The organism is Vibrio gallicus (assembly GCF_024346875.1).
GTDB lineage: Bacteria > Pseudomonadota > Gammaproteobacteria > Enterobacterales > Vibrionaceae > Vibrio > Vibrio gallicus.
In genome coordinates this window covers 807,402-865,072 of record NZ_AP024871.1, presented here as the reverse complement: position 1 = coordinate 865,072, position 57,671 = coordinate 807,402, and the positions used below count along the sequence as shown (strand labels likewise).

General features: G+C 44.1%; 56 protein-coding genes, 2 tRNA genes, 1 other RNA gene and 1 pseudogene (2 of these 60 cut by a window edge). 29 read left to right on the top strand and 31 right to left on the bottom strand.

Features of this window, described 5'->3' with window-relative positions:
- A protein-coding gene (gene pflB, locus OCU28_RS04085) for a formate C-acetyltransferase (protein ID WP_261817065.1) crosses the window boundary here: on the top strand, positions 1 to 1,969 show its 3' portion. The gene continues 329 nt to the left of window position 1, outside the view; the window shows 1,969 of its 2,298 coding nt (coding positions 330-2,298); the start codon falls outside the window, past its left edge; its stop codon occupies positions 1,967 to 1,969.
- Positions 1,970 to 2,048: 79 nt separating this feature from the next.
- Here pflB and OCU28_RS04080 read toward each other — a convergent pair whose 3' ends face one another.
- Positions 2,049 to 2,555: a DUF3087 domain-containing protein gene (locus tag OCU28_RS04080; protein WP_261817064.1), complete on the bottom strand. Its 507-nt coding sequence runs from the start codon at positions 2,553 to 2,555 to the stop codon at positions 2,049 to 2,051.
- 265 nt (positions 2,556 to 2,820) lie between these two features.
- Between OCU28_RS04080 and OCU28_RS04075 the strand changes: the two genes are divergently transcribed.
- The 4 genes from OCU28_RS04075 (at position 2,821) to catB (ending at position 6,004) form a co-directional block, all read left to right on the top strand.
- The gene (locus OCU28_RS04075) at positions 2,821 to 3,834 is read left to right on the top strand and encodes a manganese-dependent inorganic pyrophosphatase (RefSeq protein ID WP_261817063.1); all 1,014 of its coding nucleotides are present in this window, start codon (positions 2,821 to 2,823) and stop codon (positions 3,832 to 3,834) included.
- Positions 3,835 to 4,272: 438 nt separating this feature from the next.
- The gene (locus OCU28_RS04070; RefSeq protein ID WP_261817062.1) at positions 4,273 to 4,743 is read left to right on the top strand and encodes a type II secretion system protein; all 471 of its coding nucleotides are present in this window, start codon (positions 4,273 to 4,275) and stop codon (positions 4,741 to 4,743) included.
- 74 nt (positions 4,744 to 4,817) lie between these two features.
- The gene (locus OCU28_RS04065; RefSeq protein ID WP_261817061.1) at positions 4,818 to 5,288 is read left to right on the top strand and encodes a type II secretion system protein; all 471 of its coding nucleotides are present in this window, start codon (positions 4,818 to 4,820) and stop codon (positions 5,286 to 5,288) included.
- A 92-nt stretch (positions 5,289 to 5,380) separates the two neighbouring features.
- A complete protein-coding gene (catB, locus tag OCU28_RS04060) occupies positions 5,381 to 6,004 on the top strand; it encodes a type B chloramphenicol O-acetyltransferase (protein WP_261817060.1) in 624 nt (207 codons plus the stop codon).
- 617 nt (positions 6,005 to 6,621) lie between these two features.
- Here catB and OCU28_RS04055 read toward each other — a convergent pair.
- The 4 genes from OCU28_RS04055 to OCU28_RS04040 form a co-directional block, all read right to left on the bottom strand.
- Positions 6,622 to 7,914, bottom strand: coding sequence for a DEAD/DEAH box helicase (locus OCU28_RS04055; protein WP_261817059.1), 1,293 nt, complete (start codon positions 7,912 to 7,914; stop codon positions 6,622 to 6,624).
- 389 nt (positions 7,915 to 8,303) lie between these two features.
- Positions 8,304 to 9,302, bottom strand: a complete 999-nt coding sequence (locus OCU28_RS04050) for a transposase (protein ID WP_261817058.1) — start codon at positions 9,300 to 9,302, stop codon at positions 8,304 to 8,306.
- Positions 9,303 to 9,398: 96 nt separating this feature from the next.
- Complete coding sequence (locus OCU28_RS04045; RefSeq protein ID WP_261817057.1) at positions 9,399 to 9,659, bottom strand: DNA polymerase III subunit epsilon; 261 nt, start codon at positions 9,657 to 9,659, stop codon at positions 9,399 to 9,401.
- A 156-nt stretch (positions 9,660 to 9,815) separates the two neighbouring features.
- A complete protein-coding gene (locus OCU28_RS04040) occupies positions 9,816 to 10,622 on the bottom strand; it encodes a fumarylacetoacetate hydrolase family protein (RefSeq protein ID WP_261817056.1) in 807 nt (268 codons plus the stop codon).
- Positions 10,623 to 11,065: 443 nt separating this feature from the next.
- Here OCU28_RS04040 and OCU28_RS04035 point away from each other — a divergent pair, with 443 nt between their 5' ends.
- The 5 genes from OCU28_RS04035 to OCU28_RS04015 all read left to right on the top strand — a co-directional run bounded on the left by OCU28_RS04035 (position 11,066) and on the right by OCU28_RS04015 (position 16,749).
- Entirely contained in the window at positions 11,066 to 12,076 is a 1,011-nt protein-coding gene (locus OCU28_RS04035; protein WP_261817055.1) for a helix-turn-helix domain-containing protein, read from the top strand.
- 213 nt (positions 12,077 to 12,289) lie between these two features.
- Positions 12,290 to 13,663 (top strand): metal-dependent hydrolase family protein, encoded by a 1,374-nt coding sequence (locus OCU28_RS04030; protein WP_261817054.1) that lies wholly within the window; start codon positions 12,290 to 12,292, stop codon positions 13,661 to 13,663.
- Between the two features lie 74 nt (positions 13,664 to 13,737).
- Positions 13,738 to 14,406 (top strand): DUF3299 domain-containing protein, encoded by a 669-nt coding sequence (locus OCU28_RS04025; RefSeq protein WP_261817053.1) that lies wholly within the window; start codon positions 13,738 to 13,740, stop codon positions 14,404 to 14,406.
- A 132-nt stretch (positions 14,407 to 14,538) separates the two neighbouring features.
- Positions 14,539 to 15,777 carry a carbohydrate porin gene (locus OCU28_RS04020; RefSeq protein ID WP_261817052.1) on the top strand — a complete coding sequence of 413 codons (1,239 nt, stop codon included), beginning with the start codon at positions 14,539 to 14,541 and terminating at the stop codon, positions 15,775 to 15,777.
- A gap of 150 nt (positions 15,778 to 15,927) precedes the next feature.
- Positions 15,928 to 16,749, top strand: coding sequence for a hypothetical protein (locus OCU28_RS04015; RefSeq protein WP_261817051.1), 822 nt, complete (start codon positions 15,928 to 15,930; stop codon positions 16,747 to 16,749).
- Positions 16,750 to 16,784: 35 nt separating this feature from the next.
- Here OCU28_RS04015 and OCU28_RS04010 read toward each other — a convergent pair whose 3' ends face one another.
- Positions 16,785 to 17,369: a TetR/AcrR family transcriptional regulator gene (locus tag OCU28_RS04010; RefSeq protein WP_261817050.1), complete on the bottom strand. Its 585-nt coding sequence runs from the start codon at positions 17,367 to 17,369 to the stop codon at positions 16,785 to 16,787.
- Positions 17,370 to 17,474: 105 nt separating this feature from the next.
- Here OCU28_RS04010 and OCU28_RS04005 point away from each other — a divergent pair, with 105 nt between their 5' ends.
- From OCU28_RS04005 to OCU28_RS03975, 7 genes are all read left to right on the top strand, one after another.
- Positions 17,475 to 18,362 carry a DMT family transporter gene (locus tag OCU28_RS04005; protein WP_261817049.1) on the top strand — a complete coding sequence of 296 codons (888 nt, stop codon included), beginning with the start codon at positions 17,475 to 17,477 and terminating at the stop codon, positions 18,360 to 18,362.
- A gap of 13 nt (positions 18,363 to 18,375) precedes the next feature.
- Positions 18,376 to 18,774, top strand: coding sequence for a tRNA (N6-threonylcarbamoyladenosine(37)-N6)-methyltransferase TrmO (tsaA, locus tag OCU28_RS04000; protein WP_261817048.1), 399 nt, complete (start codon positions 18,376 to 18,378; stop codon positions 18,772 to 18,774).
- 176 nt (positions 18,775 to 18,950) lie between these two features.
- The gene (locus tag OCU28_RS03995; RefSeq protein ID WP_261817047.1) at positions 18,951 to 19,883 is read left to right on the top strand and encodes a LysR family transcriptional regulator; all 933 of its coding nucleotides are present in this window, start codon (positions 18,951 to 18,953) and stop codon (positions 19,881 to 19,883) included.
- A gap of 172 nt (positions 19,884 to 20,055) precedes the next feature.
- Positions 20,056 to 20,571 carry a hypothetical protein gene (locus tag OCU28_RS03990; protein ID WP_261817046.1) on the top strand — a complete coding sequence of 172 codons (516 nt, stop codon included), beginning with the start codon at positions 20,056 to 20,058 and terminating at the stop codon, positions 20,569 to 20,571.
- Positions 20,572 to 20,652: 81 nt separating this feature from the next.
- Positions 20,653 to 21,177, top strand: a complete 525-nt coding sequence (locus OCU28_RS03985; protein WP_261817045.1) for a hypothetical protein — start codon at positions 20,653 to 20,655, stop codon at positions 21,175 to 21,177.
- Between the two features lie 74 nt (positions 21,178 to 21,251).
- Positions 21,252 to 21,512, top strand: coding sequence for a hypothetical protein (locus tag OCU28_RS03980; protein WP_261817044.1), 261 nt, complete (start codon positions 21,252 to 21,254; stop codon positions 21,510 to 21,512).
- Between the two features lie 747 nt (positions 21,513 to 22,259).
- Positions 22,260 to 22,937, top strand: coding sequence for a haloacid dehalogenase type II (locus tag OCU28_RS03975; RefSeq protein ID WP_261817043.1), 678 nt, complete (start codon positions 22,260 to 22,262; stop codon positions 22,935 to 22,937).
- A gap of 18 nt (positions 22,938 to 22,955) precedes the next feature.
- Here OCU28_RS03975 and OCU28_RS03970 read toward each other — a convergent pair whose 3' ends face one another.
- Entirely contained in the window at positions 22,956 to 24,197 is a 1,242-nt protein-coding gene (locus tag OCU28_RS03970; RefSeq protein WP_261817042.1) for a cytochrome-c peroxidase, read from the bottom strand.
- A gap of 424 nt (positions 24,198 to 24,621) precedes the next feature.
- Between OCU28_RS03970 and OCU28_RS03965 the strand changes: the two genes are divergently transcribed.
- Positions 24,622 to 26,079 (top strand): FAD-dependent oxidoreductase, encoded by a 1,458-nt coding sequence (locus OCU28_RS03965; protein WP_261817041.1) that lies wholly within the window; start codon positions 24,622 to 24,624, stop codon positions 26,077 to 26,079.
- Positions 26,080 to 26,205: 126 nt separating this feature from the next.
- Here OCU28_RS03965 and OCU28_RS03960 read toward each other — a convergent pair whose 3' ends face one another.
- The 6 genes from OCU28_RS03960 to OCU28_RS03935 all read right to left on the bottom strand — a co-directional run bounded on the left by OCU28_RS03960 (position 26,206) and on the right by OCU28_RS03935 (position 31,698).
- Positions 26,206 to 27,138 carry an SDR family NAD(P)-dependent oxidoreductase gene (locus tag OCU28_RS03960; RefSeq protein ID WP_261817040.1) on the bottom strand — a complete coding sequence of 311 codons (933 nt, stop codon included), beginning with the start codon at positions 27,136 to 27,138 and terminating at the stop codon, positions 26,206 to 26,208.
- A 107-nt stretch (positions 27,139 to 27,245) separates the two neighbouring features.
- Positions 27,246 to 27,920: a fibrobacter succinogenes major paralogous domain-containing protein gene (locus tag OCU28_RS03955; protein WP_261817039.1), complete on the bottom strand. Its 675-nt coding sequence runs from the start codon at positions 27,918 to 27,920 to the stop codon at positions 27,246 to 27,248.
- 170 nt (positions 27,921 to 28,090) lie between these two features.
- Positions 28,091 to 28,981, bottom strand: a complete 891-nt coding sequence (locus OCU28_RS03950) for an AraC family transcriptional regulator (RefSeq protein WP_261817038.1) — start codon at positions 28,979 to 28,981, stop codon at positions 28,091 to 28,093.
- Positions 28,982 to 29,438: 457 nt separating this feature from the next.
- Positions 29,439 to 30,719 carry a hypothetical protein gene (locus tag OCU28_RS03945; RefSeq protein WP_261817037.1) on the bottom strand — a complete coding sequence of 427 codons (1,281 nt, stop codon included), beginning with the start codon at positions 30,717 to 30,719 and terminating at the stop codon, positions 29,439 to 29,441.
- A 278-nt stretch (positions 30,720 to 30,997) separates the two neighbouring features.
- A complete protein-coding gene (locus OCU28_RS03940) occupies positions 30,998 to 31,408 on the bottom strand; it encodes a type II toxin-antitoxin system YafO family toxin (protein ID WP_261817036.1) in 411 nt (136 codons plus the stop codon).
- Complete coding sequence (locus OCU28_RS03935; protein WP_261817035.1) at positions 31,405 to 31,698, bottom strand: type II toxin-antitoxin system Phd/YefM family antitoxin; 294 nt, start codon at positions 31,696 to 31,698, stop codon at positions 31,405 to 31,407. Before OCU28_RS03935 ends, OCU28_RS03940 begins: the two co-directional genes overlap by 4 nt.
- 407 nt (positions 31,699 to 32,105) lie before the next feature.
- On the opposite strand from OCU28_RS03935, the gene OCU28_RS03930 reads away from it, so the two are divergent.
- Entirely contained in the window at positions 32,106 to 32,444 is a 339-nt protein-coding gene (locus OCU28_RS03930) for a cytosolic protein (protein ID WP_261817034.1), read from the top strand.
- A gap of 171 nt (positions 32,445 to 32,615) precedes the next feature.
- Here OCU28_RS03930 and OCU28_RS03925 read toward each other — a convergent pair.
- Positions 32,616 to 33,152 (bottom strand): annotated as a pseudogene (locus OCU28_RS03925) (DUF1214 domain-containing protein); the annotation flags it as partial.
- Between OCU28_RS03925 and OCU28_RS03920 the strand changes: the two are divergent.
- Entirely contained in the window at positions 33,043 to 34,140 is a 1,098-nt protein-coding gene (locus OCU28_RS03920) for an RNA-guided endonuclease InsQ/TnpB family protein (RefSeq protein WP_261817033.1), read from the top strand. The pseudogene OCU28_RS03925 and the gene OCU28_RS03920 overlap by 110 nt on opposite strands.
- A gap of 218 nt (positions 34,141 to 34,358) precedes the next feature.
- Here the strand turns inward: OCU28_RS03920 and ffs are convergent.
- Both ffs and OCU28_RS03910 read right to left on the bottom strand, forming a co-directional pair.
- An RNA gene (gene ffs, locus OCU28_RS03915) (signal recognition particle sRNA small type) lies at positions 34,359 to 34,455 on the bottom strand.
- Between the two features lie 111 nt (positions 34,456 to 34,566).
- The gene (locus tag OCU28_RS03910; protein ID WP_261817032.1) at positions 34,567 to 35,301 is read right to left on the bottom strand and encodes a VP0952 family biofilm-associated protein; all 735 of its coding nucleotides are present in this window, start codon (positions 35,299 to 35,301) and stop codon (positions 34,567 to 34,569) included.
- A gap of 59 nt (positions 35,302 to 35,360) precedes the next feature.
- On the opposite strand from OCU28_RS03910, the gene OCU28_RS03905 reads away from it, so the two are divergent.
- On the top strand, positions 35,361 to 35,663 hold the full coding sequence (locus OCU28_RS03905) for an MGMT family protein (RefSeq protein ID WP_261817031.1): 303 nt from the start codon (positions 35,361 to 35,363) through the stop codon (positions 35,661 to 35,663).
- A gap of 74 nt (positions 35,664 to 35,737) precedes the next feature.
- On the opposite strand, the gene OCU28_RS03900 is transcribed toward OCU28_RS03905, so the two are convergent.
- Complete coding sequence (locus tag OCU28_RS03900; protein WP_390623794.1) at positions 35,738 to 36,235, bottom strand: YbaY family lipoprotein; 498 nt, start codon at positions 36,233 to 36,235, stop codon at positions 35,738 to 35,740.
- Positions 36,236 to 36,396: 161 nt separating this feature from the next.
- On the opposite strand from OCU28_RS03900, the gene tesB reads away from it, so the two are divergent.
- Both tesB and putP read left to right on the top strand, forming a co-directional pair.
- Positions 36,397 to 37,254 (top strand): acyl-CoA thioesterase II, encoded by an 858-nt coding sequence (gene tesB / locus OCU28_RS03895; RefSeq protein ID WP_261817029.1) that lies wholly within the window; start codon positions 36,397 to 36,399, stop codon positions 37,252 to 37,254.
- 213 nt (positions 37,255 to 37,467) lie between these two features.
- Positions 37,468 to 38,901, top strand: a complete 1,434-nt coding sequence (putP, locus tag OCU28_RS03890) for a sodium/proline symporter PutP (RefSeq protein ID WP_261817028.1) — start codon at positions 37,468 to 37,470, stop codon at positions 38,899 to 38,901.
- A 49-nt stretch (positions 38,902 to 38,950) separates the two neighbouring features.
- Here the strand turns inward: putP and OCU28_RS03885 are convergent, their stop codons facing one another.
- Positions 38,951 to 39,424 carry an Lrp/AsnC family transcriptional regulator gene (locus OCU28_RS03885; protein WP_390623793.1) on the bottom strand — a complete coding sequence of 158 codons (474 nt, stop codon included), beginning with the start codon at positions 39,422 to 39,424 and terminating at the stop codon, positions 38,951 to 38,953.
- A gap of 116 nt (positions 39,425 to 39,540) precedes the next feature.
- Between OCU28_RS03885 and OCU28_RS03880 the strand changes: the two genes are divergently transcribed.
- Positions 39,541 to 40,605: a PLP-dependent cysteine synthase family protein gene (locus OCU28_RS03880; protein WP_261817027.1), complete on the top strand. Its 1,065-nt coding sequence runs from the start codon at positions 39,541 to 39,543 to the stop codon at positions 40,603 to 40,605.
- Between the two features lie 56 nt (positions 40,606 to 40,661).
- Here the strand turns inward: OCU28_RS03880 and OCU28_RS03875 are convergent, their stop codons facing one another.
- Positions 40,662 to 40,976, bottom strand: coding sequence for a DUF1244 domain-containing protein (locus OCU28_RS03875; protein ID WP_261817026.1), 315 nt, complete (start codon positions 40,974 to 40,976; stop codon positions 40,662 to 40,664).
- A 146-nt stretch (positions 40,977 to 41,122) separates the two neighbouring features.
- Between OCU28_RS03875 and OCU28_RS03870 the strand changes: the two genes are divergently transcribed.
- The 3 genes from OCU28_RS03870 to OCU28_RS03860 are packed head-to-tail and all read left to right on the top strand — an operon-like array spanning position 41,123 to position 42,949.
- A complete protein-coding gene (locus OCU28_RS03870; RefSeq protein ID WP_261817025.1) occupies positions 41,123 to 41,680 on the top strand; it encodes a porin family protein in 558 nt (185 codons plus the stop codon).
- A 2-nt stretch (positions 41,681 to 41,682) separates the two neighbouring features.
- Positions 41,683 to 42,465 carry a DNA-3-methyladenine glycosylase 2 gene (locus OCU28_RS03865; protein ID WP_261817024.1) on the top strand — a complete coding sequence of 261 codons (783 nt, stop codon included), beginning with the start codon at positions 41,683 to 41,685 and terminating at the stop codon, positions 42,463 to 42,465.
- A 1-nt stretch (position 42,466) separates the two neighbouring features.
- Positions 42,467 to 42,949 carry a methylated-DNA--[protein]-cysteine S-methyltransferase gene (locus OCU28_RS03860; RefSeq protein WP_261817023.1) on the top strand — a complete coding sequence of 161 codons (483 nt, stop codon included), beginning with the start codon at positions 42,467 to 42,469 and terminating at the stop codon, positions 42,947 to 42,949.
- A gap of 31 nt (positions 42,950 to 42,980) precedes the next feature.
- Here OCU28_RS03860 and OCU28_RS03855 read toward each other — a convergent pair whose 3' ends face one another.
- Both OCU28_RS03855 and OCU28_RS03850 read right to left on the bottom strand, forming a co-directional pair.
- Positions 42,981 to 46,094 (bottom strand): multidrug efflux RND transporter permease subunit, encoded by a 3,114-nt coding sequence (locus OCU28_RS03855; RefSeq protein WP_261817022.1) that lies wholly within the window; start codon positions 46,092 to 46,094, stop codon positions 42,981 to 42,983.
- Positions 46,094 to 47,128: an efflux RND transporter periplasmic adaptor subunit gene (locus OCU28_RS03850; RefSeq protein ID WP_261817425.1), complete on the bottom strand. Its 1,035-nt coding sequence runs from the start codon at positions 47,126 to 47,128 to the stop codon at positions 46,094 to 46,096. Before OCU28_RS03850 ends, OCU28_RS03855 begins: the two co-directional genes overlap by 1 nt.
- Before the next feature lie 550 nt (positions 47,129 to 47,678).
- Here OCU28_RS03850 and OCU28_RS03845 point away from each other — a divergent pair.
- Both OCU28_RS03845 and OCU28_RS03840 read left to right on the top strand, forming a co-directional pair.
- Positions 47,679 to 47,763 (top strand) — tRNA-Tyr (locus tag OCU28_RS03845).
- Positions 47,764 to 47,818: 55 nt separating this feature from the next.
- Positions 47,819 to 47,903: transfer RNA gene (locus OCU28_RS03840), tRNA-Tyr, on the top strand.
- A 1,047-nt stretch (positions 47,904 to 48,950) separates the two neighbouring features.
- Here OCU28_RS03840 and oppF read toward each other — a convergent pair.
- From oppF to moaA, 10 genes are all read right to left on the bottom strand, one after another.
- Positions 48,951 to 49,952: a murein tripeptide/oligopeptide ABC transporter ATP binding protein OppF gene (gene oppF, locus OCU28_RS03835; RefSeq protein ID WP_261817021.1), complete on the bottom strand. Its 1,002-nt coding sequence runs from the start codon at positions 49,950 to 49,952 to the stop codon at positions 48,951 to 48,953.
- A 1-nt stretch (position 49,953) separates the two neighbouring features.
- The gene (gene oppD / locus OCU28_RS03830; protein ID WP_261817020.1) at positions 49,954 to 50,922 is read right to left on the bottom strand and encodes an ABC transporter ATP-binding protein; all 969 of its coding nucleotides are present in this window, start codon (positions 50,920 to 50,922) and stop codon (positions 49,954 to 49,956) included.
- 20 nt (positions 50,923 to 50,942) lie between these two features.
- Complete coding sequence (oppC, locus tag OCU28_RS03825; RefSeq protein WP_261817019.1) at positions 50,943 to 51,845, bottom strand: oligopeptide ABC transporter permease OppC; 903 nt, start codon at positions 51,843 to 51,845, stop codon at positions 50,943 to 50,945.
- A gap of 15 nt (positions 51,846 to 51,860) precedes the next feature.
- On the bottom strand, positions 51,861 to 52,781 hold the full coding sequence (gene oppB / locus OCU28_RS03820; RefSeq protein WP_261817018.1) for an oligopeptide ABC transporter permease OppB: 921 nt from the start codon (positions 52,779 to 52,781) through the stop codon (positions 51,861 to 51,863).
- Between the two features lie 123 nt (positions 52,782 to 52,904).
- Positions 52,905 to 54,536: an ABC transporter substrate-binding protein gene (locus OCU28_RS03815; protein ID WP_261817017.1), complete on the bottom strand. Its 1,632-nt coding sequence runs from the start codon at positions 54,534 to 54,536 to the stop codon at positions 52,905 to 52,907.
- A 512-nt stretch (positions 54,537 to 55,048) separates the two neighbouring features.
- Positions 55,049 to 55,501, bottom strand: a complete 453-nt coding sequence (gene moaE, locus OCU28_RS03810) for a molybdopterin synthase catalytic subunit MoaE (RefSeq protein ID WP_261817016.1) — start codon at positions 55,499 to 55,501, stop codon at positions 55,049 to 55,051.
- Between the two features lie 2 nt (positions 55,502 to 55,503).
- Entirely contained in the window at positions 55,504 to 55,749 is a 246-nt protein-coding gene (gene moaD, locus OCU28_RS03805; protein ID WP_261817015.1) for a molybdopterin synthase sulfur carrier subunit, read from the bottom strand.
- A complete protein-coding gene (gene moaC, locus OCU28_RS03800) occupies positions 55,746 to 56,225 on the bottom strand; it encodes a cyclic pyranopterin monophosphate synthase MoaC (RefSeq protein ID WP_261817014.1) in 480 nt (159 codons plus the stop codon). Before moaC ends, moaD begins: the two co-directional genes overlap by 4 nt.
- Positions 56,226 to 56,231: 6 nt before the next feature.
- Positions 56,232 to 56,744 carry a molybdenum cofactor biosynthesis protein B gene (moaB, locus tag OCU28_RS03795; RefSeq protein WP_261817013.1) on the bottom strand — a complete coding sequence of 171 codons (513 nt, stop codon included), beginning with the start codon at positions 56,742 to 56,744 and terminating at the stop codon, positions 56,232 to 56,234.
- 73 nt (positions 56,745 to 56,817) lie between these two features.
- On the bottom strand, positions 56,818 to 57,671 hold the 3' portion of the coding sequence (gene moaA, locus OCU28_RS03790; RefSeq protein ID WP_261817012.1) for a GTP 3',8-cyclase MoaA. The gene runs 136 nt beyond the window's last position; the window shows 854 of its 990 coding nt (coding positions 137-990); its start codon lies off the right edge, out of view — the gene reads right to left on this strand; its stop codon occupies positions 56,818 to 56,820.

Sequence of the window (57,671 nt, the reverse complement as noted above, 5' to 3'; positions counted from 1 at the left end):
TATTGCCAACGGCGGAATTCGCATGGTGAAAACATCTTGTGAAGTATATGGCCGAGAGCTCGACCCTCAACTTGAAAATACCTTCACCGAGCACCGCAAGACCCATAACCAAGCTACCTTTGACCTTTATACAAATGAAATCAAAGCGTGTCGCCGTTCAGGTATCATCACCGGTCTTCCAGATGCGTATGGTCGTGGTCGTATTATTGGCGATTATCGCCGCATCGCGCTATACGGATTAGACTTCCTAAAAGCCGATAAGCAACAACAGCTGCATTCTACGCAAGCGATGCTTGAAAATGGTCAACAACTTGATAAAACACTGCGCCTGCGTGAAGAGATCACTGACCAAATTCGCGCGCTAGAAGACATACGTCAAATGGGGCTTAAATATGGCATTGATATGTCATCTCCTGCAGTCACCGCACAACAAGCAATCCAATTTACCTATTTTGGATACCTTGCTGCGGTTAAATCGCAAAACGGCGCGGCCATGTCACTCGGACGCACATCGACCTTCCTCGATGTATATATCGAACGCGATATTGAGCGTGGCATTATCGACGAGAAACAAGCACAAGAATTTATTGATCACTTCATCATGAAGCTACGCATGGTTCGCTTCCTGCGTACCCCTGAATACGATTCACTATTCTCCGGTGACCCAATATGGGCAACCGAAGCAATGGCGGGAATGGGGGTTGATGGTCGTACTCTAGTTAGCAAAACCACGTTCCGTTACTTGCACACCCTACATACTATGGGACCTGCTCCAGAACCAAATATGACCATCCTATGGTCAGAGCAACTGCCGCAAGCATTTAAACACTACGCTGCTAAAGTATCGATTGAGACCTCTTCGGTTCAATACGAAAACGATGACTTAATGCGCCCAGATTTTGACAACGATGACTACGCAATTGCTTGCTGTGTAAGTCCTCAGATCGTTGGTCAACACATGCAATTCTTTGGCGCTCGCGCAAACCTAGCCAAAGCGCTGCTTTACACCATCAATGGTGGTGTTGATGAAAAAACCAATGCGCAAGTTGGCCCTCAATTTGCTCGTATTGCAGATGACGTATTAGATTATGACCGCTTGATGCCTCATTTTGATGAAATGCTGGACTGGCTTGCTACGCAATATGTGACAGCGTTGAACATCATCCACTACTCACACGACCGTTACAGCTACGAAGCTTCGCTAATGGCGCTTATGGACCGTGATGTGCACCGCACTATGGCCTGCGGTATCGCTGGATTATCCGTAGTAGCAGATTCATTGGCTGCCATTAAATACGCGAAGGTTAAGCCAATTCGCAATCAAGATGGCATTGCCGTGGACTTTGACATTGAGGGTGATTATCCAAAATTTGGTAACAACGACCCACGTGTTGACGATATCGCTTGTGATTTGGTAGAGCGCTTTATGAATAAAATTAAGAAAAACCATACCTATCGCGATGCTGTTCCAACTCAGTCCATTTTGACCATCACATCCAACGTTGTTTATGGTAAAAAAACAGGCAATACCCCAGATGGTCGCCGCGCTGGTATGCCATTTGGCCCAGGTGCAAACCCAATGCATGGCCGCGATGAGAATGGCGCTGTCGCCTCTTTATCATCCGTTGCTAAACTGCCATTTGCATCAGCAAAAGATGGTATCTCATATACCTTCTCTATCGTACCGAATGCGTTAGGAAAAAGTGATACCGATCAGAAAGCTAACCTTGCCGCGCTTATGGATGGGTACTTCCACCATGAAAGCGAAAGTGATGAGGTTAAAGTCGAAGGCGGTCAACACCTTAACGTAAACGTGTTAAACCGTGAAATGTTACTTGATGCGGTCGAGAACCCAGAAAAGTATCCGCAACTGACAATTCGCGTATCTGGCTACGCTGTACGCTTCAACTCACTCACCCGTGAGCAGCAACAAGATGTAATCAGCCGTACCTTCACCGATAAAATATAATGGTATAATCTGTCGGCAGGCCAAATAAGAAAAAGGGCGATATAACTTGTGTATATCGCCCTTTTTGCTAATAAAGTAATTAGAATTCACTCAATAATCCTGAGTGATACTCGTTAATATTGAGCTCTACGTTATATTGCTCAGCCCAACCATCAAGCTCTAACTGCGCCTTATTTAAGGTATTTATAGTAATCGTATTGTCATCTAGCTCCCATAATTGACGAGATCCATGGTAGCTAAACTGCAGTGCCAACATTGCGCCCTTATTGCCCTGTTTGGCGGCCGCTATCAGTTTTCGGTTCTTTCTATAGATTCGATTTAGTTGTTGTTTTAGATCCCAAACATACGCAACTTCAAGCATCTTAGGGTGCGTTTTTAACTTAATCAGTATTGCGCCAAGGGTTAACGCACTCACTACTACCCCAAGTAGATTCCAGTGGAAATGCGAGCCAGATTGGGAGGGAAAGATCTGAATTAATGTTTGAGATATGGCCAAACTCAACACAGCCAGAATTGCAATACAGGCCACAATTACAATGTTAAGGCGTGAACGGTAGGTTTTTTTATCGATTGGTTTTAATTGCATTTACTTTCCAAGTGCTACTTCTGCCCATAATGATGCGCATAGGCTTTGATCAGCCCCCGAGTATATCTCATTCAATCACATGCTTATGAGACCCAAACGGAAAAGTGAACATTTAGGGCTAGATTCCCCATTATAAAAACCTATCACCATGAAAATCACAACTAACTAATTGAAATCAAAATGAAACAAGTAAGACATATTACTGAAACTTATTGCAGTTACCTTGTAGGCGTCTTTTATAAATACCCCTTTTAAGGAAACCTCAGTGAAACTTTCTCCAATAGTTGCAACACTAGTTATATCTATCAGCTCTACAAGTTATGCATTTAGCCTGCAGAATCCAGCAGATAATGACACTCAGAATCTGGTTTGGACCGGTCACTTAAGCCCAGATACTGATAGTGCCGTATCGGCTCTACTTGCGGCACATATCCATGGCGGCACGGCAACGGTTGCGGAACAGGTTAATCCAGAAACAGCATTTGTTCTGAACTATTGTAAGGTTGACGCGCCACGTGTTGAAAACGACTACTCTTCATTTAAAGTAGGTTTGGTAGACTTCAACCAGACTACTCAATTAGCAACGAGCATAGATCAAGGCTCAATAGTGGCCGTTATTGACCACCATGCTATTGGTGGTTCACCTATCAATACCCCACAACTTGTGGCAATGGATATTCGCGGCTGGGGTTCAGCGGCGACGATTTTGGCTGATCACGCCCAGCAACTTAATATCAAGCTACCTAAAAATCTGGCTTGTGCAGGCTTAGGCGCTATTTTGTCAGATACCGTGGTATTCCAATCATCAACAACGACAGATTATGACCGTCAATATGCTGAAAAATTAGCTAACATGGCTGGCATCAAAGATATCAACAGCTTTGGACAACAAATGCTGATTGCTAAATCCGATCTTAGCCACCTCTCTGCTGAAACCATTTTGACCATGGATTATAAAAACTTTGAATATGGCGGTAAAAAAGTCGGTATTGGTGTTGCTGAAACCCTAACCGCCCAGCAACTTATCGACCGTAAACAAGAGCTGCTATCTGCAATGACCGCTTATAAAAAAGCCAATAACCTAGACCACTTATTCTTCTCGATTACCGATACCAAGAATAAAAAAGCGAACTTACTGTGGGTTGATAATAGCGATTACCAAGTTCTTAAAAGCGCATTTAAAACAGCATCAAACAACGATATGTTGACCCTAGAAGGAGTCACATCACGCAAGCGCCAAATTGGTCCACCGATTCAACAAGCTCTTGAAAATAAATAAGCAACAATAACCATATATAAGGGTGAAATAATCAATTTCACCCTTATAAGATATATCACTGATTTAACCCATCTAAACCAAATAAGCCCTTCAAACTGCTCCTTGTAATTAAAAATAGCTTCCTGCGTATATAAGACTTGAATGAATATATATGCAGTAGATCACGAAAATAAAATAATACAATATGCAACATCCTTACTGATGTTGATTTGTAAAATCAATGTTCTCAAAATACGTCACATAACTTCTGTTTCATTATTTATCAGTACTGTCTAAGTATCTATGCACTATCCGAGCTCTTACCTAGTTATTAGCCATTCTATAGCTTCATATTGATAAACAATAAATCTAACATCAAACAACAAATGTTGGTTGTAAGTGAACCTTTAACTTCGTTAAATCCGCTTAATCTACAGCATTTAAAAAAGGACGTATTAAATGAAAAAGCAAAGTGGCTTTACTCTTATCGAGTTAGTTGTGGTTATCGTGATTCTGGGTATTCTAGCCGTCACCGCAGCGCCTAAATTTCTGAACTTACAATCAGATGCACGTAAATCCTCCCTACAAGGATTAAAAGCGGCTATGTCTGATGCCTCTCACATCGTATTTAGTAAATCAGCTATTCATAATGTAGAGCGCAACCCGGATGATAACGTGAGTGGAATCGCTACTCGCTTTGGTTACCCAGCAGCCACGAGTGCGGGCATCGGCGCGGCAGTTTCTGGATTGAGTGATGATTGGACGGCATTAGCAGATGGTTCAATGACTCCTCCATCGTATTTAGTTACGTTTAAGAATTCTGATGTAACGACAGCATTACAGATTGATGAAACACTCTGTTATGTAGAATATGAAGAAGCCACTGCAAGCGCAGCGCCAATAATTACCATCGTTGATGACAACTGCTAATAATTTAACTCACTTCAATAGCTAGTTCTATACCCACTATTGATTCACTAACGCCCTAAATTTCGAACTATAATATGAAAAAACAACATGGCTTTACACTGATTGAATTAATTGTCGTTATTGTTATTTTGGGCGTTCTTGCCGTCACGGCAGCGCCTAAATTTCTGAACTTGCAATCAGATGCACGTAAATCGGCCCTACAAGGCTTGAAAGGTGCGATGTCTAGTGCTTCACGCATTGTTTATAGTAAATCCGTGATTAACAATGTAGAACGTAACCCAGATGACATTGTAAGTGATATTGCCACTCACTACGGCTATCCAGCAGCCTCAGGTACCGGGATCGGTTTTGCGGTCGCTGGATTAAGTGATGATTGGACCTCCAGTTCTTGGCCTGGTGGCAGCCCGCGCTCCTACTTAACAACCTTTAAAAACCGTGAACTTACCAATGTTTTTAAGATTGAAGCCACCCACTGCTACGTGGAATATCAAGAAGCTACCTCCAGTTTAGAGCCTGTAATAACGGTGCATGATAGTGAGTGCTAACCAATATCACTCAACCTTGAACCGTAAAATCCCCTCAAAGGGGTAAAGCTGATAATATAATCTGCATAACCCACTACTTTGTTTGCCAAGCAATGACCAACTATTTTGATACTCCGTTTGCAGGAAAGCCGTTATCTGAACAAGTCACTAACCCAAATATCATTGTTGGTAGGCACAGCTATTATTCTGGATATTATCACCAGCATAGCTTCGATGACTGCGCTCGATATCTAAGCCCAGAGCGAAAAGATGTCGATAAGCTGATTATCGGAAACTTCTGCTCTATCGGATCTGGTGCGGTATTTATGATGGCAGGCAATCAAGGCCATCGTAGTGATTGGGCCTCTACCTTTCCTTTCTTTTATCTAGACAACCCTAATTTTTCCGCCGCTGACGATGGCTTTCAAAAAGCGGGAGATACCATAATCGGTAACGATGTATGGATTGGTTCTGAAGCCATGATTATGGCCGGCGTAAAAGTCGGAGATGGCGCAATCATCGCCAGTCGCGCGGTGGTCACCAAAGATGTTCAGCCCTACGAAATCGTTGGCTCTAACCCAGCTACACACATCCGCTATCGCTTTGAACCTGCAACTATTGAAAAACTGCTCCAAATGCAATGGTGGAATTGGCCCGACAACAAACTCAAACAGGCAATACCTCTTATCACCTCACAGGATATCGATGGATTGTTTGAGTTTTGGCGGCAACAATAGCGTACTAACTAAGATATCAAGAAGTACGCTAGCGACATTATGTGTGTCCAGTATTCTTTTACACCTTCATTAATAAGCGTGGCTTATGTGTGATATAAACGTAACTGAATTTATTCATAACGGCTATTTTGGTTAAATGAACCCATAGGTTAGAAGGTGAAACGCCATAACCGGAAGGGAATTTAACGCAATGGATGCTCTACTTTTTTAGATGAAAGAGAGACAGATTATGAATCAAGATATCCTACTAGATAGACCACGAATGACACTGGTTGTTGTTCTTACCACTGTTGTTTGGTATGCACCAATCTGGATGCTTTATATCTAATAAAGCGCCCTCTCATCAACTTCCCCCTATATCAGCCTGATTGTTTGACAGTTATATAACCTGCCAAACCATGGCTTGATGGGGTGATATCCAAATTATCTTACGTGCAGTCAACGACGTCTATTACTCGCAATTCTTATGAGTATCGGTTACCTACCACAATTAACTTAACACCCAAGTTGTGACAAGCTTGAAGGTTGGAAATAAAGCGGGAGTAGAAATATATCTCTCGGGGTAAAAAAAACGCCGATTGATTTGCATCATCGGCGTTTAGTGTACGCTGGCTCGCTTACTTCTTAGTGGCTGCAGCTCTATTTCTCACGATATTACGTAGTCGAGCGGATCTCTCAGCAGAACCCTGACTGGCATCAGAAGGGTTATTCTTGCGAGTTTTACGGTCTTTGAACGCTGGTTTGCTGTGCATTTTCTGCAATAGCGCATCACGGTTTTTTGGCTCGTACCCTGCTTGTTCTACACGTCTAATCGTATGACCAATCAACGACTCGACTTGTTGCAACGTCAGTTCCTCTTCACGGCTGACAAAAGACACTGCATGACCTTTTTGGCCAGCTCGACCTGTTCGACCAATACGGTGAACATAATCTTCTGCCAAAAATGGCATATCAAAGTTCACTACGTGTGGAAGGCCTTTAATATCTAAGCCGCGAGCAGCCACATCGGTTGCAATCATCACACGCGCCTTGCCTTCTTTAAACTCGTCAAGCGCTCTACGACGGGCACTTTGTGCTTTATCGCCGTGACATAGTACCGCTTTAATGCCGTCCAGTTTGAGTTCTTTCAATAACATGTTGGCCGTTTCTTTGTAGTTCACAAAGACCAATACCTGTTGCCAGTTCTTACGACCAATAAGTTCAGATAACATTTCACACTTTCTTTCTTGATCTACTGGGTAGACAACATGCGCGATAGTGTCTGCCGTCACGTTTTCTTGAGTTACAGATACTCTTTTCGGTTGATTCAACATTTCAGCCGCTAGTTTGTTCATTTGCGCAGAGAACGTCGCCGAGAACAGCATAGTCTGTGGCTTCGTTAAAACACCAGACATAATGGTTTCAATTGATGAAATAAAGCCCATGTCTAACATACGGTCGGCTTCATCGAAAACCAAGAACTCAAGGTTCTGTAGGGAAATATTTTTCTCATCCAGATGCTCAATCAAGCGACCTGGTGTTGCCACTAAAATGTCGACACCGTTCTTTAGCTTTTGAACCTGAGATGACATTTTCACGCCACCATAAATAGCAGCAACACTCAATGATGTGTACTTAATATAATCTTCAATGCTTTGCGCAATCTGTGCAGCCAATTCACGAGTTGGTGCAAGAACCAGTGCTCGCGTTTGAAACTGCTTAGTCACCTTGCTGTTGTCTAATAGTTGCTGAATAATTGGCAGAGCGAACGCGGCAGTTTTGCCGGTCCCTGTTTGAGCATTCGCTAAGATATCGTGCCCTTTACGAGCGAGAGGGATCGCTTTTTGCTGAACAGGCGTTAGTTTTTCGTAGCCACACTCGGACAGTGCTTTCACAATTTCTGGAGAAAAATTCTGAGATGAAAATGACATTGTTGTGTTCCTAAAATTAAGCGGCTACGACCACATAAAGCATAACCAAAAATACGGTCACAGATTGTAAAACAAACTGTATCGGAACGGCAGGCTTTTTACCAATTCATCGCAATAAGCTCAAAAACACGACATCCCAGATACTGGACATCCATTAATTATAGTTTTCAAACAACCAGATACTGGACATCCATTAATTATAGTTTTCAAACCAATACTCAACCGCTACATGTTAAAGCTTAAAAAATGTGTTTAAATCGGATGAATGTTGATTAATGCCGTGAAATTGACATTAAAATACGTAAATTAGGAAATTCAAGGCGTGCTGTGTCGTTAGCTAGGCTAATTAATAAAGATGTGTGGTAAATATGAGTAAATAAAGTGAGTGGTTAGTGCAAACATCGTCGCAGTTGGTTCTTTTTGGCTATCCATCGCCTACCTGTGTGCTCTGCAAATAACGCCAACTCATCCAGTGTACCGACCGCTCCTTGATAATCTTTGCCAAAATTACTGGCTAAGCTCATCCAAGTCTCTGTATCTAAGCCGAGTGAGTGCAGTAGTTTAGGGTGTGAAGCGACAATTGCACCGGGTTTGTCATTTCGAATAACACGGCCACTCCAATCCACTAGCTCAATATAATCGAGTAATGAATACGGAATGCCTCGCTGCTCAGACTCACTGGTATCGCCAACAAAACCAAATAATGCCTTCTTGTTACAAGGGGGCTCGCTTTGCTGTTCATCTTGATGTGACACGCCGTGAACTCGCTCGTAAACGGAGGTGTATTCAGACGCTTCGATACTGTCGTTGATGCCTGCTCGTATGGGATTCAAATCGACATAAGCCATGCATGTTAATAAGGCTTCTTCATCGAGTAACGCTTGCGACTTAAACCGCCCCTCCCAAAACCTTCCGGAGCAGTCATCTTCTGCGTTGGCTTTACGTGCAATAAACTCATTTAGGCTGCGCATGAACCATGAAATATCAATAAGCCGCTCTCGCCAATCATTGATGATACTAAGAGCCGCTTTACTTTCAACTTCAGCGCAGGTTTGCTTTTTTAGCCAGCGCTGAACTAGTACGGGAAGTGAGTATAACTGTCCCCACCTCCAGCAGACATCTTCATCACTAAGCTGTTGATTTAATTGCTCGTCGACATGCAGCACAATGTGGTAATGATTTGACATCACCGCATAGGCGCAGATATCCATACTAAATACCGTCGACAAATAATGCATCCGCTCAACCACCCACGCTCGGCGGTGCTCAAATGATTGCCCTGTATATTTATCGTCGCCACACAGATAGGCTCTGCGAACACAACGCGAGATACAATGATAATAAGGAGTATCAGAAAGAGAAACTTGAGACTGTCGAGATTGGGTCATAACAACTACCTCCAAGATGCACTGTGCATCAATTAAAGCTAGCTGTAGAGTCGAGAGACGTCAATATTTATGGGTGTCCGGTAATTTCTGTTCTTTTTAATCTTTGCGTTGATCAACTGAAAAAGATTCTTCGATTTTTTTAAGCTCTTCTTGCTCTTTCTGCTCAAGCTCTTTTTTAACTGCTGCTTTACGTTCGTTCAGTGCTTTTTTTTCTGACTTCGTCAGAAACTTCAGCGCCTTCTTGTTTGAAAGCGCATACGCAACGATGTCTTCACCCTTCTCTCTGCGTTCATTTACACGTTGTGAAAAACGTTCGTGGTCGCGTGCTTTGCGTTCTGCTGAACTCAATTTGCTCATTGATATACCTTTGTAAAAAATAGAGTGGCCATTTGTATGTCCTTACGCTGATAGATAACAACACTTATCTCGCAAGTAGCGGGAGTCTAGCATAGGATGGACTATGCTGTACTCCATATACCACAATGAATCTCTAGTATCGAACAGCCGAGCAACTTAGAATTGGACGGTATTTTCCACGCTCCCCACCCCATCAATGGTTACAGACACAATATCTCCGTCTGATAATGCCTTGGTCCTGCCCGGCGTTCCCATAAAAATCAAGTCGCCAGGTTTGAGGGTAAAATAACGACTCAGGTAACTGACCACCTTCGCCACCGAATGAATCATATGTCGTGTGTTCTCTTGCTGGACAACTTTACCATTAAGTCGAGTAGTCAACAGTGAGGCTTCATAATCAACGCCTCGCGTTATCGTCGCTGCAATGGGGCCAAACCCATCAGTCGCTTTAGCCCTCATCCATTGCAAATCTTGCCCTTGCCAGCTTCGTTCAGTTAAATCGTTACCAACGGTCACTCCAAATACAACGCCCTTTACTTGATCTTCAGATATATTGCGGGCCTCTTTACCTATAACAACCACCAACTCCCCTTCAAAGTGGACATTTTTTGCATCACTAGGCACTTGTATAGTTTGACCAGACAAAATCAGTGAAGACGGAAGTTTCAAAAATAGAGGAGGTGGACGGTCAGACGGAGAGGACATATGGCTAGCGAAATTCATCCCTACAGCAAAGACTTTTTCTGGTATGACTGGTAGCAGCAGCTCAACCTTATCCAGTGCAATGTTATTACTCTCTACTGAAAACTGATCAAAAACATCACCGGATATGGGATAGACTTTATTGCTAACTAGCCTTCCGTAGCCAATCTCTTCGCCTTGTTGGTATCTTACAAACTGTTCAACCTCACTCCATGCTGACGCTGAAGCAATTAGGGTGCTGATTAGAATTATCCATTTCATCTTTATCTCTACTCTCAACTGATAGTGACTAGTTAATTAAGAATAGTCACAGATGTATGGATACGGGATGGGCAGACAAATGGTACAACCTAAACAATTCAGCTCATCAAGCTTCTAAGCAGAAATGTGTTAGATACTGCGACTAAGATCGCGCTCAAACCGATCTCGGCTTAAAAGATTACCGAGATGGCGGAGTGTTCAAAGACCATAGGATGACTAAGCCCAACCTGGTTTCCCATGCAGGTGGGAATCTGTAAATGCTCTTGTGGGTGTCCTGTATTTGAGTGCCACAATACAGGCAGAAACATGTTCGAAAATTATGGGTGTCCAGTATTTGGTGATGGAGTACATAGCTAAAAAGCACACTTGTTCGACCCTTCTTAATTTGACGTACAGCTTGATATAATTAACACTCAAGCAACTAATCAAAAGTTGATATAGATATGGCTTCGCAAAAAGAAAATAACATCCCACTTGTATCGCGACAGAGTGTCGAGTTTTTTGCATCCATGTTTAAAGAGGTTGATAGTAAAACTTACGCCTTACTGCGCGCGGCTACTATCCCTAATGATATTCATACTGACGCTCAGTATGAATATTTGCCTGAGTCATGCCTGAAAAACTTTCTAGAAGTACTGGCTGATAACACCACTCAAAAACAATTGGGTTGGCTGTTTTTAAGAACCTGTAAAGAAACCTATGTACCTCGCCTTATTTCCTCGCTAACAGAGCAAAGCTCTCTTAAAGCAGCGTTACAGAAATTTAGTACCCTTTTAAAAAAGGAATCCAGTGCTGAAAATGTCTATCTTGAGCAAGCAGGAGGCAGTTGGTGGCTGGTTCGTGAGAAAAGTGGTTTGGATGAAGGATGGTTTAAATACGCAGAGATGTTCTCCGTTATCTGCATGGCAGAGCTATTAAGGGCATTAACTCATCAAAAGTGGCTTCCACAGCGAATTGGTATTCAACACCCTAACATTGATGAATTTTCACAACTGCCTTCGCTGCAACACGCTCAGTTTTTTATCGAGCGCCCGGTCACTGCCATCGAAATACCAGAATCGCTATTATTGTCACCTATTCAATTACCTAAAAATATCAACAAGGTCGCTCAGCATCAATCTTGCTCTATCCCCCCATCGTCTTTTAAACAGCAATTCACATTGGCAATCACTCCTTACCTTTCTATGGGCAAACTGCCTATCAAGATTGCCGCTGAAATCCTGAGGTTGAATGTAAGAACCCTTCAAAGGCGGCTGGAATCTGAAAATATTGTCTACAAACAACTGATTGAAGCCTTAGTTTTTGAACAAATATCTAAACACTTATCTGGCAGTAACGAAAATATAACTCAAATAGCTAACCGCTATGGCTACTCTGATGCGGCTCATTTCACACGTTCATTCAAGCGCATTTACGGTTGCACACCCTCTCAATATAGAAAATCACACCAATAAACTGACAAGCACTATCTAACAACTCCCTCCTTTAATGTCATCAAATGGCAATTAATTAACCTCGATTCACCATAAAGTAACACCCAAGTTATTGAATGCATCCAAGTTGTTAAGTTTGCTTCATGCAATAACTAACGCATAGGAAATGCACTCAGATTTTTTGAGTAGAGATTTGGATAGGGATAATTTGCTTAGTTTATAAGGTAAATCAATATGAAGAATACTCTCAAGCTGACGGCAATAGCACTATCATGTTCTGCTGCTTTTTCCGTTTCAGCTGCTTCCACACTGTTCACCAATGTAGATATATTCAATGGTACAGAAGACAAGCTGTATCAAGATCATCACGTACTGGTCGAAGATAACAAGATCAAAAGCATTTCTGCTAGCCCAATTGAAGCCAATGATGCAACCGTTATCGACGGTCAAGGCAAAACCTTAATGCCTGGGCTTATCGACGGTCATGCACATATTATGATCAACTACAACTTTGACCAGGTTGAGAAAAATAAAGACCTTACCGATATTTCAATTAACGCCGTCACCGTTGCACAACGTTTCCTTGACGATGGCTTTACCTCTGTTCGTGATATGGGCGGCCCGGCTTTTGGTCTAAAGCGTGAAATAGATGCTGGCAATATTGACGGTCCACGTATCTACCCATCCGGCGGATTTATTTCCCAAACCTCTGGCCATGGTGACTTTAGAGACCGTGCGGACCCAGGCTTTAGTGCGGGTATCAAAGGTGACGTGTCCAACTTTGAACGTATGGGTATTGGTAATGTTGCAGATGGCGTGCCAGAAGTATTAAAAGCAACCCGCTTGAACCTACGCAACGGCGCCACTCAAATTAAAATAATGGCCGGCGGTGGTGGTTCATCTCGATTTGACCCGATTGATACGACCCAATACTCAAAAGATGAAACCTGTGCCATCGTTGAGGCGGCTGCCGATTGGGGCACTTATGTCGCAGCGCATACCTTTAATGATCGCTCTGTTAATCGACTACTAGATTGCGGCGTAAAAACATTTGAGCACTCTTTCTTCATTAGCGAAGAAACTATGCAGAGAATTGCCAAAGAAGGTGGATTTGTGGTTCCTCAAATGTGGGGCATTTCCCCTGATTTAGCTAAAAACCCCCTAATGCCAGCTGACAAGCTGCCACTTATCAACGCACTTGTGGAGGAATATGGCACGTTTGGCAAAGACCTGTTAAAGCACGATGTCAAAGTCGTATTTGCCTCTGACTACGTAGGCGTAAACTCCGATGCTGAGCGTGCTCGTCGCTACGAAATCTGGTGGCGTGGGGAACAATTTGGTAGCAACTTTGAGGTGTTAAAACAGATGACATCTAATGCTGGCGAAATGTTGGCACTGTCTGGCCCTCGCAACCCAGCGAAAGGCAAGCTAGGCGTTATAGAGCAAGATGCGATTGCCGATATCATTCTGGTAGAAGGTAATCCGTTAGATGACTTAGGTGTCATTGGTGGAACCAATAAATGGTTCGATGCCGACCCAGAATACAAAAAAATCGACACGATCAAGCTAGTCATGAAAGACGGCCAAATTTACCGCAACGAAATGTAATCGACCGCAACACCCTATTAGGCAAGGGCTACAAACCCTTGCCTATTTAATTCTTTCATTGAGGTTTACCCACTATGTTTTTCTCTAAATCAACGCTATTAGGTTTGCTGTCTGTTGTTGCTTCTGTCTCACTATTTGCCGCTGAAGCACAAACAACTTATTGGGACCAACTTACTCCTAAAATGGAAACCGTCGAAGACCCATTTAAGTCATTAGATGACAATCAAATGTTCGATATGGCAACTATCGCTCGCTTCCAAGAGGCTCAAAAACAGCAAGATTTTCAAGTCAGTGAAGCGGCAAAGCAAGAGGTTGAGAAAATAAGACAAGGGCTGCAAGCTCAAGGAATTGATGTCGAACACTTATTTAGCGTCCGCAATAAAATCATGCAGCAGCGCCAAGCTCTGGCGTCTTTGCCAAACAAAGACGTATTAAATGCAAAGCGTAAAATCCCAGGATTTATTACTCCTATCGAGATGAAAGGAACCAAGGTCACTAAGTTTTTCCTCGTTCCTACTGCTGGTGCATGTATTCATACCCCACCTCCGCCTGCAAACCAATTAGTGTTAATTGAGTATCCAGAGGGTATTGAGTTAATAAGCCTAACAACACCCGTTTGGGTACAAGGCGAACTTACCGGACAACAGTCAACACAAGATGTGGATTACTCGGATGGGTCTGCAAACGTGGAATCAGTTTATGCGATGACAGCCGACTCTATTGAACTGTATAGTCCTGAATAACAAAGAGATCCCAGCCAATAAGCAATATCATCTGATGTCGCCAAATGACAATTTTTGTTAGACGTTGTGCCTACAATTTATCTCAGCAACTACTTCTTTAGCCCTAGGCAACTCCTTGAGGAACTCACGTTAATGAACAAACTCTCACGCCTTACCCTTTCTATCACTGTAACCTGTTTTTCATCTATGGTATTTGCTGCCAATTTTGAAGGCCCTGATAGTGTAGGCAACACCATTTCAGAGCAAAAGATCCCACAGAAAAGCTGGCGAGAATCCCTCGCTGAAGAGGGGCTGACTTTTGGCCTAGACTACAACGCTTTAAGCTTAGCTTCTAAAGATGGCGTAGCAGGCAACAGTGTTGATGCCTCTTCGGGTGTCGTTCGATTCTATGGCGCTTGGGATCTAATTGGTCGAGATTCAGGTAATACGGGTGGCATTGTATGGAAGGTTGAACACCGCCACGCTTATTCTGATACCGCACCAAAAGGATTTGGCTTTATTGGTGATGACCAAATCGGCTACGTTGGCATGATCGGCTCTGCATTTAGTGACCAAGGGGCGCGTGTTACTAACCTGCATTGGAAACAAAAACTTAATGGCGGAAAAACCTCAATCATCGCAGGCTGGCAAGACGTAACGGATTACGTTGATACTTATGCGCTTGCCAGTCCTTGGTCTGGCTTTAGTAACCTAGCGTTCTCAACTGGGGCTGGCTCTATGGGACTGCCCGATGACGGCGTATTGGCCTTGTCTGCAGGTCACATGCTTAACGACAACTTTTATGTCATTGCAGGTATTGCTGATGCCAACGGCAAATCAGATGACATATTCGACGGCTTTGATACTGCGTTCGGTAGTGATGCGTCGTATTTCACAACTCTAGAACTGGGCTGGACGGCCTCCCAAGATCAAATTTTTACTGACAATTTCCACATAACACTATGGCATTTTGGCGACGATACTCGTCATAACCTCGCCTACCCTGATACCGCCAACACCGACGGAGGCCAAGGTATTAATTTCTCATGGAGTACATTTATCACTCCACAAATTATGCCGTTTATTCGAGGGGGAATATCAGAAGGTCAAGTCGCCCTTTACGACAAATCCGTAAGTGCAGGCTTTGGTTATTTTGGGCTTGGTGCACCCAAAAATAACTTAGGATTTGCGGTCAACTGGGCTGAAGTTAATCACCAAATATTACAACCTATCAGCCATTCAGATGAGCAATGGACAGCAGAACTGTATTACAACATGCAATTTGGTGAGCATTTTCAAATCACACCTGATGTGCAAATCATCAAAGATCCCGCCTTCTCAAACAAAGATAGCGCAGTTGTGTTTGGTATCCGAGCACGATTGTTTCTTTAATTTACCAGAGCAGCAATTAACGACAGCCTCTGTTCTACTTGTCGTTAAGTGGCTATTTTCACAACGAGATATTATTAAGATAAGCCTCACAACACACAAAGAGCGATATCACCTCAGTGGGTCGCCTTTCTCTGATTTTTGAGGTAAGACATGAAGAAAACGTTAATCACAACATGGCTACTCTGCATTGTAGCCTCTACTGCGGTAGCAAACGCATCAACACCATCTGATGACAAATCTCTAGCTGAAGAAGCCGCCAAAGAACTTGCTAATCCAAATACCGCTTACGCGAGTTTAAACCTAAAACTGCAATACAACGGCGGATATCAACACGGCGGAAACAGCACCACAACCGTATTCCAGCCAACCCTTCCTTTTCCGATGCAAGGTGGTGACAAAGTGATATTTCGCCCTGCTATTTCTTATATTGACAGCAACGTAGGCCATCACGATGAATCAGGCTTTAGTGATATCTCTTTTGACTTAGCATACGCTCCAAAGACCGCCCCTGGCACCATTGCCGCATTTGGGGTTATTGCCTCTTTACCTACTGGTAGTGATGAATTTAGTGCTGACCAGTTTGCCGTCGGCCCCGAGATGTTAATCGGTAAAGCCAATGCTAAGCGAGTCATTGGCGCATTCCCCAACCATTTAGTTGGCGTGGCCGGATCTGGGATTGATAAGCAGCGTATCAATAAAACCTCGGCGCAGCTTTTCTGGGTAGAAATATTAAACGGTGGTTGGACAATCGGCACATCGCCAACCATAACCTACGATTGGACGACTAACCAAGCTGAGGTGCCGATTAACCTCAATGTTTCTAAGACAACTATCATTGCCGGTCGACCTTGGAAATTTGGATTAGAAGCAAACTACTACATTGAAAAAGATGACAAGACTCGACCTGATTTCATGATTGGTCTTAACATTACGCCCGTTGTTGAGAACCAGTTAGCCAACTTATTCAAGTAGGCTAACGCACCGATATAGCGATTTTGGCCTACACCCTATTGAATCCCCACCAGCAATAGATCTGTTGCTTCAAGCGCATGTTGCTCAATTTGCTGGTCATTAAGAGTAGGCATCCCCAACAGCGCCGCAGAGCAAGGCGCAAGTAGCATACCAAGCCACAACTCAACCTTAGTGCTTGGATGTTGTAAACCAAATCGCTCACTAAAGAATGCGTTTAAAGCACGACTGGTATCATCAGCACCAATACCCATAAAGCTCTCGATTATTTCTGGTGCTTGAGTTGCCTCAGCAATTAATAATCGCTGGGTTGCAATATGCTCTTTTGATAGATGAAATTGCATAAACTCTGTCGCAAATGCAACCAGCGCATCTCGATTACTCTCTAAGGTAAGGTGCACGAAATAGCGGCCATTATAGCTGTCACCGATCTGTCGCATGGTTGCCTGAAAAAGCTCTATCTTAGAGGGGAAATAGCGATAGAGAGTTTGCTTGGTCAGTTTCGCTTGCGCCGCTATACCATCCATGTTGGCAGATGTGTACCCCTGCGATAAAAATACCGATTTCGCAGCCGCCAAAATAGCATGTCTTTTTATTGCTCTATTTTGTTCAATTTTACTCATTGCTTCCCTCTACAATATAAATCATCCTCATGGGTATGATTTATATTGACACTATACCACTACAAAATCATACTTTCGAGTATGATTTATTGATGGATATTTATTATGACAACTTTTTCATTCCCTAACTTGGCGTTCAACAACAACCGTATTACTGGATTTATGGTCGCGATTCTAGGCGCAGTATTAATGAGCATCGACCCGATATTCATCCGTTTTGCGGGTGTAAGTGGCTTTGATACCGCGTTTCTTTTTGGCTTATTTAGCGCAATATCTATGTCATTTGTACTCAAAATCAACGATAAGCGCGGTATTAGAAAGGCGGTAATTGACAGTGGTTGGCCGTTGTTATTGGCAGGTCTATTGATGCTCGGCAGCGCGACTGGATTGGTGTTTAGTATTAAGAACACATCAATTGCGAATACCTTCGTGATTCTAAGTGCTTCTCCAGCTGTTGCCGCTATTTTTAGCTGGCTATTGCTACGCGAGAAAACCAACCGCACCACAATCATCGCAATTATTTGTGTCATGCTCGGTATCGGGATTGTTGTGTCAGGTTCGGTTAGCTCAGGTAATTGGATTGGCGATGCTTTAGCGGTATTTTCCGTGATCTGCTTGTCGTTAATGTTCACCCTACTGCGCCGCTATCAAGACGTAAGTCGATTAGCCAGTGTCGCACTGGGCGGTTTGCTACTTGCAGTAGTGATGTCATTTTTTGCACAGCCAAGCCACTACAGTGTCGATACGTGGCTGATTATGGCTGCAATGGGGCTGTTTTCCGCACCACTTGGACGAGTCATGTCTATGGTTGCGACCCGCTATATTACAGCCGCTGAAGTGTCGATGACCTTGATGCTAGAAACAGTACTCGCTCCACTATGGGGGTTTCTGTTCTTCACTGAGATCCCCGCTATAGCAAGTATTTTCGGCGGTTCAATTATCTTAGTCACCATCTTCATCTACACATTAATCACTATGAAAAATGACCAGTAATTACGGAGTACCTATGACAGCAACCTTAACCTATATCGGAAAAATCACAACACCTTACCATCGTGTTGAACAGTGCCCAAACAACATTCAGTCTCAAGGACCTTTGTGTCAAATTACGGTGAGAGAAGAATTTAAACAAGGCTTAAAGGGCCTAACGATAGGCCAAGATATTCTAGTGCTGTACTGGCTCGCAGATGCAGAGCGTGATTTGCTGATTCAAAGCAATAAACATGGAGATAACAAAGGTACGTTTGCCCTTCGCTCTCCTCATCGTCCCAACCCTATTGGAGCTGCGGTACTGTCAATCGAGGCAATTGAGGGGGCAGTGATTACAGTTAAGGGGCTTGATTGCTTAGACAACACCCCTGTAATCGATATTAAACCTGCCATATATAAGGAAGGCATAAGTTAATAGACTTTTTCATGACAAGCAGCCCTGATGATTAATTACTTAAAAAGTAATAAGCTACACTTATTATGGCGAGGGGCGCTTGTCACGCACTTTTTTAATACGACATTCACATATCACTACTAAGCGATAGCGATAGAAGCCCCACTAAATCACCCGGATAATTGAAGAAATCATATATGGCTAAAGACTTATTTTTCAGTATGGATTTGAATTTATTAAGAACCTTTCTTGTTTTGTATCAAGAGCTTAATACTCGAAAAGCGGCTGAACGCCTGTATGTCTCGCAGCCTGCAGTGAGCCAAGCATTGCAAAAATTAAGAGGCCAGCTTGGTGATAAGTTATTTGTAAAAGTACCAAGTGGGTTAAAAGCAACACCATTCTCCGAACAGCTCGCTATCGATATCATTCCCCACTTAAATGGGATATCCAACACCTTAAACAAAGACCGAACCTTTGAACCGCTATCACTTAACACTTCAATAAAAATCGCGGTAGCACCTATTGTACTAACTTGTCTTTCTGGTTCGCTTTATCAGCACTTCTCAAAAGTCGCACCTAACTGCACCCTTGAATTGCTTACATGGAAAAACGATTCTATCCAGCACATACAAAGTGATGAAATTACTCTGGGTGTGAGCTTAAAGCACAGCCTACCACAGGGTGTAAAAAGAGACCGACTAACAGACCTTACCGGCCAATTAATAGTACGAAAAGACCATCCAATCCAAACCGATACCGTTACCGCCAGAGAAATGGAACCTTACCCAATTGCTTCTCTTATCACACCTGGTCATAACGATTATTTTACTGAAGCGGCAGTACTCATGGAGCAAGAAGGATTAAACCCTTGCGTAGGTTTTCGTTCAGAACTTACCATGGCTTTAATCGATGTTATCGAACATACCGATTTCTTTATGCCCCATTCAGACCTTTTTCCACTTCAACGCTATCCATCATTAAAAGCCATAACGCCCTTCATAAATGGTGCACCCTACCAAAATAGCATTTATGCCTACTACCATATGAAATATAGCGATACATCGCTGATGCAGTGGTTGGTAGAACAAGTACAACTTGTTGTTGAACAGGAACGGAAAAGCAAACATTAAGCCGCTAAACTACTTAAATATATGTAGATACCAAGCATAATAAGTTTTAATTATTGCGACACTAAGTGCATATAATTAGAGCCAATCAAATCTGTCGCTTAAAGTGTGCTCATTCATCAGGACAATGAATAATGAGTTACAGGGAGTTTTTACCCTACATTTTAAGACAACTATGAAAATAATACACCTGACCATCTTGGCTGTTACTTTTTTATCTATTCCAGCAAAAGCAAATTCTTTTCATTTCTCGCCCGAAATAAAAACAGGCCCCTATGCCGGTTCCGGTCTGTCGGGTTACGGCTTTCAATTTGGGCTCAATGACATTATTGGTTTACGCTCGCTGTATATATCCTATACCGACACCAATTCAAAATTTCTCAATGTCGATAAAGATCAGATAACAACCTATCGCGTGGGAGGGCAAATTCCGCTGGTCGAATCAATAGGATTATCTCTTCTAGTTGAAGCTGGATTTGCTAAATACAATGGTGAACGAGAATATGCTTTCGGAGACACGCGTTACCTAGAACAATCTGGAGCCAGTACTTCGGTAGCAGTAGCTTATGATATAAATCAACATGTTGCCGTAAAAGCGGGGATGGATCTAAGTTATTTAGACTCATCTTCTACACTACTTTCAAGTTCAATCGCACCCACTTTTTCCACAGGCTTCATTTTTAAATTCTAGGAAATATTACATATCGGTTCTATGGGACGAAACTCGTTCCATCATGCTTTGTTTTCGTCTTCCCCGCGCAGGCGGGGATCTGTGAGTACTCAAGCCCCAACTAAGTCCGCAACGCCAAAACAAACACCCACCACCACAGATGCCGGCTTAAAACACCACCGGCATGACGACGTTGAGTATGCAGCTACATCGACACTTCGATACACCGCCACATCGACCCGCCCCCCTTCGTCTTCCCCGCGCAGGCGGGGATCTGTAAGTACTCAAGCCCCAACTAAGTCCGCAACGCCAAAACAAACACCCACCACCACAGATGCCGGCTTAAAACACCACCGGCATGACGACGTTGAGTATGCAGCTACACCGATACATCGACTCGCCCCTTCGTCTTCCCCGCGCAGGCGGGGATCTGTAAGTACTCAAGCCCCAACTAAGTCCGCAACGCCAAAACAAACACCCACCACCACAGATGCCGGCTTAAAACACCACCAGCATGACGGCGTTGAGTGTGCAGCTACATCGACACACCGATACACCGTCACATCGACTCGCCCCTCCGTCTTCCCCGCGCAGGCGGGGATCTGTGAGTACTCAAGCCCCAACTAAGTCCGCAACGCCAAAACAAACACCCACCACCACAGATGCCGGCTTAAAACACCACCGGCATGACGACGTTGAGTATGCAGCTACATCGCCACACCGCCACACCGCTACATCGACTCGCCCCTTCGTCTTCCCCGCGCAGGCGGGGACCTGTAAGTACTCAAGCCCCAACTAAGCCCGCAACACCAAATCAAACACCCACCACCACAGATGCCGGCTTAAAACACCACCGGCATGACGGCGTTGAGTATGCAGCTACATCGACACATCGATACACCGCTACACCACCACATCGACTCGCCCACCTTCGTCTTCCCCGCGCAGGCGGGGATCTGTAAGTACTCAAGCCCCAACTAAGCCCGCAACACCAAATCAAACACCCACAACCACAGATGCCGGCTTAAAACACCACCGGCATGACGGCGTTGAGTATGCAGCTATATCTACACACCGTTACACCGCCACATAGACTCACCCACCTTCGTCTTCCCCGCGCAGGCGGGGATCTGTAAGTACTCAAGCCCCAACTAAGCCCGCAACACCAACACAAACACCACACCACCACAGATGCCGGCTTAAAACACCACCGGCATGACGGCGTTGAGTATGCAGCTATATCTACACACCGTTACACCGCCACATAGACTCACCCACCTTCGTCTTCCCCGCGCAGGCGGGGATCTGTAAGTACTCGAGCCCCAACTAAGCCCGCAACACCAAATCAAACACCACACCACCACAGATGCCGGCTTAAAACACCACCGGCATGACGACGTTGAGTATGCAGTTACATCGACACATCGACACACCGATACACCGTCACATCGACTCGCCTCCCTTCGTCTTCCCCGCGCAGGCGGGGATCTGTAAGTACTCAAGCCCCAACTAAGCCCGCAACACCAAAACAAACACACCACCACAGATGCCGGCTTAAAACACCACCGGCATGACGGCGTTGAGTATGCAGCTACATCGCCACACCGCTACACCAGTACACCAACCCACCACCACCTTGCCACCCTCATTCACCACAGCTAAAGTAACACTTGAATATCATCACCCTAAGCAATAGGTAAAAACGCTCTATGTCTACACCGACAATTCTGTTTGATATTAATGAAACAGTGCTTGATCTAAGCATACTAAAGCCCAAATTTCGCCATTATATGGGGGATGAAAATCACATGAGTACTTGGTTTGCCATGCTATTGCACTCCTCGACGGTATGCCTAGTCACTGGCACAAAGACCAATTTTAAAAGTCTCGCATTGACCGCATTGCAATCTATTGCTGGGCGACTAAATATCGATATTTCTGATGAAGGCTACCGCGATATGTTAGGCACATTTGCTTGTCTGCCTGCTCATGACGATATCCAACCGGCGCTGATTGAGTTAAGAAAAGCGGGCTTTCGTCTGGTCGCACTGTCAAACTCATCATCTGAACTACTTGAGTCTCAGTTGGCGCAATCTGGTTTAAGGGACTGTTTTGACGACGCCATTTCTGTCGAGCAAGCGCAAACCTTCAAGCCTTCCAAAACGGCATACCAATATGCTTTAGATAAACTTCAACTACAACCGAGTATGGTTAGGCTAGTGGCAACCCACGATTGGGATACCCATGGCGCATTGTGCGCAGGGTTGAAAGCGGCTTATATTGATAGGTCTAACGCCCCATATAACCCTCACTATTTACTACCAGATATAGTTAGCAATAACATGGGTGACATTGCCAAGCAGATTATAGGTAAGGCTCAAAAGTAGTCGATTTTGTGGCCTTTTTTAGTTGCTATTAAATGGATTACTGTACTTTTCATCATTGAGCATAGTGTGGTCCGTTAAGGTATCCAGAAATGCGATTAACGCGCTCTTCTCAGCGTCGGTAAAATCAAATTTAATTGGATTTCCATCATTTCCAAGTAAGGGCGGCAACAGGTTTGGGTGGGGCTGTATCCCGGTGCTGTAATGGTCGATAACTGCGCCTAAATCGGCAAAGCGGCCATCGTGCATATATGGCGCCGTAACTGAAATATTTCTTAGAGAAGGCGTTTTAAATTTGCCTATATCTCTGTTTGAACCAGTAGATTCTGCTACGCCAAGATCATCGCTTGAAACAGAATCGAGCCCATTATTTGTCGCGATTGAATCAAAGTCTATATTAATCGGCACAACCCCAACAAACGCTTCTGATATATGGCATCCAGAGCAATTTAATGGGTCGCCATTTGCTACTGCTCTTGGCGTGAAAAATAGGTCTTTGCCCGCATTTTCCTCATCGGTGAACTGAGGAAAATCTACCAGGGGTGATGATACATCTTGCCGAGCAATGTCATACTTCGATGTTGTACTCACCATCGACCTTACAAACTGCGCTAAAGCTCTCGAAATTCTATCACTAGACACCGTAGCATCGCCGAACGCATCTGCAAACAAGGCCGGATAATAATCTTGGTTTCTGACAATTTCTTCTAACTCAGCAAGAATCAACCCCATCTCTACTGGGTCTTGAAATGGCATCAGCACTTGCTCTTCTAATGAATCCGCCCTTTCATCCCAAAAAAACTTCCCGGTGAAATAGAACCGGGAATTTGTGAGACCCATTGAATGTCTTCGAGTTTTGCCACCATTAAAGCCATCACTCAACACCTTTGGATCGGAAAATCCATTACTTGGAATATGGCATGAAGCACAAGACACAGTACCATTAGCAGATAGCCTTCTGTCATAAAACAGCACTCGCCCCAAGGTGGCACCAGCATCGGTAATCTGGTTATGGTCAGGTAGGTTATCCATATCAATAGCGGCTTTTTGAAATTGAAAAACCGCAGGGAAATCATTAACTAGATAATGTTCAGGAAGCTCAATATTTGAATAGTTAAAGTGAGTATCAGGCAAATTCAATACAGAAGGTAATTCAGGATCTGGTGTCACTGATGTATCAGAGCCATCACCATCACTACCCTTGCATCCAATCAAGACTAAGACTGAAGCTAGTGTCGCAAATCTGATTAATATATTTCGCATGTTATCACTATGCTGCCAAACTGTAATTAATTAAAGCCTAACATAAAAAATGCAACTAGTTTAGTTCTTGAGACACCCGCCACATACCGACTTAAAATAGTTTTTATGACCACACCAAGCGCACATTTAATTAACATCTGTGCCGGTATCAGCAAAGAAGTGTTTAACTTGCCTTTCCTGTTGGTTTTATCGTCTACTTTAAGGGTCACAACCATTTTTGATTAAATCACACAATTTTGCCCCAAGATACTCACTTAGATATCAGCCGAAATCTAGATATTGTATAATGTAACGCGCTGATATGATTCCAATAATCGTCTATCGCCTGTAGAGTAACCACCGATTTGATAGAGAACGAATCATCGTCTATCAAGTTGGTAATTCCTGTGATTAATGTGCATTTAGAATAAAGGATAAATAAGTCGTGGCTGAACAAGTGAAAACGTCGCTCCGAGTTGCTGTGATTGGTGGCGGAATCGCCGGTTCTACGACAGCGTTACATCTTGCCGAACAAGGTGTAGACGTAACTCTGATTGAGCAAAGCGACGGTTTAGTCAATGGTCCACCTATTTGTCATCTTCACGCGGGTGGTAATCTCTATCGTGAGATTTCTCAGCAGCAATGCGTCGATCTACTTAAACAGTCGATTGATACAGTTCGTCTTTTTCCTTACGCAGTCAATACTCGGCCAACGGTTATTGCAACGCCTATTACTGATAGTAATGACCCGTATTCGTTACTGCCTCGCCTATCCGTTATTCAAGCAAGTTATCAAGAGTTAGTATCTCAAGATCCTTTAAATGCTGTATTAGGTGAACCTAAACAGTACTATTCACAATACAGTCGCGCACAACTCGAGGCACTTCAAGACAGCGAGCAACCTCAGCAGCCACTAAGTCACGATGAATGGATGGTTCCCTTCGCCAAATATGTCGATCTGGATAACCTAAAGTATCCGGTATTGGTGGTTCAAGAGTTTGGTCTTAGTGTTTTTCGTCTTGCTGCTAGTGTCAGCCTAACCTTGGAGCATCACCCTAAAGCGCATTTGAAAACTGGATGTCGCCTAGAAGATGCGCATTATGTAAATAATCAATGGCACTTGAGCTATCAGCCAAAACAGGGAAATAAGCAACAGCTAGTGGTGGATTATTTGGTCAATGCCACAGGTTATAAAACCGGCACCATTGATGATTTAACCAACCAGTCACAAAAGCGTTTGGTGGAATTCAAATCCGCATTCATAACCCATTGGCAAAATAGTGACATCCATTGGCCTGAAGTGATATTTCATGGTGAACGCGGAACTCCACAAGGGATGGCGCAGTTAACACCTTACAGTAATGGCTATTTTCAAGTCCATGGAATGACAGAATCCATTACCTTGTTTGATAAGGGCTTAGTTGCAAGCCAAGAGCCAAGTTCACAGCCCAAATTACCCATCGAGCTTGAAGCTAAGATCACTCATGGTTGGCCAAAATCGGCGATTCAACAGCGCACCCAAAACGCGATTGGGCATATGAGCCAGCATATCCCTACATTTGCAAAGGCGACTGTGGGTGGTAAACCCCTTTTTGGCGCTCAGCAGATCCCAGGTGAAGACCCTGGGTTACGCGTAGCCGATGTCTCATTTACCGACAATAATTATGCGCGCATCGAGTTAGTAAAAGCCTCTTCGGCTTTTCAAGCGGCAAATAAAATCAAACATCAACTACAACGCTTGTATCACTCTGAGCAGGCAGCTGACGTCAGTATTGAGCGCTCTCATCCCAATTTATCAGCCCTAACCTTTGAAGAAATCGAAGTGCGAGCCAAAGCATTGGCGCGCGATAGGGGCTACCCAGAAGCGCTAGCAATTAAAACAGGAACCCCTTCTCGCAGTTAACTTGCATAAAGGGAATTATAGGAAAGACCCTTGCCAAGGGTAGCTGGGGATTAGATGGTCGCTTTGGCAATACAAGCTAGCAATGATAATTAATTGCTAGCTTGTGATGGTAATATCTAAGCGTATTTATTCTGGCAGAAAATCGTGAATAACCGTATTTGCATTGTTTTGTGCTGACTGATTGCCAATTATCTCAGGCCAGTGCTCTAGTTGGTTAGCCAGCTCTCCAGTTAGTCCTTTCTTACTGCCCCACCAAATACCTGATTCAAAACCTTGGTCATTTAAGAGCACATCAACGTAACGCTTGGCGCCCACATCCACTGAGTGAGCCTTACCAAGGAGTTCCATCACCCACATAGCCGTATTCATGACCCACCGCTGATGCCACGGAAGTGTGGCGGCGCCAGAGGTACCGCGAGCCATACCTGGGTCGACCGTAATAAATCTCATATCAGGATGCTTGCGCGCCATGCTCATCGTCCATAGTGCTCCCATAAGCTTCACAGACCCGTAGATATCGGTATACGTTTTATTTTTGGCAAACTTGGCGCCATTAACCACGGTTGTCCACTCTTCAACTGAGCCTATTGTGATAGGCGGTTTTGCTGAACCAACCTCGGAGGCGCCTCTAGCAGCAAAGCTAGCCACATACATTACACTGCCACCCTTAGATAACTTGCCGCTGTTCATCAGAAGATCGGTAAAGTAAACATGCCCCAATACGTTTACCGCGAAGATAAACATGACACCATCTTTAGTGAGCTTAGTCGGGGCAGTTCCGCCGCCGCCTCCAGCGTTCAATACAATCGCGTCAACTTTGGTACTCAACTTATTGGCCGCTTTACGACATGAATCCAAATTACCAACATCAACAATTAGAATTTCGAAGATCTTCTTACCCGTTAACGCTTCTAATTGCATCATCGCTTGTTTGGCTCGATGTTCATCGCGACAGGCTAGAATTATCTTAGAAACTCCACTTTGCAAAGCGAACTGGCGTGCGGCATCGAATCCAAGTCCAGAATTAGCACCGGTAATGAGAATAGTTGAACAAGTCATTTAGTTAACCAAATAGTTGGGTAAAAGGAGGACCAAAGTGAGCTATCTGTAAACTGTAGCAAAAGGGGTGATTAAAGCCCCAAAAGGTAGCCTTGGGTCGAGATAGATTATAAGTCGGCTATTTTTACGCAGCGCACCGAGAACATATAATCTTTGGAGCTAGTGGCACGACGGATTTCCCCTAGATGCGAATTCCACCAAGCGTAAGCAAGGGTTCGAATGATCCCTTTTTTATTTGATGCACTACTTGCTGTCCAAAACTCAGTGTAAGCACCTTGAGTAATGTAAAATCCATTCCACTTAACACCCGCAGCTCTGGCAAAGAAATTTTGTTTGTTGACGAGCGAGGGATCAACTTTAGTAAATAGCCCCCCCGCCTGCGCTTGTTTAAGTTGTAGGCCAACGTTTTGTTCACTACCACGCCAGCCATCTTGGTCGACTTCCTGCTCAGACATCCCAACGGTTCGCTCTAGTTGTTTCCAGTCATCATCAGTGGCAACGCGCCAACCTACAGGAGAAATATCTCTCTCATCTGAAACATCATGCCAGTTGTACAAACGTCCATACTTTAATAGATTTTTCTCATCATCTTTAGGGATAGCACCAGATGTTACCGAACTGCCATCTTGAAACTTGGTGCTTCTCAAGCTTTCAGCCAGCCAAACTTGCTCACCGATTGTCACCGTATGATAGGTGTTTCCTTCAAGGTCTTGAACCGTATCAGTCAGTTGGTGTAACTCTTTATTGATATCATTAGCCGACGATGTTGTAGTAAGAACCATGCTACCCCCTATAGATAAAATTAGTTAACCCGGCCACAACACAAGTAACCGAATCAATCTATGTAATAACTATATCTCTTAGATGGTATTAAAAATAGGCGATATATTCTCTAAAACATGCCTATTTGTATCAATTAGTTGGAAGGTTGGAGAAGGGCTATCTATTATCACTATGCGATATTTTCAATCAACTGCTTTGATTGGCTCCATTGCTTGGGTGACTGCCCATAGACACGTTTAAACTCGCGACTAAATTGGGAAGAGCTGACATACCCCACAGCCATCGCAGCTTCACTCACATTCTTACCCGACGCTATCTTCATTGCCGCATTATTCAAGCGCATCGACTTCATAAATTGGATTGGTGACATTCTCGTAGCTTGCTTAAATTTTCTATGGAAGACTGCTCGGCTCATTCCCACGTGCGTAGCGAGCTCATCAATCGTAACGCTCTTAGCAAGATTCAACGACAAATACTCGATTGAGCGAGCAATTTCATTACCAATACCAAATGCACGCCTTACCGATAACCCAGCCTCCCCCTTTAGAACCGCATAATAAAGCTCTCTTAAGCGGCTCTCCCCAAGAATAGCGGTATCTTCTTTATCATCACCTAGCTGAAGTAGGCGTAGTAAGGCATCTGAGAAACCGTCATCCCAGTTAGCAAGTGACAACCCTTGCGGCTGTAAACTGCTTTTAGGAAGCTTGACCGCACCACTGACACTCTCAATTTCAATGGCCAACTCAGTCATCACCTTAGTATCAAGAGAGATATAAACCCCAAGTAACGGGTTCTCTGGTGACGCATCGGGCGTTCCCGCCTCTACTGGCATGGAAACTGAGCAACACAAATACTGACTATTGTCGTAGACATATTTATCGCCATCCAATATTGCTTCTTTTCGACCATTCAAAATCACCACCAGTACCGGTTCATAAACGGCTGGAGCACAAGGAATAGCATGAGTCACCTTAAACAGGTGCACCCCTTTGATACCGGTTTCTAGCATGCCATCTTCTGGCATGCGGCGTTCTACTAGCTGCTTTATTTTTTGCTTCATCACTTCACACCAACAACTCAAGCCAATACAAATAGGCATATTAATTAGGATTATTCGTCTGTTTAGCACTCTCATTGAGAGTTATGGGAACTTACGATAACAATAATCTGCAACATAAAGACATGCAAATGAAATTCTTACGCTATGTAAAGGTTCAGCGCTAGGCGGGTGTTCAGTGTTTTTTCATAGTTTCGCTTGGTAATTAAAGTACGACAGAATCCCTTAGTGATCACAGGACACCCATAGATTAGTTAACACGCTTTTGGACAAAAACGTGTCAGCCCCTTTACTAAATTAGTAATTAATGAATTACGACAGGTATGGAAAAGGGGAAAAGTCACAGTCAGGTTCGATAGCAATATAGATAACGAAGCCGACCCTACAAGTACTAGCAAGCAACCCCACAACAAATAGCCTGCATACAACCGGCATTCTGCCTAATTACATACTAATCGAACTACTTCTTTGCTTTTTGTTTTACATTCCACAAGAAATGACTTGGATTAGCCGTGAGTTTTGATTTGTAGTCGCTATGTGATTTCATTCCACTAAGCCCTGCTATGCCAGTAGCAATCAAACTTGCCCCGCCAGTCACAACACTAAGACCTAAACCCGCTACGGCAATTGCTGCTTCAGCAAAATGGGTATTTCGGATGTGCTTCATTTGAGGTGCTATCTGGCGCATCTGTACTTCGAATAGTTCATGCTGAGTGTCTTCTATAATTGCTTTCACACGACTAACGTCAGTTTCATGTCTTGCTTCACGTAGCCCTTTTTCTAATTCAGCACGGAACGACTGGAATGCTTCGCCGTCGTTGATTCTAATAGACATCAAATCAGCAGAGGACACTTGTTCCAAGAATGGCACGTCCATCTGTAGCGCACAATTTAATGTATTGGCTTGGATATCCGTACTATCGACATCCATGTTAAGCAGATTGCTTTCAAATGGATGTTCCGTACCAAACATGCAGCCGAGGTATTCTGATAACGTTATGCGCTTACTTAGTTCAATGAAGTGATTTCGTGCAGTTTGATTTACAGATTGATTTACCCAAGCATCAAAATCAGCCTTACAGGGTGGCACAGAAGACTTCTTTTGAATAAAGGTGAATACGTTTTCTTTATCAGTCGGTTCAAATTCTGTTGGGTTTAATACATAACCCATGGCGAAGCCGCTTTCCATGCCTTGGAAATGAATGCTGATGTTTCTACATGGATACAAATCACGCATTACGAGCATTCGTCCATTATCGTTTTGAACGCTTCGAACAACAGCACTAGCTTTATACTGTTCTAAGATGTTTGGAGGTAAGCAATCTTCAAATCCAACATCTGAGTAGAGCAGTGGTAATTCAGCACCCTTTTCAAGTTCAAAAGTAACTGGGTACAGCTTAACGTAACCACCTGCTACTAACGGACGTAATTCAACCAGTCGAACCGCTGCTTGAGCTAATTTCTGGCGGTCTACTTTTGGGGTTGACGCCATGCCCATAAATGACGTCAGGGCTTCTGTAGCTTGGGTTCTAAAGTCCGTTAGTTCAAAGACTGGATCTGCAACTACAGCTTCTTCTAGATACAGAGCAGCCTGTTTTAGATGAGAAGTATGAGACAGCGTATCAGTTGCCAAGCACCTAACTACGCCGTTAGCTTTCACTTCATCACGTATTTCAGGCAGTACCTTTAAGCAGTATTCACGATACTTGATGAGTTCCTGTTCGAGTACAGCGTCTGACACACCGCTGTAAAACCTAGTCACGAGTGTACTATCAAGTAACAATGAATCATTCAAGTAGTCGTATACGTAGCTTCCCATAGTTTCCGAAACCGTGCTGATAAGGTATCTGTATACTATCTAGTTTTGAGTGGTAAGTAATTGACTTTAAACCCGCTCTAGAGATAAGAAAAAATAGGTCAAATCACCTCACTGTGATTTGTGACGTTGAGCATTACTGGCAAGAAAAGGGGCAAAGGCGAGTTACAACACTCGCTGAAACGTCTCTGGACAAAAACACTTTAAAATTGCTGCCGAAACTTTTCAGCTATCAAACCTAAATTATGCATGATAGTTCTATTTCGAGTTTGTTCATGAGCATCTGGTGCAAGGATAGCGATTAACAAAAAACAACTAGGATCACTCCAGCCTTGGCAATAGACTAAATGCTTATCACTCGTTTGGTAGAATTGGATAGAGCTGAGAAACGGAGCATCCATAGCTGCTAAATGAATGTGCTTCACTTCTTCTGATTTTAGAATTGGCAATGTATTAGGGTGATCATAGGCTTCATCACGACCAAAAAATTCTGGTTTTTGACCAGTCTCTTTGTAATATCTAAAGTCCTTAGTCAAAGATTGAAGCTCACTTTTAGTAAGTGAATCAATTAAAATCTTATGCTTAAAAATTCTAATATTTAGTGACTTACTCACTCTTGAAACTCACCCAAGATACTCTCATCAAGCTCTGTTAATGCATGAGCATTAAGATGGGCAATGACTTCTAAGCGAGCACTCATTGGCCTAAATGATGAAACAGAGTCAGCATTTTTGCCTTCTAAAGCTTTCATAAGTCCTTCAAAAAAAGTGGCGCTCATCATATAACCAGCAGGCTCGTTATTTGATAAAACGACAACTGGCTCCCCTGATAAGCAATCTTTAAAATGCTTTCTAGCTTCGCTTGATGACACTGCTTTTTCAGCATAGATTGTACTTGTTTTCATAACACACCCGAGTACTCAATTTAGTACATGATAGTGTATATCGGTGTCGCTTATTTGTACAGCATTAGGTTGATTCAGATATAAGCTGTCACGCAATGGGGCATAAATAAGTTCGATGCTGCGACTAAGATCGTGCTCAAACAGACCTCGGTCTAAAAGATTGCCGAGATGACGAAGTGTTCAAAAGAAAAAATAATGGACACCCAACATATAGCTAACAAGTTTCTATCCCTGAGTGAGTCCTAATTTTGGACTAGGTGAATTATCTCTGGGCATAAATGCGTTTCAAATTAGCCTAGCGAATATCTGTACATGGCAATGCATTACCACCTTTAACAACTAAATCTCTACTACGTTCTGTTTCTGATAGTGGTAGAATCTTCGCATCAGAATTACCGAGAAACTCTATGTTTATCCATCATGTTAATGGCATCGACTGGCTGGTGATTACAGCTTTTGAAGAACTGAAAACTCTATTTATTGAAGACGCTGGTGCTATCCCCGCTTGCTTCTCTACCGCCAGTGAATTGAGCCTGATTGATCAAGCCAAGCGGACTTATGGTTACTTGCCTACGCTTAGCGGCGTAATCACCGATACCGGCACTTTTCAAAGTCAGGATAACGAAGAAGATTTGAACCCACAGCTTGCTTGCCTAGTTGAGGGGCGTGGTCGGGTATTTATCTATTACGGTGGCTTTGTCGCTTTTGTGGATGACGAGCAGACCTTTATAACCCGAATAAATTGAGAATTTCTCAGTACGTTAGAATCGCTATATTGCCCCCTAACCGCTCACTTCATTCACAAGCGTTTTGTTTGTTCATGGGGAGCGAATTGAATGAAACTAGCTCCTATCTTCAATAAAAAAGCCCCGCTCTTTTAAAGAGCGAGGCTTACTATTGATTATATTGTCAATCCGTTACTTTACAGCCTTAACGGTTGGCAAGATGCGGTAGCCATCTTTAACTTTTTGGCTAGGCATGTAATGGCGAATACCTAGATTAAACACTCCCGAATCATTGGCAGTTTTGATGTTGTTTGGTGCGTCGTCACCACAGCCAAAACTAATTGTGTATGAACCATCGGCATTTGGCGTTGCTGTGTTCGAGCTTAGGTTTGCCACATCATTAAACATGAACCCGGCTTTATCGTATACAGTGATAGACCAGAACGCTTGGTTCTTAGGGTCTTCAAAGGTTGCTTGGTGACATTGATTCGCTGGGTAGTTTCCTGATACTTCATAGATGTTGTCTTTCATCTGAGCACCGCCCCAACCAATTGCCGCACCTACCGCGTATTTTTCTTCGGTGAACAGCTCTTTTGACTCATCATTAGGGTCGGTAAACATGCCCGTTAGTGCTTGGCTGCCATCACGTTTCAAGATGGTTGGCATCTGTGATTTTAGCTCGTTCTCTACTTTCTCAAATGATGCTTTATTCACTTGTTCAGCGGTAAACAATGGAACATCAAAGAAGTCCCACCAACACTTCCCAAAGTTTAAGGTTAGCTATCGAGTTAAGAAGCAACACAATGATAGCTACCGCTCAGTAAATAATAACAACTGCATTAGAGTTGAGAACGGCACTATTACTTTGCCAAAAGTTGGGGCTGTTCCTATTGTCTTGCACCGTAAGTTAGTTAGCTCAATTAAAACAGCGACAGTCCAATACCGACACGGGAAGTGGGAGGTTAGCCTCACACAAGAAGTGGTGTGTGACGAAGCGAAGAAGGTACTAAAAAGCATTGCGGGATACGACATCAACTCAAAGCAAACCGTTGTCGGATCTAATGGTTTAACGGTTGATAACCCGAAATACTTAAAACAAGCAAAGCAGAAACTAACTAGATTACAGCGACAGCTTTCTAGAAAAAAGAAAGGTTCTGCTCGCTGGAAGAAAACAAAATCCCGTCTAAATAATCTTCACGGTTCAATCGCTAGAAAACGAATGGACTTCGCACATAAAACCGCTCATCGGATAGCCAACGAAAGCGATATTGTAGTGTTTGAAGACCTAAATGTGGCGGGTATGCAAAAATTCAACGGCAGGATGATTGCTGACAACATCATGGGGCTTATATCTGACTTAGCGAAATACAAAATTGAGCTGAGAGGTGGTATACATCATGAGATTGGTCGGTTTGAACGCACAACGGGTGTGTGCTCACACTGCGGTCAACATAATAGATTGACGTTGAAAGACAGACATTTCACCTGCATTAGTTGCGGCACTTTTAGTGATCGAGACTATTCCTCTGCAATAGCAGTACAACGGATAGGTGAATCTGATTTAATGGCGAATGGAACTGTCGTCAGGTTGACTAGATCAACCAGCACTCAGCAGAAATCAGGCGTTAAAACGAAAGTCTTTGCATTGGCAAAGTTGTCTTTGGGAGCTGAGGAAACAGAAAAGGCAGTTTGCTTAACTGCCTTAGAAGCTCAGTGATCAGCTATGCTGTCGCTGAGTAGTTCACTTTCTCTAACGTTGACTGCGGCTCATATGATATGCAGCCTCGAGCGTACATTTTAATCATTAGGCGTGTTTAGTGTCCACGAGTTACATAATAAATGGAGGCAGTTGCACGAATAGCAAAGTAACAATATTTTTAATATTGAATGATTTGAAAATGGGATACGTTGAAGTTTTCTGAGGCAGAATTGGGTGGGGGCCAGCCACATCCCGGCACACAAGTCATTCGCTGCGGCTGCTTCCTTCCGGATCTGACCGAGTTCACGAACTATTGTTGCGGGAGGACCAACCCCCATAGATCATCTTTAAGATTTTATGTTCCTAAAGAAGTGCAGGAATTATCGAGTATCCGCTGGCGTTATACAAGCAGTTTTTACCGCTTTAATGCCAACCGTCGAAATTTTACTCGCCCAGCTCTTCATTTACTCGCAATATGTAGTCTGCCATCCAGATTGAAGCCAAAATCAGAAGCCAAACCAACAAGATAATGCTCTGTACTTGTCCACTTGGCATTGCGACCAGCGAAACAAATGCGGCGGTTGGTAGTGTCCAACATTGCAATTTCAACCAACTGGAGCGTTGTTGCACCATATTCTCAAGGGAGGCCATGATTGCAACTATGGTTAACGAGATTAATGCGGCGTGTGCCATACCGGCAAGTAGCAAGGGTATGGTTAAAAATAGTGCCCACCAGCTGTGCTTTGGTGATGTTTTCCAAGATACCGCCGCTAACCAAATCATCGAAATACTGACTATCTGTAATAAGGTATAGATAGCCTCACCGGGTAAAACACCCTTTGCTTGGCTGTAGAGAATGCCTGACTGCATAAACATAAAAAAGCCAAACACACATAAACGCACCACAGTATTTGAACGACGCGAAAAGGCCACCATTAACACTGGAAAGATAATCCACATTGAAATAGACAGAGCGGTTGCTTGGTGTGGTAGTGTCAGCCCATACATGCACAAGCCAATCAATAAAAACATGCCTGAAGCACGAGAGCGCGAAAGCATCCATAGTGCTGGAATAGCCAATGCCAACACAGGTACATTTCCCTGCGTAATGTCGATAGACTGCGCACAAACTATGGCTAATAATGTGGTAACTAGAAACTGAATTGATGAAAATACCATGCTCGCCTCCCTGCGATTTACTGTTGAACTTCCCTTTTTTTGTAACAGCATTAACAATTATGCATCATTTTAAGCTCAATGTCTTTGCAATTGTTCATCAAATCCCGCTAGGTATGGTAAGCACCTATGGCGATATAGCTAAGTTTTCGGGCTATCCGGGCTATGCGAGGCAGGTAGGCCATATTTTAAGTAACTTACCTGAAGACACATCCCTGCCATGGCATAGAGTCATAAATAGTAAAGGTGAAATATCTTTGAAGGGTGAATCGTTACAACGCCAGAAATCACGGCTTATTGAGGAAGGGGTTGAGTTTAATAGTGCGGGAAAAGTTAAGTTGCGCCAACTTCGCTGGCAACCTTAGTTAAAACGCAATATTTTTGTTTTGGGTAAGTTAGGCACCTAATCACAGATTAGGATAGGTGCCAATGTTAGGGATTATCGCGCGCTTCGCAGTTGAAGGTCAGTCTGATGGGTTTGTTCGAAGTCGGTAATTACGTGAACGGCTGTATCGGTTGTAAAGGCCAATTTTTTTCCAATAAAGATCTGCGCTCTCACGTTATAGATATGCTGCGGGTTTATCTTAGATTCTTGATAGCTCACCTTGAAAGGTAATGGTACTTGTTTACCGTTTGCTTTGTAGGTTTGGGTATCAATAACAATCGCTTTGGCATCTGCCAAAGATACGTCTTCAAGGGTAACCTTAATCACCGCATTGTCAGGTAGCGCGATACGCTCACGATACGAAAGGTTGCCGGTTACATCTATCTTATCTGCCTGCTTAGCGGTTTTAGTCAACTCTGAATTTGAGACTGGTTGCTTAGTTGCTGTTGATTGTTGCGCCGCTGCTGGCTGCTCCTGCTTCTGTGCCGGCTCCGTTACACAACCGGTCATTAGCGCACCAAATACAGCGATTAAAAGCAATTTTTTCATCATAGTCTCCAACTAATTAAATGAATCGCACCTTGAATCAAGGGCTTGTAAGTCCACGTATACTGAACCAATTATTTAGCCAAGGCTACAGTAAGCTTAGGTTTCAATCTTGAGTAAATGAAAAAAAAAGGGTATTTTCCTTCTATAAATTATTAGGAGGTCGGATGAGTACACCACTAAATCAACTACTAGCTCTTCTTCAACTAGAGCAATTAGAGCAAGGTCTATTTCGTGGCGAGAGCGAACATCTAGGATTACCACAGGTATACGGTGGTCAGGTTATTGGACAATCCTTATCTGCGGCAAGGTATACCGTTGACAATGATCGCAGCGTTCACTCCTTTCATAGCTATTTTCTTCATCGAGGCGACCCTACTAAGCCTATTATTTACGATGTTGAGAACCTGCGTGACGGCCGAAGCTTTAGTACCCGCCGAGTGAAAGCGATTCAAAATGGACGCCCTATTTTTTATCTTACTGCGTCGTATAACAACGAACAGCCAGGGTTCGAGCACCAAAATACCATGCCCGAGATTAAGGGCCCTGAGCACTATGCTTCAGAGTCTGAACTCGTTGCACAGATTGCGCATCTTCTGCCAGAAGCCATGCGTAAAATATTCTGCGGCGAGAAAGCCATTGAGGTTCGCCCGGTTACGGTTGTTAACCCTCTTAAGCCTCAAAAAGAGCAACCAACTCAATATTTATGGGTTAAAGCAAATGGCGATCTGCCAAGCAATCAATTGATTCACCAATACCTGCTTGCTTACGCATCGGATTGGGGTTTTTTGGTTACTGCTTTGCATCCGCACGAAGTAAGCCTATTCACGCCTAAATTCCAAGTTGCTACTATCGACCACTCGATGTGGTTCCATCGACCATTTAAGATGGATGAATGGTTGCTATACGCCATCGAAAGCCCAACAGCCAGTAACTCGCGCGGTCTTGTTCGCGGCGAGATCTATAGCCAAGATGGGCAATTGGTAGCAAGCGCGGTTCAAGAAGGCGTAATGCGCTTTAAATAATATACTCAATTACAACTAATGCTACTGGTGCCTATACCAGTAGCATTGCAATTCCCTCTCTCTACCTCCAATAAATACGTCCCCATTTAAACCAAAATGCAACCAAGCTCATATTGAAGCTCTGGTGTAGTTGCTGTTTTAATAGAAAGTGATAATGTGCCATAGGCGATTGGAGTCGCTTGGACTTTTGCTAACGGATTTTAAAGGCAGTATATGATCTATTTACAATTTGGCCTCTACCTTGCTCTCATGCTCGGGATTGGCTACTACTCAATGCGTAAAACCCACAACAACCAAGACTTTATTATTGGTGGACGCTCATTAGGCCCTGTTACTTCGGCTATCAGTGCAGGTGCATCCGATATGAGTGGTTGGCTATTGCTTGGCCTACCCGGTGCCGTTTTTGCCAGTGGTCTGGTTGAAGGGGTATGGATTGCCGCAGGTCTCACCTTAGGTGCTTATCTAAACTGGTTGATTGTTGCACCTCGCTTACGCATCGCAACCGAGGTAACAAGTACCGTAACCATACCAAGCTTTCTCGCTAAGCGTTTTGAAGATAATTCAGGCGTAATCAAGACGGTTTCTACCCTGGTTATCCTGTTCTTCTTTACCCTATATGTTGCATCTGGCTTGAAGGGCGGCACGCTATTATTTGCCCACAGCTTTGGTGTTTCCGAAGAAGTGGCACTCTATGTAACCGCATTTGTGGTGGTCTCTTATACCTTCCTCGGCGGATATTTAGCAGTATGTTGGACTGACCTAATTCAAGGTATTCTAATGCTGGCGGCGCTCACCGCTTGTTTGATCCTTGGCTATACCGCTATTTCAGGTGCTGATGTAGTGATCAGTGAAGTCAAACCTGAGGCGTTTAAGTTCTCCACCAGCTTTATCACTGGAGCCTCATTAATGGCTTGGGGTTTGGGCTACTTTGGTCAGCCACATATTCTAGCGCGCTTTATCGGTATCGATAGTGTAAAAAGTATCCCTAAAGCGCGACGCGTTGGTATTACTTGGATGGTATTGTCACTGGTTATCTCAATTGCTATCGCCCTTATCGGTATCGGTTACGACGCTATTCACCCGCTTAGCAGTGTATCAGGTGAAGGTGGTAACCCAGAGCGCATCTTCCTTGCGTTAACAGAGGTGCTATTCCACCCTGTATTTGCTGGGTTCATTCTTGCTGCTGTATTGGCTGCTGTCATGTCAACAGCCGATTCTCAGCTACTGGTTCTTACCTCTTCCCTTACCGAAGATCTCTCGATTTTCAGCAAGCTTGATGAGAAGAAGAAAGCATGGATTAGCCGTGGTGGCGTGGTTGCTTTTGCAATATTAGCTCTTGTTATCGCTAGCAATGACAGCGGCTCTATTCTGGCTATGGTTGGCTATGCATGGGGCGGCTTTGGGGCAGCGTTTGGTCCACTGATGATTCTAGCACTATGCTGGAAAGGCACCACCAAGGCTGGCGCTATTGCCGGTATGATTGTGGGTGCAGTTACCATCTTTGTGGTTAAGAACTACGTCTCTATTGAAGGTGAATACTTCTATGAGCTAATGCCAGCGTTTATCTTGGCGTTTATCTCAATTGTCGTAGTCAGTAAAGTGACTAAGGCGCCTTCACAGGCTACCTTACAAAAACTTAACTTCTAATAATAGGGAAGAGTTAGAGCCGATACCGATTCGGCTCTAGCTCTTTTTTCTACAGCGCAGTCAGCGGTAATTCCGTCGTATACTTGATCGATTCCATGGCAAATGTAGAAGTCACATTAGAGATCCCAGAAATCGAGTTCACTAACTCTTTATAGAACCCATCAAAGCTTTGCATATCGCTAACTAGCACCCTCAGCATATAATCATACTCACCCGCCATACGATAAAACTCCATCACCTGCTCAAACTCCGATACGGTTTTGGCAAAGTGTTGATACCACTCATGAGAATGATCCGAGGTTTTTATCAATACGAATGCGGTGAAGTTCAGGCCTAGCGATTCAGGGTTTAACAGCGCCACTCGCTTATTTATTACCCCTTCTTGCTCCATACGCTTTAAGCGCTTCCAACATGGTGTTGTGGTCAGGTTTACCGATTCTGCTAATTCAGCCAGCGACAAGGTAGCATCTTGCTGCAGCAGGGTAAGAAGGTGTTTATCTATTGCATCCAACTTTGTCATCATAAAACCACTTTGTAGAAAACTTTTCTCTATATATGGCATATTAGCAGAAAATTCATTAAGTTTTTCTCCCATTAAATGGGTAAATTAACCTTATACACAATAATAAGGGATTCCCTATGAGCTCTCATCAACATTGCGACCTTTCATGGATCAACCGCGCGGTACAGATCATTGAATCTGATTACCAACGCAGTGCCGACACCCACTTAATTAAGTTAGATAACCACGCCTTTGACGGCGTAGATATCTATCTTAAAGATGAGAGCACTCACCCAACAGGCTCCCTTAAGCATCGCTTAGCGCGTTCTTTGTTTCTCTATGCCTTGTGTAATGGTTGGATTGGTGAAAATACCCCAGTTATTGAATCATCATCGGGCAGTACTGCGGTATCTGAGGCCTACTTTGCGCGCCTACTCGGGCTACCCTTTATTGCGGTAATGCCCAAAAGCACTGCTAAGAGTAAGATCCAACAGATCGAATTTTACGGTGGTAAAGCACACCTTGTTGATCGCTCAGACCAAATTTATGCCGAGTCACACCGCCTTGCCAAGGAGTTAAACGGCCACTATATGGACCAGTTTACCTATGCTGAGCGCGCTACCGATTGGCGTGGAAACAATAATATTGCCAATTCGATATTCGATCAGATGAAGCTTGAGTGTCACCCTATCCCGAGCTGGATTGTAATGAGCCCCGGTACAGGTGGCACATCAGCAACCATTGGGCGATTTATTCGCTATCAACAGTATTCCACCAAGCTGTGTGTGGTTGATCCTGAGCATTCGGTTTTCTTCGATTACTATCAAAGCGGTGACGCAAATATCACCCTAAATAGAGGCAGCCATATTGAAGGCATTGGGAGACCTAGAGTTGAACCAAGTTTTATTCCTGGCGTAGTGGATGACATGATTAAGGTTGCTGATGCTCACTCAATTGTGACTATGCAATGGCTACATCAGCACCTCGGTCGTCGGGTTGGGCCTTCAACTGGCACCAATCTTTATGGGGTATTTATGTTAGCCAAACAGATGGTTGAGCGCGGAGAAAAAGGCTCTATCGTTACCCTGTTGTGTGACAGTGGCGAGCGTTATCTCGATACCTATTACAACCCGCAATGGGTGAGCGAAACCATAGGTGATATCAGTGAGAGTCGTAACCACTTGCAACAACTACTAAGCTAGTTTTCATCGCGAGTAGCACGCAAAACAAAGGCGCTTTATAAAGCGCTTTTGTTATATTATTTTTGCTTTGCCTCAAATGCGGCAAGTTGCTCTGGGGTTGCTGGCAACTGGTGGTTCTGCTTCCACTCATCATATGTCATGCCATAAACACGCATACGTGCATCATCGATATCCAGATCCAATCCTTTCTCTTTCGCTTCTGCGGTGTACCACTTGCTAAAGCAGTTGCGACAGAATCCTGCCAAGATCATCAAATCAATATTCTGCACATCTTTATTGTTGTCTAAATGCTTTAGCAGACGGCGAAATACCGCAGCGTCCAGCTGATCCTGCTCGGCTTGGGAAAGCTGCTCATGCTTTGCTTTTGTCAAAACAATACTCCTTGCTGTTATCAAAAGTTATCACTTGAAACTGTATAACCTAGTATTAGTGCTAAGATTATGATTAATTTATACTTTATTGCATATCAATGCGTTTGATTATATTGCCATTTTGTTAACCCGCTAACAGGAAACCTATGAATAAGTACCACATAGCCGCCTTATTGCCTCTCGCTTTACTCTCTGCATCAGCATATTCAGCTACCAGTAACTCATTTTATATGGGAATTGGTGATGTTGGGTTTTCTCCTGAAAATGACGATACCAATACCTTTTCTGACCCGAGCTTTATCATTGGCGGCGGGCAATCATTTAACGACTATGTGAGCATGGAAGGTTTTTTCCGATATGCCGAATCCAAAGATAATGCTCGGACCTATGAAAGAAACTACTACCAGCTCGGTATGTCTGTAGTTGTAAGCTCTGGTGAGTTAGGAGATACCCCGCTAGAGGTATTTGGACGTACCAGTGCCATTGCAACCTTTATAAAAGACCATGACACTACCAATGGAGAGCGTACTGATACTGGCGATACCAACGGTGGCGTATTCACAGTGGGCGCGGGCTTACAATGGAATATCAATGCCGATTATTGGGCGCGAGCGGAATACATCTACGGCTACGCCACTACCGGGCTAGGTGCATACGATGAAGACTACGACGGATTACAGCTCTCTATTGGCTTAGATTTCTAGATATGGCATGGCAAAAGCACACTCAATTTATACCCGTTCGCGGACACTTAGACTGGCCATGGATGCTTGAATTTTATGCTAAGCGAGCCATCGATCGCTTTGAACAAATTAGCGATACAGCGTACTACCGCAGTGGTGTATTAAATGGTCAAGGCTATCAATTTTGTATTTCAAAGGCAAAAAGCAACACTCTATTGCTAGAGTGTGAATTAGAAAATAGCGATACCCTACCCTTATTGATTAAGCGCGTTACTGAAATGTTTGACCTAGATTGTAATACCGATACGGTCGAACACTATTTGAGTGGTATTGAACCTCAGCTTGTCCACCGTAAAGGGGTGCGTATTCTGGGTGTATGGAGTTTATGGGAGGCGGGAGTACGCGCTATTTTAGGGCAACAGGTTTCGGTCGTTGCAGCTATCAAGCACCTCAATAATCTGGTAGAGAATGTCAATCCAGAAGGTCATGACTTCCCCACCCCGCAACAAGTATCAAATACCGATATCAGTTTTTTACGAATGCCGCAAAGCCGCAAGCAAACCCTAACGCACTTTGCGCAATTTATGTGTGATAATCCAGATTCCAAGCCAGAGGATTGGCTAGTGATTAAAGGCATTGGCCCTTGGACTGTTCAGTACGCTCAACTGCGTGGACAAAGGCTAAAAGACACCTTACTCGAGGGGGATCTGTTCGTTAAAAAGATGCGTATCCACTACCCTAACTTATCGCAGCAAAGCGTGTCACCCTACGGCAGTTATGCCACCCTACATCTGTGGAATCAATAATATGCACTATTTCACCACTTTCGCATCGCGCCTTGGGAGCATAACTGCACAATGCAGCGATAAAGGGATAACCGGTATATGGTTTGAACAGCACACCACCAAACCACAGCTACCGGGTCAATCCAGTGATGACCATCCTTATCTACAAGATACCAAGCACCAGCTTACACAATACTTTGCCAACCAAAGGCGCCATTTTGATTTGCCACTAGACCTGCAAGGTACAGCGTTTCAATTACAGATATGGGAGCAACTCACGTGCATACCATTTGGTGAAACCCGCACTTATAAGCAGTTAGCAGAAGCAATTAATAACCCTCAATCGGTGCGCGCAGTGGGTGCTGCAAATGGAAAAAACCCGATCTCTATTATTGTTCCATGCCACAGGGTAATTGGAGTAAATCGAACCCTGACCGGATACGCGGGAGGAATAGAGCGCAAGCAAGCGCTGCTTGAATTGGAAGGTATCACCGTTAAACAATAAAGGCCCGTAACGGGCCTTTATGTTGATGAGCTTAACCGTGCCCCACGCGTCCCTTGGTGTCGTGTTGCAGGTCTTTGTTAAGTTGCAACTCAACATGCCCTGGTGCTTGGGTGTGAACCGACAAGAGGCGATACATAGCTGGAATAACAAACAGCGTTACTAAAGTCGCAAATGCCATCCCAAAGAAGATTACCGTACCCACGGCTACGCGGCTTTCATATCCAGCTCCCGTCGAGAGTATCAACGGAATTGAACCGGCCAATGTGGTAAATGCGGTCATCAAAATAGGTCTGAGACGACGCGCTGCGGCATCGATGATAGCTTGCTCAAATGCTATCCCTCTGTCTCGCAACTGGTTGGCAAACTCAACAATCAATATGCCGTTTTTGGTTACCATACCGATCAGCATTATCATGCCTATCTGGCTATATACGTTTAAGCCTTGCGACATAATTAACAGCCCCAAGAAACCACCAAACACCCCCATAGGTACAGTAAACATAATCACCAATGGGTTGATAAAGCTTTCAAACTGCGCTGCAAGTACCAAATATGCCACCAGCAAAGCCAACGCAAAAACAACTAGGATGGATGATTGGTTCTCTTTAAAGTCCTTCGACTCTCCAGAGTAGTGCACGCTAATATCGCTAGGTAATAGCTCAATCGCCTTGCTGTCCATGTAATCTAGCGCATCACTTAAAGTGGCACCTTCAACTAGGTTAGCTTTAACGGTAATGGATTTTTGTTTGTTATAGTGAGACAAGCGAATCGCAGATGCCACTTCATCAACATGTGCCACCGAATCCATGGTTACGAGCTCACCCTTTGAGGTGCGCAAGTATATTTGGCTAAGATCACCCACGTTATTAAAGCTATTCTCATCACCGCGCAGATAGACATCGTATTCCTGACCACGGTCAACATAAGTGGTCTCAGACTTACCACCAAGCATCACCTCTAAGGTGTCCGATATATCACTTTGGCTTATGCCAAGATCTGCCGCGCGCTCTTTATCAATAGAGACCACCAATTCTGGGGTTTTCTCAGAATAATCGGTACTTGCTCCATCCATAAACGGGCTATCCTCAGCCGCGTTCTTCATTAAGTCAGCCCATTTTTCGAGCTCTTTATAATCCGAGCCACCAAGGACAAATTGCACCGGTTCACTAGAGCCGCCTCTAAAGCCTGGCATCATTGGGAATACGCGCACATCGGGAATATCAGTTAACGCCTTACGAATGATACCCAGTGCTTGCTGAGCCGAGACATCCCTATGCTCCCAGTCTTCAAGAACCATAATCACAAAGCCAGTCTGATCACCCGCGTTACCACCAAATGCAGGAGACTGAATCGAGAACGATTTCAATACGCCCTTGCCTACCAGTGGCATCAGACGCGATTCAATCACATCCATATTAGTAGCCATACGGTTGTAACTGGTTGCATCCGCACCGCGAGCAAACGCAAACAATACCCCTCTATCTTCTTGCGGTGTAAGCTGCGCTGGGATCACATGCATCAGTTGATATGCTCCGCCTATACAAGCAAGAATAACCACAGGAGCAAGCCAGCGTAACTTAATCGCGCCTTGTAAGGCTCTGCGATAACCACGCTCAAGCTTACTAAACACCACCTCAACGCCACGGTTAAAACGATTCGGTTTCACGTTGGCAGACAAGATCTTACTGCCTAGTACTGGGGTTAACGTTAAAGCAATAAGTGATGAGAACAGAACCGACACCGCAAGTAGCACTGAAAACTCAGTAAACAGCAGTCCCACCATGCCATCCATAAAGGATATTGGCAGGAATACCATCACTAGCACCAGCGTGGTTGCGATAACCGCAAACCCAACTTCTCGCGTGCCTTTATAAGCGGCTAATAACGGCGATTCACCGCGCTCAATATGGTGGAATATATTCTCTACCACCACGATGGCATCATCTACCACCAAGCCAATGGAAAGAATGAGCGCCATTAAGGTAATGAGGTTAATACTAAAACCTAAGTAATAGGCGGCTATAAATGAGGATATTAAAGAAACCGGAACCGTTACCGCTGGAATCAGCGTTGCTCGCGCCTGTCCAATAAAGATATACAGCACCAACACCACTAAGCCACCCGTAATGAACAGCGTATTGTACACCTCAGATATTGAGCGATCGATAAACACGGTCGAGTCATAATCCACCACTAAATGGGTGCTATCGGGTAGGAATTTCTGGATATCATCAACCTGCTTGCGCACCGCACTAGCAACATCTAGAGGGTTGGCATCTGATTGCGGCACTATCCCTAAACTAACGTTGGCTACACCGTTACTGCGGAAGGTTGAATCTTCATTTTTTGCACCTAGATAGACATCCGCTACATCTTTAAGATAGATAGGCGTACCATCTGCTGCGCGACGCACCACAAGGTACTCAAAATCTTTGGCGCTGTTGTAAGAGCGGTCGGTACGTACTGACATCACTATCTGATCGTTACGAATCTGACCACCTGGGCTTTCTATATTCTCCGAGTTTAGCGCCGAGGAAATATCTGAGGTCGTCACCCCGCGGCCTGCCATTAGAGTCGGTTTGAGTTTGACGTACATAACCTTGTACAAACCGCCCTGTACCTGCACTGAGCTCACCCCAGAGATCAGGCTAAATCGGTCTAACAAAACACGGTCTACATAGTCGGTAAGTTCCGTTCTATCTAAAATATCGGAGCTCAAATTGATGTATATCGACGCCTCACCACTGCCGTTGTTCTTATAAACAATTGGCGAGTCGGCTTCATCTGGTAGCTGATTCTGGGCACGGGCAACGGCATCACGGACATCACTCACACCTGTATTTAGATCATAACCCAGATCAAACGTCACTGTAATGCGAGACATGCCATTACGCGTTGTAGAGGTAATCTCATCAATGCCACTGATACCTGATAACTGGTCTTCAATGGTTGAGGTTATTTGGTTTTCTATAATGGTGGCAGAAGCGCCGTTATAGCGCGTATTGATAGAAACCACTGAACTTTCGATATCTGGCATTTCTCGCACAGCGAGCTTTGAGAAAGATACAATACCAAATACACACAAGAGTAAGCTAAGTACAACCGCCGCCACTGGGCGTTTAACTGAAATGTCAGATAACAACATTATAGTGCCGCCTTACTTTCACTTTCATGCTCGCCAACAATTTTAACCACGATGCCACTGCGCATGTTCACCACACCCTGTACAACTATGGTTTCTCCGATTTCGAGCCCTTTATCAATGACGACTTCGTTACCCACGCGAGTGCCTAAGAACACCTCTCGTTGAGTCACGCGATTCTCTTTACCCAAAACATAAACAAAGCGCTTAGTACCTAGGTATTGCAATGACTGCACCGGAATGATTGGAGCCTGAATTGGTGGGAACTTCATTGTGGCCTGCACTAACATACCCGGTTTCAACTGCCCAGCCGTATTATCAAGGTCAATGCGCACGCGCAGGTTTAATGTTTCAGGATTTACCCTTGAATCGATGCCGACAATCTTGCCTTCAAATACGCGATCGCCCCATGCATTAGCCAACACATTTACCTTCATGCCATTCGCAATCATAGATAAATAGCGCTCAGGGACTTGAAGATCGAGCTCCATGACACTCAGGTTATCGAGGTTCATTAACTCAGTACCTGAATTAACTAATTTACCTAAGCTAAAGTCAATGAAACCAATATGACCGGCAAAGGGTGCTCTAAGGTATTTATCATTGAGCTCAGCTTGGGCTGCATCTAGCCTTGCTTGTGCAATCTGCACACTGGCTTTTTGACCTTCCAATGCAGTTAACGTAACCGCTGCACTCTTACGCAACCTTTCGAACTCACCTAATTTACGCTTTTCTTCACTGAGATATGCCTTAGCTTCTTTTACCGCAGCTTTAGCCTTATCATCACTAAGACGAATCAACAGCTGACCCTTTTTAACCTCTTGATTGGCCGATACCGCAATGTGCTCGATTGTGCCGCTAACCTCTGGTGCAATAGTTACCGACTGCTGAGCTTTGAGCTTACCCACCAATGAAAGTGACTGCGATATCTCATGAATTTGAACTTGTTGCACCGTCACCGCAACGTTTGAGGCACTGCGCGGTCTTGCGAAACTCGGAGATGAAAAAAGAACTAGCGATGTCAGGCAGACAAACATCGTAAAAAATTGGATTCGAGTTGGTGTTGTAGTAGTCATAATAATTGTAATTATTGGAGTCCGTTAACCGCTCGCGGTTAAATTTCATTCGACCTAAATCTATGCGTAAAGTAGTTTTGGTCGAGCCCTTTAGCCGAGCGTGCTAACTTCCTATTCGATAATCGCTTGGTGTACAAAATTCACACACAATTAAGCGGTTATCTTAGATAAATTAGAACACTCACAGCTAAAATTTGCGCATAGCCTAAATTAGGCTATTCATTTGTCATACTTTATCATTTTCGAGAGTAAATAACGTCAATCTATGTAAATTGTTGAGGTTTCGGTTACACTAATTTGAATCAGCTACAACACTTACAACTCAATTACCTGAGCCAGCTTGCTCATAAATAATTCGAATTGAGTCACTTTTCAGCCGTTATGGATAAAAAGCATGCATACGACCTGAAAATGCAAGAAAACACTTTACAGAATTTTCTGTGCTGAGTATTATGCGCTCCGAACTTGAGAACAGCGTTGGGAAATCTGCTCTTAAGTATAAAAATACCCTGGAGGGGTTCCCGAGTGGCCAAAGGGATCAGACTGTAAATCTGACGGCACTGCCTTCGATGGTTCGAATCCGTCCCCCTCCACCATATTCAAACTTGGTTCACGTGTTGGGAAAACATGCACTAAGTATAAAAACACCCTGGAGGGGTTCCCGAGTGGCCAAAGGGATCAGACTGTAAATCTGACGGCACTGCCTTCGATGGTTCGAATCCGTCCCCCTCCACCATATATAAAAAAACCAGCTCATTGAGCTGGTTTTTTTTCGTTTGGGGAAATGGGGTTCCAATTTAGCTGCAGCTTTAAGCAATACAATACATCGACTCATAGCTACATCGACTCGCCCCCTCTCCCGTCCTCCCCGCGTAGGCGAGGATCTGTAGACACTCGATACCCAACCAAGCGTATTACTTCAATTAAACCCGAGTAACCGAAGATGCCGGCTTAAAACACCACCGGCATGACGGCGTGGGGAATGGTGACATGGTTTGTGGAACGTGACGTGAGTGGAAACTGAGGAGTGGCACACCATAGATACACCGACCCATCGCCACACCGATACGCCCCACCCCCGTCCTCCCCGCGTAGGCGGGGATCTGTAGACACTCATAACCCAGCCAAGCGTGCTACTTCAATTAACCCCGAGTACCCAAAGATGCCGGCTTAAAACACTACCGGCATGACGACGTGGGGAATGGTGACATGGTTTGTGGAAAGTGAGGTGAGTGGAAACTGAGGAGTGGCACACCATAGATACATCGACTCACCACCACACCGATACGCCCCACCCCCGTCCTCCCCGCGTAGGCGGGGATCTGTAGACACTCGATACCCAACCAAACTGTACGACTTCAATTAAACCCGAGTCCCCAAAGATGCCGGCTTAAAACACTACCGGCATGACGACGTGGGGAATGGTGACATGGTTTGTGGAAAGTGAGGTGAGTGGAAACTGAGGAGTGGCACACCATAGATACACCGACTCACCGCCACACCGATACGCCCCACCCCCGTCCTCCCGCGCAGGCGGGGATCTGTAGACACTCATAACCCAGCCAAGCGTGCTACTTCAATTAAACCCGAGTAACCGAAGATGCCGGCTTAAAACACCACCGGCATGACGGCGTGGGGAATGGTGGAATGGTTTGTGGAAAGTGCGGAGTGGCACACCATAGATACATCGACTCACCGCTACACCGATTCCGATTCCAAAAAAAAAAGAGCGTGTTGCATACACAACACGCTCAAGCCTGTCACAGGCCGAATTAACTATCCGTTAATCTACATGCAAGCATGATACTGCATGCACGTCATCGCCTTCTAACGTTGGTTTGTGCTTGGCACATTCCTCAGTTGCGATAGGACAACGAGTACGGAACACACAACCTGATGGTGGGTTCATTGGGGAAGGTAGGTCCCCTTCTAGCATCTGAATTTTCTTTTGACGCTCAAGCTTTGGATCAGGGATAGGCACTGCTGACATCAAAGCGCGCGTGTATGGGTGCTTAGGGTCTTTAAACAGTGCATCAGATTCGCCTAGTTCAACGGCGTTTCCAAGGTACATAACCAATACGCGATCTGAGATATGTTTTACCACTGAAAGGTCATGTGCAATGAACACTAGCGATAATCCAAGTTCTGTTTGTAGCTCTTTAAGAAGGTTTACAACCTGAGCTTGAATAGACACATCCAATGCCGAAACAGGTTCATCACAGATAATCATTTTTGGTTCAAGGATAAGCGCACGCGCAATACCGATACGTTGACATTGACCACCGGAAAACTCGTGTGGATAACGGTTGATAACGTTAGGTAATAGACCTACTTTATCCATCATTGCCTTTACGCGCTCCTTAACCTGGTCTTTAGAAAGGCCTGGATAGAATGTTTGTAGCGGCTCAGCAATAATATCACCCACTGTCATTCGAGGGTTCAATGAAGCCAGAGGGTCTTGAAAGATCATCTGGATGTCTTTGCGTGTTTCACGGCGCGCAGCATCTTTCATTTTAAGTAGGTCTTGGCCTAACCAAACTACTTGACCTTCGGTCGCTTCAACTAAACCAATTACAGCACGCGCAAAAGTCGATTTACCACAACCTGACTCACCAACTACGCCTAATGTTTCACCCTCGTAAAGGTGAACATCAACACCGTCAACGGCTTTAAGCGGGATCGGCTTAGTCCAAGGCCATGCTGACTTTGGAGTGATCTGAAAGTGAACCTTAAGGTCTTTCACGTCCAGTATTAATTTTTTGTCTGTATTCAAAGGTGCGTTCATTTTACCAAGCCTCGTGATCAGAAAAACATGCTCGCTGACGCTGCTCTCCAAAAGGAGTCAGGATAGGCGATTCACTCTTACAGCGGTCTGTCACACGATGACAGCGCTCTTGGTAAGGACAACCAGGTGGTAAGCGAAGAAGGTTCGGTGGATTTCCAGGTATCGTTGGCAAAACTTCACCCACGGTATCCAGGCGAGGGATAGCTTTAAGCAAGCCCTCTGCGTATGGATGGCTTGGTGAATAGAAGATGTCATCTACAGAGCCATATTCCATGGTACGGCCAGCGTACATTACCAATACCTTCTCACAGGATCCGGCAACTACGCCAAGGTCGTGGGTAATCATGATGATAGAGGTATCAAACTCTGATTTAAGTTCGTTAAGCAGGTCCATAATCTGAGCCTGAACGGTCACATCTAGCGCTGTTGTCGGTTCATCAGCAATCAGCAGCTTAGGGCGACACAGTAGTGCCATCGCTATCATAACGCGCTGACGCATACCGCCAGAAAATTCGTGCGGATACATGGTGATACGCTGACGCGCTTCTGGAATTTTAACGGCTTCCAGCATGCGTACTGATTCTTCAAACGCCTCTGCTCTACCCATGCCTTTATGTAGCATAAGCACTTCCATCAACTGATCAGACACCTTCATATATGGATTTAATGAAGTCATCGGATCTTGGAAGATCATCGCGATCTGCTCAGCACGTACTTTGTTTAGCTCTTTCTCCGGCAGGTTTAGGATCTCTTTGCCTTCAAATTTAGCACTGCCTGAGATAATGCCGTTTTTCGCTAGCAAGCCCATAATCGCAAATACGGTTTGAGATTTACCTGAGCCTGATTCACCAACAATACCTAGGGTCTCACCCGCTTTTAGGGAGAAGTTAAGGTCATTAACCGCAGTTACTATGCCATCTTGGGTCGTAAACTCTACCCGCAGGTCTTTAACGTCTAATAGATTAGTCATCACTGAATTCCTTGTAATTATTATCTGTCTTTTGGATCAAGTGCATCACGTAGACCATCGCCCACGTAGTTGAAACAGAATAGGGTTACTACCATAAACAAAGCAGGGAATGTAAGTTGCCATGCTGCAACCTCCATTGTCTGTGACCCTTCTTGCAGTAGTGCTCCCCAGCTTGTCATTGGCTCTTGAACACCCAGACCAAGGAAAGACAGGAACGATTCAGTTAGAATCATACTTGGTACTAGCAGGGTTGAATAAACCGCTACAATACCCAAAACATTTGGAACGATATGGCGGGTGATAATACGCCACTTGCTAACGCCACATACATGAGCGGCTTCAATGAACTCTTTGCTACGTAAGCTTAGAGTCTGTCCACGTACAATACGCGCCATATCTAGCCATGCGATAGCACCGATAGCCACAAATATCAGGACGATATTTCGGCCAAAGAAGGTCACTAATACGATAACCAAGAACATGAATGGCACTGCGTATAAGATTTCTAGAATACGCATCATGATACGGTCAGTACGGCCACCGATGAAACCAGAAGCGGCACCGTATAGCGTACCAATCAGTACAGCAACAAACGCACCAAGTACGCCAACCATCAATGAGATACGTCCACCAACTAGGGTACGAACATATAGGTCACGACCTAGGCTATCAGTACCAAATAGGTGCTCTGCGGATGGTCCTACGTGCATTGCATACCAATCGGTATCATCAAAGGCGTATTGCGACAACATTGGCAAGAAAATTACCGACAGCGTAATAAGCGTTAGAATAAATAGGCTCACCATTGCCGCTTTATTTCGCATAAAACGGATACGGGCATCTTGCCACAAAGAGCGACCTTCAATCTCAAGGTTTTCAGAGAATTTCTCGATCGCTTCGAGGTTTTGTTTTTTTGTTAACATGCTTTAATTCCTCAATTAGAAGCGAATCTTAGGATCGATAGCAGCCAGTAAGATATCAACCACCGCATTGAATAGGATAAATAAGAATCCAATTAAAATGGTGATTCCCATAACCAGTGAATAGTCACGGTTAAAGGCAGCGTTGACGAACAGCTTACCAATACCAGGTAGCCCAAAGATGGTTTCAATAACAACTGAACCGGTGATGATACCTACAAAAGCAGGTCCCATATACGAAACAACCGGAAGCAGTGCTGGTTTAAGTGCATGTTTGAGAACAATGTATCTATAGCTCAAGCCTTTGGCGCGAGCCGTACGAATAAAGTTACTGTTTAGGGTTTCAATCATAGAGCCACGCGTAATACGTGCAAACGTTGCAACATAAAGCAGTGACATACCTATAACCGGTAAGACGACGAACTCCCACCCTCCGTTGTGCCACCCACCAGCGGGGAACCAACCAAGGTTAATCGAAAATAGATAGATCAGTACCGGAGCCAGTACGAATGAGGGCATGACGACCCCGAGCATGGCGGTCGCCATTATCGAGTAATCCAGCCAGGTGTTTTGCCGTAATGCGGCTATGGTTCCGACTGTGACCCCCATAATAACCGTAAATAGAAATGCGAAAGAGCCGATCCTAGCTGATACAGGTAGTGCCGTAGAAACAAGCTCATTTACGGTATAGTCTTTGTATTTAAATGAAGGACCAAAGTCACCTTGCAATATATTAGTCAAATAAGTGGTGTACTGTTCAAGTACAGGTTTATCTAGACCATATTTAGCGTTGATGTTTGCCATAACTTCAGGAGGCAATGGACGTTCACTTGAGAATGGGTTACCTGGTGCAAAGCGCATCAAGAAAAAAGATATCGTAATGAGAACCAGTAATGTTGGGATTGCTTCGAATATCCGTTTAGCAATAAATTTAAACATGATTCTTCCAGTCTGTGACAAATAAAAAAAAAGTAACAAGACTCTGCATGCGTTTCCGCATGCAGTGCCTTTCATATTATTGTTTTAACTTAGGGCCTGTATGGCCCTAGTGTACAAGGGGTATTATTTAGCGATGATGTACATATCTTTAGAGAACATCTTATCTTCAGCATTGTGAGCTGGGTAACCACCAACGGTTGGTGATACAAGACGAGATGTTACGTACTGATAGATAGGTGCAATTGGCATATCTTGTGCCAGCTGCTGTTCAGCTTTGTTATAGATGTCTTCACGAGCTTCGTCGCTAGTAGCTTCCATTGCTTTATCCATCAATGCATCGTAAGTGTCGCTATGATACTTAGGATCGTTTGAGCTGTTGTTTGACTGCATTAGTGATAGGAAGCTTGACGCTTCATTGTAGTCACCACACCAACCCGCACGAGTTACATCGAAGTTACCTTCGCGACGCGTATCTAGGTATGTTTTCCACTCTTGGTTCTCAAGCTGGATTTTAACACCTAGGTCTTTTCTCCACATAGATTGGATTGCAGTTGCAATCTTCTTGTGGTTTTCAGAGGTGTTATAAAGCAAAGTGAACTCAAGTGGATTGCTCTTATTAAAGCCAGCTTCCTCTAGAAGCTCTTTTGCCGCTGCGATACGTTCTTTTTGCGTCATTTTTCCATATGCAGGAAGATCCGGGTGGAATCCAGCAGTGATTTCAGGCGTTAGGAAGTATGCAGGCTTTTGACCTTGGCCAAGGATAGCTTTTGCAATCACGTCACGGTCAATCGTGTACGAAAGTGCTTTACGAACGCGAACATCGTTAAACGGTGCTTTCTGGTTGTTGAAACCATAGTAGTAAGAACACAAGTTACCTTTCACGTTAACCGCTTCTGGGTGCTCTTTTTGTAAGCGACGGAAGTGTTCTACTGGAAGCTCGTTAGTGATCTGAATTTCACCAGATAAGAAGCGGTTCATTTCTGATACCTGATTCTCGATCGGTAAGTAGGTCACTTTATTAAGTACGGTGTGCTCGTTGTCCCAGTATTTTTCGTTGCGCTTAAGCTCTAAACGCTCATTAACTACCCAGTTACTTGGAACAAATGCGCCGTTACCTACGAAGTTTGCAGGACGAGTCCATTGGTCACCAAACTTTTCAACCGTTGCTTTATGCACAGGCTTCATAGTTGTGTGGCCAGTCATCATTACAAAATATGGCAACGGAGTGTCTAGGTGAATTTCTAATGTATGGTCATCAATTGCTTTAACGCCAAGAGTTGACTTGTCTTTCTTACCCGCAACGATGTCAGCAGAGTTAGTCATGGTAGTCATTTCGATATACCATGAATACGGTGATGCTGTAGCAGGGTCAACTGCACGCTGCCAGCTATACACGAAATCTTGTGCTGTTACTGGGTCACCATTAGACCATGTTGCTTCTTTTCTAAGATGGAAAGTAAAGGTTTTGTTGTCTGTCGTTTCCCAGCTAGTAGCAACACCAGGAACAGTATTACCATCAGCATCTTGATTTACTAGACCTTCTAGAATGTCGCGGATTACGTGCGACTCTGGCACACCCTCTGTTTTATGTGGGTCAATTGACGCCACCTCAGTACCATTACCGCGAACAAGTTCTTGAACTTTAGCAAGTTTAGTACCATCTGGAACGTGGGCTGCGATAGAAGAGAAAGAAGTAGCGGCTACGGCTAAACCGGCACCAAGAAGCAGAGACTGAGTGATCTTATTTTTATACATGCAAAAAAACTCCAATTTTAAAAGTTGCATCCGTGAAACTCCCAATGAGGATTTCGGCTTCCTCTTCTAGGTATTTTTTATCTGTATATTCACCTAAAAAAGCCAAAACTCATAAGGAATTGGAAACAAAGTTACCAATTATTAGTTTTTTTTACCATGAAAATGTCACATTGGAATTGTTAAATTCCTGCATACGTCAATATTCCAGCTTAAAGTTCGGTGGTTGATGAAAATGTCAGTGATATAGCCCACACTTTTTACAGCAAGCCAACTCAACAGTGTAAATTAATCAATAAACGTGATTAACACCTCAAACACAACCCCGAGCGACAACATAAATACAACAATTTCAATAACATATAATTAAAGATATGAAGATTCCATCGCTACAATTGCAATATTTAGTTACCTAAAAAAGGCTAAAGCAAACCTAATAGAATAAAAAAAAGCTCCTAATATAGGAGCTTTCTTACTTTCATATTTTCGTGATACAGATCACGCTTAATGTAGTTTTATTTCAGCCATCTTGAAGCTGCTTGATGATCAGATTCTCTCGAATCAAGCCAGCGACTTCCCTTGGCTAAGCGCTCTTTTTTCCAAAATGGAGCCTGTGTTTTAAGGTAGTCCATAAGGAAATCACAGCTGGCAAAAGCAGCATCTCGGTGGGCGCTAGAGACTCCAACAAAGACAATTTGATCGCCAATATCAAGGTCTCCTACTCGATGGATGATTGATACTTTATCCAACGGCCAGCGCTGTCGTGCTTGTTCAATAATGCTCTGCAAAGATTTTTCAGTCATTCCTGGGTAGTGCTGAAGATGCAAGCCAACAACATTGTCCCCTAAATTAAAATCTCTCACTTTACCAATAAAGGTTACAACTGCTCCGACACCTTGATCTTCACTTAACCAAGAATATTCTTGGGATAGATCAAAATCTTGAGACTGAACCAATACCTTATCCATGCCTAACCGCCTGTAACTGGAGGGAAGAATGCAACCTCATCACCCGCGTTGACTTCAGCTGTAAGAGGAACCATGGTGTGGTTAACTGCCGTAAGCAGTTTCCCCGACTCTAACGCCAGTTCCCATTTGCCACCCTTCAACAGCAGTTGCTGGCGAATCGCTTCAACTGTGGTCGATTGAGAGTCAATAACAATCTCATCGATACCAACTAGCTCTCGTACCTGAGCAAAGAAAACAACTTTAATCATGACTTAGCCTCAAAGTGTCCAGATTTTCCGCCCTTTTTCTCTAATAGGCGTACCTGACTAATTACCATATCTTTTTGCACCGCTTTACACATATCGTAGATGGTCAATGCCGCGACCGATGCCGCCGTTAGGGCCTCCATTTCAACGCCCGTTTTACCGGCCAGCTTACATACAGACTCAATATGTACCTGATTGCTCTCTGGCAATGCAGTAAGCTGCACCTCAACCTTAGATAGTAGTAATGGATGACATAGCGGGATTAAATCCCAGGTTTTCTTCGCCGCTTGGATACCCGCAATGCGTGCTGTGGCAAATACATCGCCTTTATGATGTGAACCACTTACGATTAGTTGCAGTGTTTCTGGCGCCATCTCAACATACGCCTCAGCTCTTGCTGCACGCACCGTTTCAGCTTTGCCCGAAACGTCCACCATATTAGCTTCGCCGTTTTGATTAATGTGGGTCAATTCACTCATGCTAAATTATGCTCCGATATGCGGCATAAAGTTACATGGCTTATGGCTAGAATCTAACTGTTGTTTAAGAATTCCATCCCAAGCAGTGCGACATGCTCCAGTAGAACCTGGCATCACAAAGATTACTGTACGGTTTGCAATACCCGCTACTGCGCGAGATTGAATGGTGGACGTACCGATTTGCTGATAAGAAATTGAACGGAACAACTCACCAAAGCCTTCAATCTGCTTATCAAACAGTACTGATACTGCTTCAGGTGTAAAATCACGTGCCGAGAAACCAGTACCACCAGTAATTAGAATCGCATCTACATTCTCAGCAGCAATCCATTGTGATACTGCAGCACGAATTTTATATACGTCATCGATAACGATCTGTTTGCCAGTCAAAGTATGACCACACTGTTGCAGTTGCTCTGCAAGATATCCGCCACTGGTATCGGTTTCTTCAGTGCGAGTATCCGAAACGGTTAAAACGGCAATGTTTGCTGGTCGAAAATCAGATTGAGCGTGTCCCATAGCAAGAAATTCCTATGTATTAAGTTTATATAAATGAGAAAGTGCTCAAGGGTCTCCCCTGAGCAAAAAAAGATTAACCGCCTATAGAGGCTAGATGAGGGGTAGCACCGCTATCACCTTCAGATAAATGGTGACTCACATCTTTGTGCGTAAGGCCTTCAGAAATACGAGCAATTAGTTGTTGTTCTTGCTCATCACTCTGCATTAGATCTCTAAGCTCTAAGCCATCATCACCAAATAAGCACAGATGAAGTTTGCCTCGTGAAGAGACCCTCAAGCGATTACACGTTGAACAAAAGCCTTTTTCATACGGCATTATCAGGCCAATTTCACCTTGATAATCAGGGTGTATAAACACTTGTGCAGGACCATCATTGGCTTCACGTAGCTTTAATAGCCAACCATTAGCAATTAAGTGGTTGCGTAAGCTAACCCCTGAAACGTGGTGGTTATCAAATAACTCATCCATTTCACCGGTTTTCATTAGCTCAATAAACCTAAGCTGAATCGGTTTATCTTTGATCCAATTAAGGAATTGAGGAAACTGCTGGCTATTAAGGTCTTTAAGCAACACCACATTGATTTTGATCTGCTTGTAGCCGACTTCTAATGCGCGGTCGATGCCCGCCATTACGTCATGAAAGCGATTTTGTCCTGTGATCTGATGAAACTGCTTTGCATCAAGGCTATCAAGACTGACATTAATATGGGTAAGCCCTGCTTGACGCCACTGTTCAACATGCTTAGCCATACGATAACCGTTGGTAGTCATCGCAACTTTGTCTATGCCTGGCGTTTGTGCCACGGTCTCAACGATCTCGGTGAAATCACGACGTAGGGTTGGCTCGCCCCCTGTGATTCGAACCTTGTTGGTTCCACAGTGAGCAAATGCTGTTACCACGCGCTTTATTTCAGGAAGCGAGATAA

Bases quoted from the DNA above. Each gene is read 5' to 3' on its own strand.
- OCU28_RS04080 (WP_261817064.1), bottom strand. From the start codon at position 2,555: ATGCAATTAAAACCAATCGATAAAAAAACCTACCGTTCACGCCTTAAC.
- OCU28_RS04070 (WP_261817062.1), top strand. From the start codon at position 4,273: ATGAAAAAGCAAAGTGGCTTTACTCTTATCGAGTTAGTTGTGGTTATC.
- OCU28_RS04065 (WP_261817061.1), top strand. From the start codon at position 4,818: ATGAAAAAACAACATGGCTTTACACTGATTGAATTAATTGTCGTTATT.
- catB (WP_261817060.1), top strand. From the start codon at position 5,381: ATGACCAACTATTTTGATACTCCGTTTGCAGGAAAGCCGTTATCTGAA.
- OCU28_RS04055 (WP_261817059.1), bottom strand. From the start codon at position 7,914: ATGTCATTTTCATCTCAGAATTTTTCTCCAGAAATTGTGAAAGCACTG.
- OCU28_RS04050 (WP_261817058.1), bottom strand. From the start codon at position 9,302: ATGACCCAATCTCGACAGTCTCAAGTTTCTCTTTCTGATACTCCTTAT.
- OCU28_RS04045 (WP_261817057.1), bottom strand. From the start codon at position 9,659: ATGAGCAAATTGAGTTCAGCAGAACGCAAAGCACGCGACCACGAACGT.
- OCU28_RS04040 (WP_261817056.1), bottom strand. From the start codon at position 10,622: ATGAAATGGATAATTCTAATCAGCACCCTAATTGCTTCAGCGTCAGCA.
- OCU28_RS04035 (WP_261817055.1), top strand. From the start codon at position 11,066: ATGGCTTCGCAAAAAGAAAATAACATCCCACTTGTATCGCGACAGAGT.
- OCU28_RS04030 (WP_261817054.1), top strand. From the start codon at position 12,290: ATGAAGAATACTCTCAAGCTGACGGCAATAGCACTATCATGTTCTGCT.
- OCU28_RS04025 (WP_261817053.1), top strand. From the start codon at position 13,738: ATGTTTTTCTCTAAATCAACGCTATTAGGTTTGCTGTCTGTTGTTGCT.
- OCU28_RS04020 (WP_261817052.1), top strand. From the start codon at position 14,539: ATGAACAAACTCTCACGCCTTACCCTTTCTATCACTGTAACCTGTTTT.
- OCU28_RS04015 (WP_261817051.1), top strand. From the start codon at position 15,928: ATGAAGAAAACGTTAATCACAACATGGCTACTCTGCATTGTAGCCTCT.
- OCU28_RS04010 (WP_261817050.1), bottom strand. From the start codon at position 17,369: ATGAGTAAAATTGAACAAAATAGAGCAATAAAAAGACATGCTATTTTG.
- OCU28_RS04005 (WP_261817049.1), top strand. From the start codon at position 17,475: ATGACAACTTTTTCATTCCCTAACTTGGCGTTCAACAACAACCGTATT.
- tsaA (WP_261817048.1), top strand. From the start codon at position 18,376: ATGACAGCAACCTTAACCTATATCGGAAAAATCACAACACCTTACCAT.
- OCU28_RS03995 (WP_261817047.1), top strand. From the start codon at position 18,951: ATGGCTAAAGACTTATTTTTCAGTATGGATTTGAATTTATTAAGAACC.
- OCU28_RS03990 (WP_261817046.1), top strand. From the start codon at position 20,056: ATGAAAATAATACACCTGACCATCTTGGCTGTTACTTTTTTATCTATT.
- OCU28_RS03980 (WP_261817044.1), top strand. From the start codon at position 21,252: ATGCAGCTACATCGCCACACCGCCACACCGCTACATCGACTCGCCCCT.
- OCU28_RS03975 (WP_261817043.1), top strand. From the start codon at position 22,260: ATGTCTACACCGACAATTCTGTTTGATATTAATGAAACAGTGCTTGAT.
- OCU28_RS03970 (WP_261817042.1), bottom strand. From the start codon at position 24,197: ATGCGAAATATATTAATCAGATTTGCGACACTAGCTTCAGTCTTAGTC.
- OCU28_RS03960 (WP_261817040.1), bottom strand. From the start codon at position 27,138: ATGACTTGTTCAACTATTCTCATTACCGGTGCTAATTCTGGACTTGGA.
- OCU28_RS03955 (WP_261817039.1), bottom strand. From the start codon at position 27,920: ATGGTTCTTACTACAACATCGTCGGCTAATGATATCAATAAAGAGTTA.
- OCU28_RS03950 (WP_261817038.1), bottom strand. From the start codon at position 28,981: ATGAAGCAAAAAATAAAGCAGCTAGTAGAACGCCGCATGCCAGAAGAT.
- OCU28_RS03935 (WP_261817035.1), bottom strand. From the start codon at position 31,698: ATGAAAACAAGTACAATCTATGCTGAAAAAGCAGTGTCATCAAGCGAA.
- OCU28_RS03930 (WP_261817034.1), top strand. From the start codon at position 32,106: ATGTTTATCCATCATGTTAATGGCATCGACTGGCTGGTGATTACAGCT.
- OCU28_RS03920 (WP_261817033.1), top strand. From the start codon at position 33,043: ATGCCCGTTAGTGCTTGGCTGCCATCACGTTTCAAGATGGTTGGCATC.
- OCU28_RS03910 (WP_261817032.1), bottom strand. From the start codon at position 35,301: ATGGTATTTTCATCAATTCAGTTTCTAGTTACCACATTATTAGCCATA.
- OCU28_RS03905 (WP_261817031.1), top strand. From the start codon at position 35,361: ATGCATCATTTTAAGCTCAATGTCTTTGCAATTGTTCATCAAATCCCG.
- OCU28_RS03900 (WP_390623794.1), bottom strand. From the start codon at position 36,235: ATGATGAAAAAATTGCTTTTAATCGCTGTATTTGGTGCGCTAATGACC.
- tesB (WP_261817029.1), top strand. From the start codon at position 36,397: ATGAGTACACCACTAAATCAACTACTAGCTCTTCTTCAACTAGAGCAA.
- putP (WP_261817028.1), top strand. From the start codon at position 37,468: ATGATCTATTTACAATTTGGCCTCTACCTTGCTCTCATGCTCGGGATT.
- OCU28_RS03885 (WP_390623793.1), bottom strand. From the start codon at position 39,424: ATGATGACAAAGTTGGATGCAATAGATAAACACCTTCTTACCCTGCTG.
- OCU28_RS03880 (WP_261817027.1), top strand. From the start codon at position 39,541: ATGAGCTCTCATCAACATTGCGACCTTTCATGGATCAACCGCGCGGTA.
- OCU28_RS03870 (WP_261817025.1), top strand. From the start codon at position 41,123: ATGAATAAGTACCACATAGCCGCCTTATTGCCTCTCGCTTTACTCTCT.
- OCU28_RS03865 (WP_261817024.1), top strand. From the start codon at position 41,683: ATGGCATGGCAAAAGCACACTCAATTTATACCCGTTCGCGGACACTTA.
- OCU28_RS03860 (WP_261817023.1), top strand. From the start codon at position 42,467: ATGCACTATTTCACCACTTTCGCATCGCGCCTTGGGAGCATAACTGCA.
- OCU28_RS03855 (WP_261817022.1), bottom strand. From the start codon at position 46,094: ATGTTGTTATCTGACATTTCAGTTAAACGCCCAGTGGCGGCGGTTGTA.
- OCU28_RS03850 (WP_261817425.1), bottom strand. From the start codon at position 47,128: ATGTTTGTCTGCCTGACATCGCTAGTTCTTTTTTCATCTCCGAGTTTC.
- oppF (WP_261817021.1), bottom strand. From the start codon at position 49,952: ATGAACGCACCTTTGAATACAGACAAAAAATTAATACTGGACGTGAAA.
- oppD (WP_261817020.1), bottom strand. From the start codon at position 50,922: ATGACTAATCTATTAGACGTTAAAGACCTGCGGGTAGAGTTTACGACC.
- oppC (WP_261817019.1), bottom strand. From the start codon at position 51,845: ATGTTAACAAAAAAACAAAACCTCGAAGCGATCGAGAAATTCTCTGAA.
- oppB (WP_261817018.1), bottom strand. From the start codon at position 52,781: ATGTTTAAATTTATTGCTAAACGGATATTCGAAGCAATCCCAACATTA.
- OCU28_RS03815 (WP_261817017.1), bottom strand. From the start codon at position 54,536: ATGTATAAAAATAAGATCACTCAGTCTCTGCTTCTTGGTGCCGGTTTA.
- moaE (WP_261817016.1), bottom strand. From the start codon at position 55,501: ATGGATAAGGTATTGGTTCAGTCTCAAGATTTTGATCTATCCCAAGAA.
- moaD (WP_261817015.1), bottom strand. From the start codon at position 55,749: ATGATTAAAGTTGTTTTCTTTGCTCAGGTACGAGAGCTAGTTGGTATC.
- moaC (WP_261817014.1), bottom strand. From the start codon at position 56,225: ATGAGTGAATTGACCCACATTAATCAAAACGGCGAAGCTAATATGGTG.
- moaB (WP_261817013.1), bottom strand. From the start codon at position 56,744: ATGGGACACGCTCAATCTGATTTTCGACCAGCAAACATTGCCGTTTTA.